The organism is Paraburkholderia sp. IW21 (genome assembly GCF_041321145.1).
Lineage (GTDB): Bacteria > Pseudomonadota > Gammaproteobacteria > Burkholderiales > Burkholderiaceae > Paraburkholderia.
The window spans coordinates 1-57,671 of the sequence record NZ_JBGGWA010000007.1; the positions used below are offsets into that span (position 1 = coordinate 1).

Consider the following 57,671-nt stretch of genomic DNA (forward strand, 5'->3'; position numbering starts at 1 on the left):
GCCAGGGGAGCCGCTTAGCATTAGCGGTTTGAGCTGCTTTCTCTTGCTTACTTCTCTTTGCAGCCGGCAAAGAGAAGTAAGTGCCGCCCCGCACAGGGGCAACACTAATAGACCACAAACAAATCAAGTAAAGCCCACACCCCAAACAGACAGACAAAAAAGCGCCACGCGAGGCAAAAAGCACACCCCTGCACATCCCATGCCAAACAAAAAACCCGAAACTCCCAGGCGATAAGTTCGTCTGACGCGGACAGACCCTCTACAATCGGAAGCGACCGGGCATCCCCCAACGGCACCGAAAGTGACCATGAACGCAAAAGCGAACCCATAGGAGCGACCCTGATGCAGCAGCCAGAAGCCCTCGGCGGCCTGTCCCACTCGGGCGGAATCGACCACCGCGAACCCGAGCCGGACGGCGCATTCATCCCGACGGAAAATCTCAACGTCGCGAGCGCCGCCCAGCACGTGCTCAAGTCTGGCGACACTTTCATCGTCAACGATCCCCTCGGCGATATCACCGGCCACGAAGACGGCCTGTTCGTCAACGACACCCGCGTTCTCTCGCAACTGCGTCTGACTTTCGGCGGACGCGCGCCCTCGCTGCTGTCGGGCAGCGTCAGCAGCGACAACACCTCGTTCACCGCGCACCTCACCAATCGTCCCTTGCCGCCGCTCGGCGGCGACAGCACGCCGGAAGGGGTGATCCACGTCGAGCGCGTGCGCGTGCTCTCGGGCACCGTCCTCAACGAAGCCATCGAACTCACCAACTACGGCACAAGCGAGGCGGTCGTGCCGCTCTCGATCTCGTTCGCCAGCGACTTCCGCGATATGTTCGAAGTGCGCGGCCTCAAGCGCAATAAACAGGGCCGCGTCGAACCGGCGCGCGTTGAGAACCGCGAGGTGCTGCTCGGCTATATCGGTCTCGACGACGTGGCGCGCAATGTGCAGATCGCCTTCTCGCCAGAACCGGACAACCTCTTCGCCAATCGCGCCGACTACACCGTCAAGCTGCCCGCCCAGGCCTGCGTGTCCATCTATCTGTCCGTCGCGGTGCAGGTCGTCGCGCGAGCAGATCGACCCGCCCCCGGCGTCTCGCAGCCCACGCACGCTTTGAGCGAAGCCCATCTGTCGCAAATCGATGCGGAGCGCCCGCGCGTCGGCCGCGCCGCGGTGCGCGCCGCGCTGGTCGACGCCCACCTCGTGATGCGTGAACGGCGGCGCGTCACAGCACGCGTGCGGTCGAGCAATCCACTCTTCAACGCATGGATCGATCGCTCGCTCGCCGATCTCGGTTTGCTGACAACCGATCTCGCCACGGGCCCCTATCCCTATGCCGGCATTCCGTGGTTTTCGACGCCGTTTGGCCGCGACGCCATCATCACGTCGCTGCAGACGCTGTGGCTGCAGCCGCAGTTGGCCGCGGGCGTGCTGCGCTTTCTCGCCGAACATCAGGCGCGCGAGAACTCGCCGTTTCGGGACGCCGCGCCCGGCAAGATCATGCACGAGATGCGCAAGGGCGAAATGGCCGCCACCGGCGAAGTGCCGTTCGCGCTGTACTACGGTGGCGTCGACACCACGCCGCTCTTTATCGTGTTGGCCGGCGCCTACGCGGCCCGCACGGGCGACCTCGCGTTGATCGACGAATTGTGGCCGGCGCTCGAGCGTGCGGCGCAATGGGTCGTGGGCGTCTGCGACAAGAACCGTTTCGGTCTGCTCGACTATCAGCGCGAGTCCGATGGCGGTCTCGCGAATCAAGGCTGGAAAGACAGCCACGATTCGGTATTCCACGCCGACGGCCGCTTTCCCGACGGTCCTATCGCGCTGGTGGAAGTGCAGGCGTATGCGAGCGCGGCATTCGACACGATGGCTCACTTCGCGAAGCAGCGCGGCCTGGACGATCCGGCTGCGCACTACAGCGAACGCGCGAAGAAAATCCGTCAATGCGTCGAAGAAAAATACTGGATGGAAGAGTCGGGCTTCTACGGCATCGCGCTCGACGGCCACGGCGAACTGTGCCGCGTGATGGCGTCGAATGCGGGCCACTTGCTGGCCTTCGGTCTACCCGCGCGGGACCGCGGCGAAGCGGTGGTGCGCGCGCTCGACTCCACGCTGTTTCATACCGGCTGGGGTGTGCGTACGTTGGCCGCCAGCCAGGCGCGCTTCAACCCGATGGCCTATCACAACGGTTCGGTATGGCCGCATGACAACGCGCTCTGCGCACGCGGCCTGTCGCGTTACGGCGGCAAGGCGGCGGCCGTGCGGCTGTTGCAGGCGTTGTTTCAGGCGGCGGTCAATTTCGACATGCGTCTGCCCGAGCTGTTCTGCGGATTCCTCCGGCGGCGCGGCGAGCCGCCCACCGCCTATCCGGTGGCGTGTCTGCCGCAGGCATGGGCCGCGGGCTCGCCGTTCATGATGCTCGAAGCCTGCCTGGGCATCACGATCGATGCGACCCGGCGCGAAGTGGTCATCGAACAACCCATGCTGCCCGAAGGCATCGACTGGCTCGAAGTCGGCGATCTGAAGGTGGGCGATTCGTCGGTGTCGATCACGTTCCGGCGGATCGGCGAGAAGGTCGTCGCATCTGCCGAGGAAGGCGATGTGCGAGTGATCGCGCTTCTTTAGAAGCGCGCCTTCACCAGGCGCGAAGCGCACGCGTGGCTCGCACACGATACCTGTCCTGGGGACGCGGGCGAGTGTCGAAGCCATTCTCAAGTGTCGTAGTGGCAGCCAAATGTCGTACCCGCGGTTAATTCTTTCCGCGGGTTTGTTGCTCACGCAGTGTTGAAGGAATGCTCTGGAACAGGCACTGCGTGTCAGTCCGTTCGGCCTGGCCTGGCAGCTTCAACGGATGGACGACGGATGACGTGCGAGCGCGGTCACCTTCATCGTCATATACGGAAACAACGGCAGACCTGAAAGGATGGTGTGCAGTTCGTCGTGCGAGTCGACGTCGAAAACGCTGTAGTTCGCATACTCACCGACCACGCGATGCAGTTGCTGCCACTTGCCTTGCCGTTGAAGCGCTTGCGAGTATGCCTTCTCGCGAGCCTTGATTTCATCGGCCTCAGCAGCCGGCATGTCGTGTGGCAGGTGTACGTCCATTCTTACCAGATAAAGCATGGCTCTCTTCCAAAAAATGCGACGCTCCTGCCAGTTCACTGGCAGGAAAAAGTCGAAGTGAATAGGTCTGCGTTGAGCGCGTGCGCTCAGATGTTTTTGTCGCGACGGTAGAAGGCGAGCTTGTCCTCATCGATATGGAGGCCCAAGCCCGGTCCTTCTGGCATGTGAAGGTCAAAGTCCCGATATTGGGGGCGCGCAGTGACGATGTCGTCTTTCAACAGGAGCGGTCCGAACAGCTCTGTACCCCAGGCAAGTTGTGGGAGCGCGACGAATCCGTGTGCGGATGCAATCGACCCAATGCTGCCTTCGAGCATCGTGCCGCCATACAGGGACACGCCGGCCGCATCCGCAATGGCGGCTGTACGCATCATCCCGTAGATTCCGCCGGACTTCGCAATCTTCAATGCAAACACGTCCGCACACGCACCGCGCACGAGTTCAAGGGCGTCCTCCGGGCCGGTCACTGCTTCGTCCGCCATGATGGGCACGATGAACCGCGATGCGAGTCTGGCGAGTGCTCCGCGCTGCTCTCGCGGAGTAGGTTGCTCGACGAGGTCGATGCCAGCAGCTTCGAGCGCCTCGATTCCCAGCGCTGCGTCAACTTCGTTCCAGGCCTGATTCACGTCTACCGTGACTTTGGCGCGGTCGCCGAGCGCGGCTTTGATTTTCGATACGTGCGCTACGTCATCACGAACGCTACGCCGGCCAATCTTCAGCTTGAATGTATTGTGGCGACGTTCGACAAGCAGCGTTTCTGCTTCATCGATGTCGCGTTGGGTATCGCCACTTGCGAGCGTCCACAGGACCGGAAGCGTCTTGCGGACAGCGCCGCCAAGAAGCGTTGAAACCGGAACGCCCAGGCGCTTGCCCTGAGCGTCCAGCAGAGCCGTTTCGATTGCGCACTTGGCAAACCGGTTTCCCCGAGCAACCTTGTTCAGGTTGAGCATTGCGTCGTTGATGTTGGTCGCATCTTGCCCAACGATTGCAGGTGCGAGGTAAGTGTCGATGGTCAGCTTGATGCCTTCGGGACTCTCGTCGCCGTACGACAGACCGCCAATCGTAGTGGCTTCGCCGATACCCTCGATGCCATCGCTTGAGCGCAGGCGGATGATGACCAAGGTTTGATGCTGCATCGTCGCCATTGCTAGCTGGTGCGCGCGAATGGTGGGGAGGTCAACCAGAATCGCTTCGACGGAGATGATTTGGGCGTTCATACCTGGAATGTTGGAGTTGAGGGGTTGCTGAAGTATTGCGCGCGCAATAATCCCCTGTCCAACACCATCGACGTCTAGTGCCATACCCCCGGGGTATAGCAGATACTACCGCCCGAAGTCGTTACGGGGCGCAAAGGGTATCCTTTCCTCCTCGTACAGCCGATAGATGAGTTCAAGCAGTTCCTGAATGTCCCGCGACTCGTCGAGCATGCGCATGCTCATGATGATCGGCGATACCAGAGTAGGGTCGTCCAGTTCTTTGTAACTCACGTCGTCCCGCTTCAGGCCGTACACACTACTCGGAACGACGGAAATTCCTTCCCCCGCTGCGACGAGGCCTAGCGCAATCTGCAACTCTCGTACTTCATATATCCGGCGCGGCTTGAGACCGCGGTCTTCGAATGCCGATAGCACCTGGTCTGCGTAACTGGGTCGCGGCGCCTTAGGGAAGATAATCAGGGTCTCGTTGACCAGGTCGCTGAGAGCGAGGACGGGCTTGACCAGTGAGAGTGGATGGCCCTCCGGGAATGCAACAATCATCTTCTCCTCGCGAAGAATCACCCGACGGATGTTTGCGTCCTCATGCCGAATACGGCCGAAGCCGACATCAATCTGACCGTCCTTCAGCGCTCTAATCTGGTCCATCGTCGACATCTCGTGAAGGCTGAGTTCAACGGTAGTGTTCTCGTCGCGGAAGCGCCGGATGATTTTGGGCAGCATTCCGTACAACGTTGAGCCCACGAAGCCGACAGAGAGGCTGCGCTCAATGTTGCCCACGCGCCGCGTCATTGATTCGAGTTCGGACGTCTGGGCCAGCAATTGGACAGCATGAGCATAGAAGAACTTACCCGTCTCAGTGAGCTTCAATGGGCGCGAGTCGCGCTGGAATAGCTGCACCTCAAGAATCTCTTCAAGTTGCTGTATCTGACGGCTCAAAGGCGGTTGGGCCATGTTCAGTCGCTGTGCCGCGCGCGTGAAATTGCGTTCTTCGGCTACCGCTACGAAATAGCGAAGATGCCGCAGTTCCATTTCAATACCTCGTGGATATAGACCAATACTAAATCGGTGTTGGACGGGGCCTTCTGGCGTCCATTATTCTGCTTTCACACTCTGTTTCAGCACTCGATTATACCTCCCAGGCATATTTAAAAGGGTGCTAAACCAAGGGTTAACCCCCGCGAGAAAATAGAGATTCAGGAGCAGACATGAGCGTCAAAGTGTTCGATACGAAGGAAGTGCAGGACCTGCTGAAGGCCGCGGCTAACGTCGGGAGCCAGGACGGCAGTGCTCGCGCCAAGCAGATTGTCCATCGCCTGCTAAGCGATTTGTTCAAGGCCATCGACGACCTCGATATGACGCCGGATGAAATCTGGGTCGGCGTCCACTATTTCAACAAACTTGGTCAGGACGGCGAAGCGGCGCTGCTTGCCGCTGGGCTCGGTCTGGAAAAGTATCTCGACATTCGCATGGATGCCGCGGACAAGGAGGCCGACATCGGTGGCACGCCGCGTACCATCGAAGGCCCACTGTATGTCGCCGGTGCGCCGGTGCGCGAGGGCGTGTCCAGGATCGACATCAATCCCGACGAGGATTCGGGCCCGCTGGTCATCCGCGGCACGGTAACCGGCCCGGACGGGACGCCCGTCGCAGGTGCGCTGGTCGAGTGCTGGCACGCCAATTCGAAAGGGTTCTATTCGCACTTCGACCCGACCGGTGCTCAGAACGAGTTCAATCTCCGCGGCGCGGTCAGTACTGGTGGCGACGGTAAGTACGAATTCCGTACGCTCATGCCCGTAGGCTACGGCTGCCCGCCGCAGGGCGCGACCCAGCAGCTGTTGAACGTGCTCGCCCGCCATGGCAACCGGCCGGCGCATGTCCACTTCTTCGTCACCACCGACAAGTACCGGAAGTTGACGACGCAAATCAACATTGAGGGCGACCCGTTGATTTGGGACGACTTCGCCTACGCCACCCGCGAAGATTTGATTCCGCATGTCGTCGAAAAGACCGGCGGCACTGCGCTCGGCATGAAGGCCGACGCGTATAAGGAAATCGAGTTCAACATCGAGTTGACCCCGCTGGTGCAGGGCAAGGATAACCAGGTCGTCAATCGCCTGCGCGCGACTGCCACGGCGTAACCGCTCAGCGCGGCTGCTATGCCGTACCGCTGCTGCCGCTCAATTCTCCGCAAGAATCTTTCGACACCGATGCACGTGCTCCATAGCCTGGAGCACGCGTAGGGAGAGCACACATGTCTGCCATTATCGACAAAGCCACGCAGCTGGATGAACTGCTGCACACCGCCGTTCAGGACGACAGGCAAAACGGTGTATTCCGTTGCCGACGCGACATCTTCACGAACGTCGATGTGTTCGATCTCGAGATGAAGCACATTTTCGAGAGCAATTGGGTCTATCTCGCGCATGAAAGCCAGATTCCCAACAACAACGACTACTACACCACCTGGATTGGCCGTCAACCCGTGGTTGTCACTCGCGACAAGAGCGGCGAACTCCACGCGGTCATTAACGCCTGCGCGCACAAGGGCGCGATGCTGTGCCGGAAAAAGCACGGCAACAAAGGCACCTTCACCTGTCCGTTCCACGGCTGGAGCTTCGCCAACACCGGCAAGCTGCTGAAAGTGAAAGATGTGAAGACCACCGAATACCCGGTGCAATTCAATACCAACGGCTCGCATGACCTGAAAAAAGTCGCACGCTTCCAGAGCTATCGCGGCTTCCTGTTCGGCAACCTCAACGCGGATGCGATTCCATTGGAGGACTACCTCGGCGAGACCAAGACCATCATCGACCAAATCGTTGACCAGGCCCCGGACGGGCTGGAAGTGGTGCGCGGCAATTCATCGTACCTCTACGACGGCAACTGGAAGATGCAGATGGAGAACGGCTGCGACGGCTACCACGTCAGCACCGTGCACTGGAACTACGCCGCGACGATGGACCGGCGCAAGGTCGAGGGCACCAAGGCCGTGGATGCGAACAGCTGGAGCAAGTCGGTAGCCGGCGTGTACGGGTTCGACCACGGCCACATCCTGCTGTGGACCAAGACGATGAACCCGGAAGTGCGACCGGTCTATCGATACCGCGACGAAATCAAGGCACGCGTTGGCGACGTGAAGGCGGACTTCATCGTCAACCAGACCCGGAATCTTTGTCTGTATCCGAACGTGTTCCTGATGGACCAGTTCAGCACCCAGATTCGCGTCGTACGTCCAATCAGCGTGGACAAGACCGAAGTCAGCATCTTCTGTTTCGCTCCGAAAGGCGAGAGCGCAGCCGACCGCGCTACCCGCATCCGTCAGTACGAAGACTTCTTCAACGTCTCGGGTATGGGCACAGCAGACGACCTCGAAGAGTTTCGCGCGTGCCAGGCCGGCTATGCCGGTACCACTGCGTTGTGGAACGACCTTTCGCGCGGGGCGCCGTTGTGGGTCGAAGGTCCCGACGCAAACGCGAAAAGCATGGGTCTGAAACCGCTCATCTCAGGCGAGCGTAGCGAAGACGAAGGCCTGTTTGTGTGTCAGCACGAATACTGGGTCAAGCTGATGCGCGACGCACTCAAAAAGGAACAAGGGGAGGCGCTGACATGAGCTTCGATTACCCGACAATCTGCGCCGTGCTATACCGCGAAGCGCGCCTGCTCGACGACCGTCAATGGGACGACTGGCTTGCCTGCTATACCGAGGACGTCACTTACTGGATGCCAGCGTGGGATGACGACGACCAGCTCACCGACGACCACGAGAGCCAGATTTCGCTGATGTACTACCCGGACCGTGGCGGCCTGGAAGACCGTGTGTTCCGCATCAGGACCGAACGCAGTAGTGCCTCGATGCCTGAACCGCGAACCAGTCACAACGTCACCAATGTGGAAGTGCTGGCCGAGCGCGAGAACGAAGTGGACGTGCGCTACAACTTCAACACGCTCAGCCACCGTTACAAAACCACCGACCAGTTTTTTGGCACGATGTTCGTCACTCTGCGCCAAGTCAACGATGAACTGTTGATTTGCTACAAGCGCATCGTGTTGAAGGACGACTACATCCGCCAGGTGCTCGACGTTTATCACGTTTGAGCGCGAACATCCGCGGAAATGAGAAGTACAGGAGGCAAGATGTCCAGCTACAACATTGCACTGAATTTTGAAGACGGCGTGACCCGCTTCGTCACATGCAAAGCAGGCGAGAAGGTGCTTGATGCCGCCTTTCGCGCAAAGATTAACCTGCCGATGGATTGCTCGGACGGAGTCTGCGGTACCTGCAAGTGCCGAGCCGAGAGCGGAAGCTACGACCTGGGCGACGATTACATCGAAGATGCGCTGACCGAGAACGAGAAGGAAGGCGGTCTCGTACTCACCTGCCAGATGGTGCCGGAAAGCGACTGTGTGATTGCAGTGCCGGCATCTTCCACTGCATGCAAAACCGAGCAAAGCAAGTTCGTCGCGACCGTATCCAGGGTCGAACCGCACAACGATGCGGCTATCGTGCTCGAACTGGACGTGGATGCGGGCGCGCCGGTATTTCTGCCGGGCCAGTACGTCAACATTGATGTGCCAGGCAGCGGCCAGCACCGTTCGTATTCTTTTTCGTCGGCGCCGGGTGAGTCGAAAATCAGCTTTCTGATTAAGAAGATTCCCGGTGGCGTGATGAGCACCTGGCTCGAATCCGCACAAGCGGGCAACAAAATGGAACTGACCGGGCCGCTCGGCAGCTTCTATCTGCGCGCGGTGGAGAGGCCGTTGCTGTTCCTCGCCGGCGGCACAGGCCTGGCACCGTTCCTGTCGATGCTCGAAGTGCTGGCTCACGCGAATTCGCAGCAGAAGGTTCATCTGATTTATGGCGTAACGCGAGACCTCGACCTCGTGCAAGTCGATGCAATCGACGCGTACGTGGCGAAATTGCCGAACTTCACCTACAGCACCGTCGTGGCCGACACGGATTCGATCCATCCCCGCAAGGGTTGGGTGACGCAGCACATGCCGGCGGAGGCCGTCAATGAGGGTGACGTCGACGTGTATCTGTGCGGGCCGCCGCCAATGGTCGATGCGGTGCGCAAGCATTTCGACGACAACGGCGTGAAGCCCAACAGTTTTCACTACGAGAAGTTCACTCCCAACGCTGCACCGAGGACCGCATGAGCACTCAACGATTTGCTGGCAAGGTCATGGTGGTCACCGGCGCCGCACAGGGTATTGGTCGCGCCGTAGCGCTTCGTGCCGCCACCGAAGGCGGCAAGGTGCTGTTCGTCGACCGCGCCGACTTCGTCGCCGAAGTTGCCGCCGAAGCGAGTGGCGCGGACACGGCCGGCTTCGTCGCCGACCTGGAGACGTACGAAGGCGCGGCATCGGCGATGGCTTTTGCAGTTCGCAGGTTTGGCGGCATCGACATACTGGTCAATGGCGTCGGCGGCGCGATTCGCATGCGTCCATTCGCTGAGTTCGAACCTGAGCAGATTGACGCGGAAATCCGCCGTTCACTCATGCCCACGCTGTACGCGTGCCATGCTGTGCTGCCGCATCTGCTCAAGCGTGGCGGCGGGACCATCGTCAACGTCTCCTCGAATGCCACGCGCGGTATCCGCCGCGTACCGTATTCGGCGGCCAAGGGCGGTGTCAACGCGATAACGCAGTCACTTGCGATGGAGTATGCGGAGCACAACATCCGTGTGGTCGCCACCGCTCCCGGCGGGACCGACGCACCTCCGCGACGCGTCCCTCGCAATACTGCCGGCGATAGCGAGCAGGAAAAAATCTGGATGGGCGATGCGGTGAAGCAGGTCACTGAATCGGCCTTTTTCAAGCGCTACGGCAGCATCGACGAACAGGTCGCTCCGATTCTGTTCCTCGCTTCGGACGAGGCAAGCTATATCACCGGCACCGTGTTGCCAGTCGCTGGCGGAGATACGGGCTGACCATGAGTTCTGGGCCGGCAACCCGGCCGTTCGCTCCAGTGGCTGTGCCGCTTCAGACGGAGCGGGCACATTGCGGTCAATCCAGTTGCAACGGCCGGCCTGGAAGTTCTAGGCCGCAAGACGGTTCTTGAAAAGCTGACCCTGCTTCATGATGAGGTCCAGATGGCGCCCTTGCTCACCCAGCAGACCAATATTCTTCAACGGGTCACCATCAACGACCAGCAGGTCGGCGACGGCACCAGACGCCACTACGCCTAGCTCGCCCGTCTTGTTCAAAACTTCTGCCGCCACGCACGTCGCCTGACAGATAACTTCGTAGGCCGAAAATGCTCGTGTACGCAGCATGAGCTCTTCGCTCTGGCGTTGATGCATCGTACCCAACAGGTCGGACCCATAAGCCATCTTGACCTTGTTGCGCTTGTAGATTTCCAGCGAGTCCAGACCCTTTTGCAGGACTGCGGCGTTCTTCACAAGTGAATCCGGCGGAAAACCCGCTTCAGCGCCATCGGTTCCGCAGGCTTCGTACGTAATCAGGGTCGGCACGACGAAAGCACCCCGTTCCGCCATTACGCTGGCAGCCTCGTCGTCGACGAGGTTGCCGTGCTCAATCGTGCGAACGCCGAGTTCGACAGCGCGCTTGATTGCCTGGGCGGTGTAAGCATGTGCCATGACGTATGTCTGATGTTGACGAGCCTCCGCGACAGCGGCCCGAATTTCGTCCTCGGAGAATTGCAGATTGCCAATGGGGTCAGTCGGAGACGAAACACCGCCGGACGCCATGATTTTGATTTGCGTTGCGCCTTGACGGATTTCCTGCCGAATCGCGCGGCGAATGTCGTCGACACCATCCACGATGCGGCCAATCGCACCGTAGTACTGCGAACAGGGACAATTGTCGGGGCCGTGGTCGAGCCTGACACGAAAGTCCGCGTGACCGCCGGTCTGAGAAAGGGCTTTTCCTGACGTGAAAAGACGCGGGCCTTCAGCAAGCCCGGTCTCCACTGCCTGCGCAAGTGCATAGTCGGCGCCGCCGGCATCGCGAACGCTTGTGAAACCTCGCTCCAACATTCCCCGGAGAATTGGCACTGCGCGGAACAACGCGAAAGCGTTTGGAAGTTTCGCGTTTGTTCCCAGGTTGGCCATGCTTGCCATGACGTGGACGTGGCAATCAATCAGCCCAGGCATCAATGTCTTGCCTTTAATGTCCAGGACGTTCACCTCCGAGTCGATCCTGATGTTTCCCGCGACTTCCCGGATAACCCCGTCTTCAATCAAAACATCGTAAAGCTGGTCGTCTTCGTTGTGGTTGACGTCGACAATTCGGCCGCGTTTCAAAAGTGTAAGCATCGTTTCCTCTTCTAAAAATGCGAAACGTCGAGGCCGAAGAATCCGGCCTCGACGGATTTCACGCTGCGAGAATCTGCTATGCCGCGTGTGTGTGCGGCCCAGGTTGTGTCAGAAGTCGTCCACGGGTTTGGGGTAGACCACCGCGCCAAGGAAGCTCAGCAATGCAGCGAAGGCAACATATCCGGCCGGTGCCAACTTACTTCCGGACCAGGTGATAAGAAGGGTGATAACAAATGTCGCAAAGCCGCCAAAAATGGTCACTGCGATGTTGTAAGCGAGGGAAAGGCCGGTCGAGCGCACGCGGCTTGGAAACATCTCAGCGAAGACGGCGAGAATCGGCGCCGTGTATGCTGAGATGAGCACTCCAAAGACGAGTTGGAAGAGGACCAACGAGGTCAGCGACGGACTGCGCACAATATAGGCGAACATCGGAAACGCGAGCACACCGATCAGCAGCGCCGAACTTGCAACGATGAATCGACGTCCGATTCGGTCCGACAGCCACCCGAACATGGGCGACGCCACCAGAATGACTGCGCCGCCAATGAGCCCTGCGCGGAAGCCGAGACCCTGTGGCAATCCCAGTGATTTCACGACGAAAGTCGGCATGTAATACAGCAGCACATAGGTGCACACGGTCCACAGGATTACGAGTGAGATTGTTGCGAATGTCTGTCGCGGATAATCGCGAATCACCTCGCGCAGCGGCGTGTTGGACTTGGCCGTGTGCTTGAAGGTCGGCGTCTCGTCGAGCCCACGACGAATGAACCAGCCGACCGGTCCAATCAGGAGACCAAGCGCGAAGGGGATGCGCCAGCCCCAGGATTCCAGCGCTTCGGGGCTCAGTTCGGAAGAAATGAAAACACCGACGCCGGCTCCGGCAAGCACGGCAAAGCCGATGCTCGATTGGATATAGCTGGCGTAGAGACCACGAGAGTTTGCCGGAGCATACTCGGAGAGGAACGTTGCGGCCGTACCCATTTCGCCGCCATGCGCGAAGCCCTGAATAAGGCGACCCACCACAAGCAGAACCGTAGCGCCGACGCCGATCTGTTGGTACGTTGGCGCGCATGCGACGATGGCAATTCCGAGTGCCATCAGCATGATCGAGAGAGACAAGGCCTGCCTGCGGCCCACCCGGTCGCCGTAAATACCCAAAACGATGCCGCCAAGTGGCCGTATGAAGAAGCCCACGCCGAATGTAAGCGCCGCGAGCAACAGTGAGAGGACGGGGTCGTGAGTCGGGAAAAACAGCTTCCCGATAGTCACGGAGAAGAAGCTGTAGCTGGAGAAGTCAAAAACCTCCAGTGCCGTGCCGATTACAGTGGCGGCGACTGCTTTACCCTTGTCGGCCTTGCCTGCAGCCATCGCCGTGCCGGCGGTCGTTCTGGTTGTGTTCACGAAGAACTCCAGTTGGTCTACTCAGGCCGAGACCCGAGGTGGTGTCGTGGCAACCACGTTAGCCGTTCGGTGGTTGATTTTCGGTCTAAAAACGTGATGTTTCACCGCTTTTGGTGCTGTTGTGCGCCATGCGTGAACCAAAGCGTACCAAATTGCAAAATTATTGGATATATTTAAGAACCAAAAAATTTTCAGGGTATACCCAGCAGCGGGGTATTCCGGTTATGCGCTGCAACGTACTCCGCGCTCGCAAACCTATAAACAGCGAGGCTTTTGCCATCGCGCTCAGGCAGAGCGAGCGGGGAATGTTCCAGAGCCATGTTTGGCCACCGACTTTGCCCATCTGATGAGCTACCACCGATGACTGCGCCAAAATTGCTTCCAATTGGTTCTTTGTTGATCCAAATATGGCTTGCAAGAGGCCATTTTTCCTTGTGTTGAGGCCGTATGACAGGCATACGAAGAAAAGTGGACTAGATAATTACCAGTATGGACAGTTTTTTGTTCCAGTTGTACATTTATGCCCAGATACTTCGGAACGAAGTCCCGTGACGACCTAAGAGGAACACCCGATGTTGCAGTTAAGCGAGCGCGATGAGGCGATGTTGAATGGGGATCTCGGGCAAGGAGCGGCGCGCGCGATGCGAATTGTTACGCGCACGGCTGACGTCATGTCGGCACCGCATCTGATTGACATCAGCTCGGCGCATATCGACGGCTGTCTTTACCACGGGCAAACAAGTCTCGACTTCGTCGAACTGTTCGTTGCAGCCGGAGCAAAGGTGGCGGTGCCTACCACCCTGAACGTGGGCTCACTCGATTTGATTCACCCCGAGCTCTATCACGGCGACCGTTCGATTCAGCGCGACGCGCAGAGGCTAATGGACGCTCATATTGAACTGGGCTGCGAGTCGAGCTTCACGTGCGCGCCCTACCAGTTAAAGAACAGGCCTGCAAAGGGCGAACAAATCGCATGGGCCGAATCCAATGCGATTGTCTTCGCGAACTCGGTTCTCGGAGCAAGAACTAGCCGCTATGGCGATTTTCTTGATTTGGCTGCAGCCATCACAGGACGGGCGCCGTATGCGGGACTGCACGTTGAGGCAAACCGCGCGGGTCAGATTGTTTTCAATGTCGAAGACTTCGCCAGCCGGCCTTCGCGCGATATTTACTTCGCGGCGCTAGGACTGCTGGTCGGCAAGGTTGCCGGCGCGATAGTGCCTGTGCTGGTTGGCCTGCCGAGCGACACAAGCGAAGACGAACTGAAGGCCTTGGGTGCCGCGGCGGCCTCCAGCGGCGCGGTTGCGCTCTTTCACGCTGTCGGCATTACACCCGAAGCGCCGACGCTGGAAGTCGCGCTGCAGGGACACGCCCCGTTGAAGACAGTCGACGTCTTCCTTTCCGAGCTCAACGAAATCAGGCGAAGTCTCAACAGTGGCCGCGAAGGTGACGAGCTGGTGGCGGTCTCGCTGGGCACGCCTCACTTCTCAGTTTCAGAGTTTCAGCGGCTGTCGGACATCCTCGACCGGTTCGAAGGCAAGCTCAAGGCAGATTTCTACGTGAATACAAGCCGCTTCATTCTCTGGCAACTGGATGAAATGGGCCTTGCGGGCAAGTTCGAAGAGCGAGGTATTCAGATCGTTGTCGATACATGCACCTACATCACGCCTGTCATGAAGAAACTGACCGGGCTCGTGATGACCAACTCAGGCAAATGGGCGTCGTACGCTCCGGCGAACATCGGCGTGACTGTGGCGTATGGAAGCATGGACGAATGCGTGCAATCGGCTTTTGACGGGAAGGTGCGTTTCAATGACTAACAATTCCGAGGTTGTTTCGGGTTCCGCGAAAGCGGCAACTGCTGGCCGGGTTCTGGTCGGTGATGTGCTGGTGGCAGGCACCGCGCAGGCTGAAAAGGTGGTGCTCGACAAACCCCTGAGCTTTTGGGGTGGCTACGACTCGGAAGCGGGCAAGATTATTGACCGTACTCATCCCCTGGTCGGCGAAAGCCTCGCCGGCAAGATTATGGTGATGGCCCATGCGAAAGGCTCAAGCTCAAGCAGCAGCGTGCTCGCTGAGGCAATTCGCAATGGCACAGGCCCGCTAGGCATCGTGCTCAGAGAGCGCGACCTCATCATCTCGATTGGTGCAATCGTTGCGGCCGAACTCTACAACCTCGAGGTGCCGGTTGTCTGTCTCGGACCCGCTGCTTTTGACGAGGTCGTTTCAGCACCTGGTCCTTTGCGTATTGAGGCCGTCTGCGGGGAAGGCGGAGCAAGAGTTTATCTCGACTCTCGCTAGCCGCTGCGCGCGTCGAGTGACTTGGGCTCGCGTCCGTGTCCCGCGCAGGTATTCAAGTTGCAAGTCGATTTTCGCAGTGCCCCCGTTGACGCTGTATCGCGTCGTAATGGGCAAAAAACGAGATGTGATGACCAACAGTGCTCGCGCAAGTGTGAGCCTTAGAAAAGGAGACCTCATGAAACTTAGGGCCGCAATCGCTACGCTCGCGTTGGGTGGCATGTCAATCGGCGCCGTACACGCTGACCAAGTCGTCAAAATCGCGCTTTCCGGGCCATTGACGGGTCCTCAAGCCGTTAGCGGTAAGGACGATGAGAATGGTCTTCGTCTGGCCGTTGAGAGGCTCAATCAGAAGCAGATTAAGGTGAACGGGCAGGCAGTGAAATTCGAAGTGCTGTCTGAAGACGACCAGGCCGACCCGAAAACGGGTGTCCAGGTTGCCCAACGTCTGATTGACCAGCAGCCAATCGCATTTCTTGGTCCGCAGAACTCCGGCGTTGCGATTCCGGTCGCCCGGTTGACGAGCGGGGCGCATATTCCGATGCTCACGGTCGCATCGAATCCTCAATTGACGAAACTGGGTTACGACACCATCTTCCGTACCGGCGCAAGTGATTCCGTACTCGGTTCGTCAATGGCGACGTTCGCCGTCGAGAAGCTGCATGCCAAGACCGCTGCGGTGATCGACGACCGGACGGCGTACGGCCAGGGCCTCGCGGACGAATTCGTTGCGAAGGCGAAATCGGCTGGTCTGCAGATCGTGGACCGCGAGTTCACCAATTCGGCGGCAACGGACTTTCTCGGTATTCTGACGACAATCAAGGGCAAGAATCCCGACGTCATTTTCTTCGGCGGCTACGTACCCCAAGGCGCGCCGATGGCGAAGCAAATGGTCGCCCGCGGAGTACGAGCCAGGCTCCTTGGCGGTGACGGCATCTGTGCTGACGACATGGCAAAGGTTGCGGGCACTGCTGCGGAAAATGCTTACTGCTCGATGAGCGGTTCGGGCCTTGACGGTACGGTGGAAGGACGAGACTACATCGCCCGCTACAAGGCGCGGTTCAAAACTGAACCGCAGGCATACGGCATCACTTATTACGACGGCATGATGCTACTGGCGAATGTGATTTCCTCTGCCCAGACGACTGACCCAGCCAAGCTGATTCGGGCGCTGCGCAACGCGAACTTCAAGGGCGTCGCTGCAACTTATGCCTTCGATAAGTCGGGCGACCTGAACCACGCGCCTACGACCGTGTTCACTTTTAAGAACGGTCAGATGACGGCTGTCAAATGAGCTGAAGGTGGCTGGTCGCACACGCCTCGCGATGGCCGTTGACGCGGGGCTCATCGCCTCGCGGATGTTGTCGAGGCTGTAATTCCTCTTGTTGTACCGGTTGGCGCGCAATCTCTTCGATTGCGCGTCTTTTTTTGCTCGACACAGCAGCAGAAGCGCGGGCTACGACAGACACTACCCGTCGCGCGATTACGTTGGAGTGATGTCTCTCTTCACACGATGGATGTGCTGTTCGACGTAAAACGCTGCGGCATCTGCATCGCCCGTAACTATTGCCTCATAGATGAGTCGATGTTCCGCGACGTAGAGACGGATGCGCTGTGGGTCGAATATCCCGTCATCCTTTATCCGCTTCCACAAGGACTGGTCCATTGTCTCCGCGATTTCTTCGGCGATTCTTGCCAGCAACGCGTCACCCGTCATCAGGGCGAGTTGCCGATGAAAGAGTCGGTCGCTGTTGTTCCAGAGCGTACGTTGTTCCGGGTCGGACACGTCGGTGAGCGTTTCCATCTGCGACAGATAGTGCTCTGCAAGCTTGTCGCGCTTTTTATTGGCGGCAGCGCGGCGCGCGATGGCAGGCTCCAGTATCAGACGAACGTCCAGCGTGGCTGAGGGGCTGTAGTCGGACTGCAGTTGACCATCCGGTGCTTGCGCCACCTCCACGCTCTTAGCCAGGACTTCGGGAGCGTTGCCCGCGACGTACGTACCGGAGTTTCTGCGCGTGACGACGAGTCCTTCGTTCTGAAGGGCGCCGATTGCTTCGCGTACGGCAGGGCGCCCTACACCGAAAAGTGAAGCAAGTTCACGCTCCGAGGGCAGTCGCGCATCGGGCATAAACCGTCCCGCGCGAATTTCGGCCCTGATTTTTTCGGAGACCTGCTCATAAATCTGAAGCGGGCGGAAGTTCCGGGAGAACTCGGCTAGTGCGGACGCCATATATGGAGGTAATCGAAGAGATAGGTGGTTCCAAATATACCACTTGAGAATGGCGTCCAGACCACATCGAAGGACCGTCCGCTTCAGGGTCTTCCCTACAGGATGAGTGGTACATCTGCCTAACCAAAATTATTAAAAATGTCGATTTTGGCTTGTTAATGAACCACAAGTGGTTTAAATTTGCTCCATCGGTTCAGCACGAACTCAGCGTGTCCACCGTGAATTTTCAACACTCCGTGGGAAAAGCATGAACACAGACAAGACGACCTTTGATGCTGAGACGACAGCTTCGCTTCTCGAATACGCCACGCTTGTGAACGTCCTGCGCGAGACGATTGTGGAGTACGGGGCCGGACGCATCGCTAGCCCCGAGCGCGTTGCCATTCCGTTGCAGCAAGGCGGGCTGATGCTCTCCATGCCGTCGAGCGCCGAAGACATTGCAATCCATAAGCTCGTGAACGTCTGCCCCGGCAACATCGCGCGAAATCTGCCGACCATCAACGGGCAAGTCATCGCGTGTGACTCGATTACCGGCGAGATGATGTTCGTTCTGGACGGCCCGACGGTGACTGGCCGACGGACTGCCGCCGTCTCGGCGCTGGGCGCAATGACGCTTTCGAATGGTTCGCCCAAGGAAATCCTGGTCATCGGTACCGGCAAGCAGGCATCCAACCACGTCGAAGCGTTCGCCACACTCTTCCCCGACGCGCGAATCCTGTCGAAGGGCATCTCCGACGACGCCACGCGAAGCTTTGTCGAGCGTCAGAAGGCGGTCGCTCCGAGGCTTGAAGCGTTGCAAGGCGAGATTCCCGAATCCGTCGACGTGGTCGTTACCGTGACGACGAGCAAGCAGCCTGTTTACAACGAAGCGGTACGCGCTGGTCGCCTGGTAATCGGCGTAGGCGCATTTACTCCGGACGCTGCTGAAATCAGCAAGCAGGTCGTCGATGGCAGCTTCGTGGTCGTCGACGACCCGGTTGGCGCGAAGCATGAGGCAGGCGACCTTATCCTGGCCAACTTCGACTGGAGCAGGGCTGGCTCTTTGGCGCAAGCGATTCAAGGTCAGCTGAGCCCCGGTGCACCGGTTTTCTTCAAGAGTGTCGGATGCGCTGCATGGGACCTGGCAGCTTGCCGAGTCGCCCGCAAAGCGCTCGGTTAGTCGAAAGGCGGCTGCGGCACCACGCAGGACGGGAATGCCGCATGCGAACTCGCCAACGACGCGTTTGACCACGATCGGACGCTCCCGCTTTCCGGACTCTGGCGCGGTCGCTATGTCATGATGGCGCGTGTGAAGACACCAACGACGGCCGCACGGCCCGTCGGGCGCAGGAGGTCAAAGTGACGGATGAATCGTGCCCATTGGTCGGCCGACGGGTAGCGAGGTCCGCCACCGCCACATGCCCATCTGGCTTAAAGGAGGACTGATGCGTCTGAAACATTACTGTGCATTGCTGCTGTATATAGCAGCGCTTGGTTCAACCGCAGCACGGGCGAGCGATATTCAATGTGCGACCACGCGACAACCAGCAGAGCGCGCGATATGCGACCACACCATCCTGAACAACGAATACGACGATGTCTTCGCGCAGCAACAGGCTTTGCTGAGAAGTGGAAAGCTCTCACGCGAACAACTCGCTCAGTGGAGGCAATCGCGGAACGCCTGCACCGACGTTCATTGCATCGACGGCGTATTTGCCCGGTGGGCGGTGATGGCCAAGTCTGTCGAAACCCCTTCTCGCGCCGCAGTGGCCCCGGTTATGGCCTCCGCTACTGCCATGGCCCCGGTCGGACCTGCTTCGGAAGCAATCGTCCTTCCGGCATCCCAAGCCTTGCCGACATCGGAAGCCTCTCTTGTGCGTCAAGGGAGTGCCGCCGGCGTGGCGCTTCCGAAACCCGTGGAGGCCCACGCCTCTTCACCTACGGTCGCTTCTGCTCCCTTGAGCGCGAGTGAATCGCGTGGCACAACCGGCATGAGCGGGGGCCTGTTGGCGGCCCTGATCGTAGCGGTTGGATTCGGCGCGCTCTTTCAACGCCGAAGGAGGAACGGCGGAAGCGCCGGGGAACCACCTGGTCATGTTCGCCGCAAGGACAAGCCGTGAGCGGACCCTACTGAGATGGGACGAGAAGCCCCTCCGAGTTGGGCCAGTTTGTTGTGTGAAAAGCCAGCTGGAACAGGTTTGATTGCGATAGGACAGGTATTGTTTGCGAGCCACCACACGCAGGAAGTTCTGTTGGAGGCGATGCACCGGGTGGTAACATTTGTTGTCATCCTTATCGACCGCTCGCCCGGACCATCGCATGCCAGACAGTTTCGACCAGCTCGCCGCCCTGATCCGGGCGCGCTTCTCCGAACTGAGTCCGCAGTTCCAGATGGGAGCAGGTTTCCTGCTCGACCATCCCGACGAAGTCGCGGTCTCGTCGATGCGCAAAGTGGCCGAACGGGCCCAGGTGCAACCGGCGTCGCTGGTGCGCCTGTCGCAGCAACTGGGTTTTCCCGGCTGGAACGAATTGCGCAACCTGTTCGTCGCGCGCGTGCGCACGCGACCCGAGCCGCTCACCAGCCGCGCCCGGTCGCTGGTCAAATCCAAAGACGCACTGGCGAGCGATCTGCTGGTCGCGCAACAGCACAATCTTGAAGTCACTGCCGCACATAACGGTCGCGTGATCGTGGAAGCGGCGCGTCTTTTGAGGCGCGCGCCGCATGTGCATGTGGCCGGCTTCCGCTCCTGTTATGCGGTGGCGTTTGGCCTCGTCTATGGCTACCGGCTGTTCCGCTCCTCCGTGTCGCTGCTCAATGGCGAGGCCGGCACGCTGGAGATGCAACTGCGCACGGTTGAACGCGACAGCGCGACCATCGTGATCAGTTTCGCGCCGTATTCAGTCGAAGCGGCGCGCGTGGCCGAAGCTGCGCTGGAAAAAGGCAGCAAGCTGATCGCGATCACCGACAGCGCGGTCTCGCCGATCGCGTTGAATGCCGACAAAGTGCTGATCTTCTCGCACGAGAGCCCGTCGTTCTTCCCGTCGCTGGTGGCAGCCACGGCGATCGCCGAATCGCTGGTCGCGCATTTGCTCGCGCTGGAAGGGGCCGGTGCCGTAGAGCAACTGGGCATCGCTGAGCAATCGCTGCACGCGAAGGGCGCATACGTGCCTTGATGTCCCTCGTCTGACCCAGCTGATGTCTGCACGGAACACCGTTCGGCTCATCGCGACGCCGCCTGACAGCAAATGTTGTTTTGCAATATAAACGCATACCGATTGTTGAATGGGTGCGGGTTGTGGCGTCGAAGCAGACTGCAGGACCGCGCGCCTTCGGGCCTGCCGATTTACCGCGACGATCGGCGTCTGAACAGCCGGTTCAAATAGAAAGGAAAAGTGAAAACCATGTCCGGGGTATTTCATCGTTCACCGAAGCAGTCGCTCCCGATTGCTGTCGGTGGCGATGGCATCGAAATCATCGATTCCACCGGCAAGCGCTATATCGATGCCTCGGGAGGCGCCGCCGTCTCGTGTCTAGGCCACAGCAATCAGCGCGTGATCGACGCACGGGCTACCTCTATGCATGTGAAGAAGACGGCATCGCACCGGACATGCTGACCATCGCCAAGGGGCTCGGCGCCGGCTACCAGCCGATCGGCGCGACGCTGGTCAGCGACCGGATTTACCAGACGATTGTCGGCGGCTCGGGCTTTTTTCAGCACGGGCATACGTATATCGGCCACGCTACCGCCTGCGCCGCGGCGCTCGAAGTGCAACACGTGATTGCCGACGACAATCTGCTCGCGAACGTGCAGGCGCGCGGCGAGCAGTTGCGCGCCCGGCTGCGCGAGCACTATGCGCAGCATCCGTATATCGGCGACGTGCGCGGGCGAGGTCTCTTTGTCGGCGTTGAGCTGGTGAAGGATCGCGACCAGGACCCCCTTCGACGCGAAGCTGAAACTGCACGCGGCGATCCGACGTGAAGCGTACGCGCGTGGTTTGATGGTGTATCCGATGGGCGGCACGGCCGACGGTAAGATCGGCGATCATGTGCTGCTGGCGCCGCCGTTCATCTGCACGGCGCGCGACATCGACGAGATCGTCAGCCGCGTTGCCGATGCGATCGAAGCCGCGCTGGCCACTTGAAATCACTCCAACATCTGCGAGATTTGCGATGACCGAGCGTTTGCCTCATTTCGAACTATCCGACGCCACGCCTGAGCAGGAGGCGGTGCTCGACGAGATTTTGTCCGGTCCACGCGGTAACCTGAACGGCCCGTTTCTCGGCTGGATTCACAGCCCGGAACTGGCCCAGCAGGCGCAGCGTCTCGGCGCGTTTTGCCGCTATCGAACGGGTTTGCCGTTGCGCCTGTCGGAGCTGGCGATTCTGGTGACGGCGGCGCGCTGGCAGGCGCAGGCCGAGTGGTACATCCACTATCCGATCGCATTGGAAGCAGGCATAGCCGAAGCGGATGCCGAGGCGATCCGCCAAGGGCAGCGTCCGGCCTTCGCGCACGCCGATGACGCGTTGATCCACGACTTCGCCAGCGAACTGTACGACACCAAACGGGTTTCGGATGCCACCTATGCGAGGGCGGTCGGGCGCTTCGGCCATCAGGTGGTGATTAACCTGGTGGGCTTGCTCGGCTACTACGCGTTGGTGGCGATGACGCTGAACGTATTCGACATGCGGGCCTTGGGGCAGGAGAGCTTGCCGTTCGCCGAGTAGCGGCCGCGGCGCGGGGTTCGGTTCCGACCGGTAGGACGGATTGTTGCGGACGTGGGTATCGTTAAGCGGCGGCTTTCATTGTCGACACCGTCATCACGCTGGCACGCGGAAGCGCCTATGATGAAATTCGGTCCACGCCCGCGCCTGCAGCGCCGCGCGGCATGCCCCGCAGGAAGTCCACCAGGGGCACTCGCGACCGATGTCGAAACCGCAAGCACCCCGGTGGGACCGTTGCGGTCGGCATCACGCAGGGTTTTGGAGCGGCGCGAAGCAGGGCATACCAGGAGAGAGCGATGAAGCGCAAGGCATCAGCAGTCTGGCAAGGCAGCCTGCAAGACGGCAAAGGCTCGATTTCCACCGACAGCGGCGTCCTCAAGGAAACTCAATACTCGTTTGCGACACGCTTCGCGGACGGCATCGGCACGAATCCGGAAGAGCTGATTGCGGCTGCGCATGCGGGGTGTTTTTCCATGGCGTTATCGGCGGAACTGGGCAAGGCCGGCATCAAGCCCGAACGTATCGGCACCACGGCAACCGTCACCCTCGACAAGGACGGTGGCGGCTTTTCGATTACCGCGGTGCACCTCGATGTGGCGGTGAAAATCCCCGGCGGCGACAAAGCCGCATTCGAGAAGGCCACCGCGGACGCCAAGGCGGGCTGCCCGGTTTCCAAGGTACTGAACGCCACCATCACGATGGACGCGAAGCTCGAAACCTGAGCGCGGTTCGTCTGTTGCAGACACCAGCAGGTCGGGTCGGCAAGGGTAGCCAGTTGCCGGCCCGACCTCATTTGCCATTCAATTGCCCTTTAACAACCTGACGACGCTCCGGCAGCGCATGGGCGCGAAACGCCGGCCGCCGTTTTTCGATAGGACCGTCGATGACAACGCAAACCGAAAAAGCACGGCAATTCCAGTCATATCACGCAGCGGGCGAAGCCTTCATCATCCCGAATCCCTGGGACATCGGCACCGCGCGGCTGCTGGCGCTGGCAGGCTTCAAGGCGCTCGCTACCAGCAGCGCAGGCTATGCGTTTTCACGCGGCTTGCCGGATAACGCCATCGGCCGCGCGCAGATGATGGTGCATCTCGCCGAGATCGCCGGCGCCACCGATTTGCCGGTCAGCGCCGATCTGGAAAACGGCTTCGGCGACGCTCCGGAAGACTGCGCCGAAACGATCATGCAGGCGGCCGCCGCGGGTGTGGTCGGCGGTTCGATCGAGGATGCCACCGGTCGTGCCGATGCGCCGATCTACCCGTTCGACGCCGCCGTGGAGCGCGTACGCGCTGCGGCCGAAGCGGCGCGCGCGCTGCCGTTTCCATTTACGCTGACGGCGCGCGCCGAGAACTATCTGGTGGGCCGGCCCGATATCGACGATACGATCCGGCGCCTGCAGGCTTTTCAGGAAGCCGGTGCCGACGTGCTTTACGCGCCCGGGCTAAAAACCCGCGAGGAAATCGCCGCGGTGGTCGGCGCGCTCGATCGGCCGGTCAATGTGTTGATGGGGCTGCAAGGCGTTCTGCTCAGTTTCGACGACCTGCGGGCGCTGGGTGTGCGACGTGTCAGTGTGGGCGGTTCGCTGGCGCGCGCGGCGTTGGGCGCGTTTTTAAGGGCGGCGCACGAAATGCGCGATCACGGCACCTTCAACTACACGAAGGAAGCCGCCAGCGGCAGTGAGATCAACCAGCTGTTTGCGACGGCCGCGCAGAAGTGGCAGAAGCCGCTCTGAGACAGTTGGTGCTCAGCCTACGAAGTCACGCCTTGCTTTATTGAACGGTTAGTCATAATATCCGTTCCATGAAGCAATCTGACAACTCAAAGCAATCCGCGAAAAAAGCGGGCGAAGCCTGCCTCCGCGGCCGGCCGCGCGAGTTCGACACGGACACCGTGTTGGCGAGCGCGAGCCAGGTTTTCTGGAACCACGGCTATCACGCCACCTCGATAGACGACCTGTGCAAGGCCACCGGCCTGTTGCGCGGCAGCCTGTACGGGGTTTTCGGCGACAAGCACGGCATCATGCTCGCCGCGCTCGACCATTACGCGGAAGGTTCGGTCGCGCGGCTGGCCGAGCGGCTGAACGCGCCGGTGGCAGCGGAAGAAGCGCTGCGCAATGCCTTGCTGCATTACGCGAGGGTCGCGTGCGCGCTGACCGGCGAGCGCAGTTGCTTTATCACCAACACTACGCTGGAAATGCAGCCCGACGACGAGGCGTTGCGAACCCGCGTCGCGGCGATTCAGCGCCGTATGGCGACCTTGCTGGCGGCGTCGGTGATTCGCGGCCAGGCGAGCGGCGCCTTCAATTCCACGCTCGACGAACAAGCCGTTGGCGATTTCCTGCTGTGCGTGATGCAAGGACTGCGAGTATTGGGGCGGGTGGCGCATAAGGAAGACGCGCTGATCGGCATCGTGGACGTCGCCATGCGGGCGCTCGTCTGAATTTTTTTACCTAATTATTGAACGATCGGTCATGAATAGCGAAGCCATCAAGTCCGCTCCGGCGGCATTCGTTGGACCTAGGCCGGCTGGTGCCGGCGCTGCAGCGGCCGCTGTCGAAAAGCCCGCGCCGGGCTTCGAGCGCCAAGGGCTCGCGCTCGCCGTGCTGTTCGTCGGCGCCTTTCTCGCGCCGCTCGACTATTTCATCGTCAACCTCGCACTGCCATCGATTCGCACCGGCCTGAACGCGACCGACGCCCAATTGCAACTCGTGGTGTCCGCCTATGCATCCGCGTACGCCGTGTTGCTGATTACAGGCGGGCGGCTCGGCGATCTGTTCGGGCGGCGGCGCATGTTCATGACGGGAATGGCGGCATTCGTTGTCGCTTCCGCGCTGTGCGGCTTCGCCACCAGCGGCCATATGCTGGTGATCTCGCGGATCGTGCAGGGCATCGCGGCCGCGGTGATGGCGCCGCAAGTGCTCGCGACCCTCCGCGCGGTCGTGCCACTGCATCGGCAGACCAAGGTAATGAGCCTCTACGGTTTCGTATTCGGGCTTTCGTCGATCGTCGGCCAACTGGGCGGCGGCGCGCTGATCACCTATCACCCGTTCGGGCTCGACTGGCGCATCATTTTTCTGATCAATATTCCGATCGGCATCGTGGCGTTCATCGGCACGTGGAAGTTCGTGCCGGAAAATCAGCCGGCTGCGAGTACCGGCATCGACCTGAAGGGCGTCGCGCTGCTCTCGGCGGTGTTGCTGCTGGTCATCTATCCGATGACGCACGGCCGCGAAGCCGGCTGGCCTGTGTGGACCTTCGTGATGTTCGCGCTTGCCGTGCCCGCGTTCGCGCTATTCGTGGCGACCGAGCGGCGCGTCGAGCGCGGCGGCGGCCATCCGCTGGTGGATCTGCAATTGTTCCGCAACCCGGCCTTCGCACTCGGTCTTGTGCTCGCGTTCCTGTTCTACTGCAACAGCGCGTTTTTCCTGACCTACGGAATCTTCCTGCAAACCGGTTTGCACTGGACGCCGCTCGCTTCGGGCATGGCCATCATGCCGTTCGCGATTGGCTTCGTGGTCGGGCCGTTGACGTCGCCGGCCGTGGTCAAGCGCATCGGCGGTCATGTGCTGGCGCTCGGCTTTTCGATGATGACGGTCGGCTTCACGGTCACGGGGTGGTCCGCGACTCATGCCGCCACGCCGGATCTGCTGTTCTATTGCGGACTGGTGTGCGCCGGCGTGGGCCACGGCCTGCTGTTGCCGTCGATCATGCGCATCGTGCTGCTGGAAGTCGCGCCGGAAAAGGCGGGGCTCGCCTCGGGCGTGGTGTCGTCGACGCTGCAGATCGGTTCGGCGTTCGGCACGGCGGCTATCAGCGGCGCGTTCTTCGGCGTGATCGGCGGCCGCGCAACGCCGGGCGCCTATGCGCACGCGTTCCAGTTCAGCCTTGCGATCAACGCGGTTCTGATGTTCGTGTGTATCGGTTTGAGCGTGCTGCTGGTGCGACATCAGAAACTGGCATTGCGCCGCGCTGCCCAGCTGGTTTGAAAATGCCGCCCGCGAAATCGTTTTCATGGGGTAGGCGGCTGAAAATTATTATGTACTTTAAACAAAATCATATTCTGGATCGAGGTGAATTTACCGGTGAGTTTTCCGTTCACAGGTAATTCCATTTTCAGATGATCGGAATAAACCCGGATCGATTTGTCAGCGGGCGTATAGATGTGACAAATCTATTCCGCATTTTCTACTTGCCGACGAGGTGCCGCGCCGTAAATTTTGCAATCGTGCAATGCCGCATGGGTCGTGGCTTTGCGCCCGAGTGAAGGGTTTTCCCGGCTTTACCTGCAAGCGCCCGGCATTGGAAACTCATTCCAGTGCGGATGAAAACGGTATCAATAAAAAGCACTTGCCGTTGCTAAATTCGATTGTTAATCTTGGCAAACTTTTTAGATTTTTCCTTCGCAAGTTCAATGTTGCACAGCACGATGCGATGACTTAATTCCGCTCAACGGGTTCCGTAGGGGATTGAATATGCTGACCGCTACCATTGACGCATTCGAAACACAGCCAGCCGCACGCTTCGATGTCGGCGACGTCGTCACGCTGAAGGGAGGCGGCCCTCGCATGACCGTGATGCACGCGGGCCCGGTGGCGCTCAATCCCGGCGACTGGCTGATCTGTGAGTGGTTTGACGAACACGGCGAGCTGCGCCGTGAGATGTTCGCGCGCGATCAGGTGCGTCTCGAGCCTCGTTCTATCCCCGCGGGATTGGTGCAGTTCCAGAAGTTCGTGCGCGTGGCTCGTGTTGAATGAGCCAGGCGTGAAGGCGACGGGCAATCCGTACGTCACTGAATTTGCAATCGTGATTCGTTCATGCCGGCCCGGTAAATGTCTTTCCGGCAGGTGTGCGACGGAACGGTCTTAGCGCACGGCGATCGCGCGCTAGCGATCCCGCGGGAGCGCTAGCGCCTCGAACACGCCACATTCCGCGCCTTTTACATGAGCCGTTGAAAGAGTGGATTCAGGTCATGCCCTGGTAATCCCATCATCGCCATTCGATTCTGAACGTCTCGCAGGGCAAGCCCCAAGGGTTGTTCTGGTTCGACTCAATAACTCCGGCTTCCTCAATCCCTGCAACGCTAGTCACTGTCACGGTACCGTCGCGTACACCTCTCCGACTTGACTCGGTGATATCGAAAATAACCGCGTTGCGTTAGCTATCCAAAGCCGTCTGCCGGCGCAAGCTTGAGCTCCCTCCAAGAAGATTTCAGTTTTAATAAGGGCATTGTTCTGCTTCAGGGGGCAATTCGATCTTTAATATGTTGATGGTCATTGATCTGAAGCGGCGGCGTCGATTTGGATGGAATTTTATTTTCACAGGTGCGTCATTCCGTCTTGCCAGGCGAGGCTGAGACGATTGACCACACGGATTCTGTCTCGAAATTGACTTAACCTGTGAATCAACGCAGATGGTCTCCCTGTTAATCTGCATAACATGCGATGAGCTGCTGCGACTATGGTTTTAAGCAGTGAGGATATAAAAGCGATTAGTGCCGGACTGCCTGTTTGGGTTGCGCCGTCATATCTTTTTTAAATTTTTTCGTTCGAAGATGAGTGATCTTTATTAAAGGAGAAAGTTAAATGGCGACGACCGCTGATCAAATTTCTGCTTCATATCCGATTCCTACTTACCGATTCGTAGTTTCGCTTGGTAGCGAGAACATCCCATTCAACAACGTGTCCGGGCTCAACATCACCCACGATACGATCGAATATCGTGATGGTACTGGCAACTGGTTCAAGATGCCGGGGCAACGCCAGGCTGTTACGCTTACGCTGAGAAAAGGAGTGTTTCCTGGAGACTCCGAGCTCTACGACTGGATTAATTCAATTTCGTTAAATAAGGTTGAGAAGAAAGATATTACCATTAGCTTGACGGATGACGCCGGAACCACGCTCCTGATCACGTGGAATGTTTCAAATGCATTTCCTACATCTTTGACTTCTCCGTCGCTGGATGCCACCAGTAATGAAGCGGCAGTGCAGGAGCTGACGTTAATGGCGGATCGGGTGACGATCCAGACGCATTGACATATTATCTTAATCTGCATGCAAGGGTTCAACTATGGCTCTTACAGTAAGTTATCCGGGTGTCTATGCGGAAGAGGGTGCTTCTCTGGCACTATCAATTTATAGTTCCCCGACGGCAGTGCCCGCAATTGTTGTTGAAGATAATGATAATCTGGTGGATGCGGCGGGAGAGTGTCTGAGAATTAACTCATGGTTCGACTATATTGAAAAACTAAATTTGCGTTTTGGCCCCGGTTATTCTTTGAGTTTCGATGCCACGGTTAATGGTAGGAGGGATACGAACGTTCGCGCCTATTTTGAAAATGGTGGGGGATATTGTTATCTGGTGACGCCTGATCATGCGAACCAAACTATTCCAAGGTGCAGCGATATTACCGTGATTGCTCCGGCTCAGAATAATAGTCACGGGTGGGTGAGTATGGGAACGCTATGCCAACCTGGCACTGGGCGATTCGGCATCATTGATGGCCCCCAGACCGAAATCACCTCCAGCTTTGTGCCAAACTGGGCGAGCAATCCGTGCACTGCGGTTTACTATCCCTATCTTAAAGCCAGTTGGTCGCCCAACGAAATCTCTCCCGGCGTGGTGGCGGCCGGTATCTACTGCGCAGTCGACCGCAATCGGGGGGTATGGAAGGCGCCAGCGAATGTTTATCTTCCGGCAAATTACCAACCCCTGTTCAAAGTTACAGACGATCTGCAGGGGCAATTCAATCAGGGCTTGGCGATCAATATGATTCGCAAATTTGATGGCCAGGGGGCCATTCTATGGGGCGCCAGGACATTGGAGGATAGCGATAAGTGGCGCTATATCCCCGTGCGACGCCTGTTCGATAGCGTGGAGCGCGATATAAAAGAAGCCCTGCAGAAAATGGTATTTGAGTCAAATAATCAGCCAACGTGGGAAAAGGTTCGTAGCGCCATCAATAACTATCTGTACGGCCTTTGGAGGGCCGGGGCTTTGATGGGCGCCACTGAAAAGGATGCCTATTTTGTCCAGATTGGTGAAGGGATCACCATGAATTCTGACGATATTGCGCAGGGGAAAATGATTGTTAAGGTAGGTATGGCAGCTACGCGTCCGGCTGAGTTTATTATTTTACGGTTTACTCAGAATGTAGGATAAGGGGATTGACCAGCCTGAGCAGTTGTTGATTTCGTTTGGCAGCCATTTTAATTATTCGCGCGAGGGTGATATGCCTGTTGCTGTCAGTTATCCCGGTGTTTATGTTGAAAAGGATGCATCTCCAGCAATTTCTCCCAATACACTGGATACCGCTGACAGCGGTGAACGGGATATTGGGATTGCGCTGCAGTCAATCGTATTTGAATCAAATAATCAGTCAACCTTGGAAAAGGTCCGTAATGCCTTCGCCAACTATTTATATAATTTGCGGAAGTGCGGAGCGCTGGTAGGTGGCACAGAAAAAGAGGTCTGTTTTTTTTGAAATTGGAGAGGGTATTACCATGATCTCTGATGATGTTGCGCAGGGAAAGATGATTGTCAAGGTGGGTATGGCAGCTGTACGTCCAGCTGAGTTTATTACTTTGCAATTCACGCAGGATGCGGGTCAGCTTTGATTTTATAAATTTTCTGTTGAATTTTATTAAAAATGTCTAACTGAAAGGAAAGTGCCATGTCGACCGCTACCAGTTATCCCGGCGTATACATCGAAGAAGATGCATCACCGTCGATCTCAGTCAGCAACGCGCCGACTGCTGTGCCGGTATTTATCGGCACATTTGCTCTCGCCAGTGGCGCTGCGCTAACTGCTAGTCAATGTATTCGAATCAGCAACTGGCTCGAGTTCAGTTCGAAGTATTCCTTTGATCCTGTTGTTTCTGTTGCTATTACCTCTACCGCTGCGAAGAGTGAGGATGATGAGGAAAGCGGAAATTTGACGGCAGGATATACTTATAGTTATACGGTCACTGTTAATCGTAATTCGTCGCTGGATGTGCAGATTTATTTTCAGAACGGGGGTGGGCCTTGCTACATTTTACCAATACTTAACCAGTCTAATACCGCCGAGCTGAACGCGCTTGCTTCTGCAATTCAGAAGGAAAATGATATAACTCTTTTGGTTCCAGTGGGTGAGCCTGGCAATTTCGATTCCTATTTAAATCCTTTGCTGACTTCAGGTTATGGATATTTCTATATAACTTCTAGCGCCGACGGTAGAGCAGTGCCGGCCACGCAGCCGGATCAGACTGCAGTGTATTACCCAACGTTAATGACAAGTTATACATTGTCACGTCCCGCAGATTCATTGATTTCAGTGACAGGTTATAAGAATGATGCGGGTAATAGCGTTTCAAATATGGCTGATTTGAGTCGGTATGATTCAGCCACTTATGCAACTGTAAGTGAGGGCATTGATGCGAAGCTTGCAAGCACGGTTGTCTTGCTGGCGAATTCGGCAATGGCGGGTATTTATTGCAGCACGGACGCGAAGCGCGGTGTATGGAAGGCGCCCGCGAACGTGACCCTCAGTGGTACTACTGGCGTGAGCGCCGTGGTAACCGACGACTTCAACGGAACAATGAATAGCGCGGGAATTAACGCTATCCGAAGTTTTGTCAACCGGGGAACAGTCGTTTGGGGTGCGCGAACTTTGGCAGGGACCTCCAGCGGTGACACCAGTTGGCGGTATATCCCGGTAAGACGGCTATTTAACAGCGCGGAACGGGATATCAAGAAGTCCATGCAAACCATGGTGTTTGAGCCAAATAACCAGCCGACCTGGGAAAAAGTCCGAGCTGCAATTGAAAATTATCTGCATACCCTGTGGACCCAAGGGGCGCTGGCGGGCGCCACGCCGAAGGACGCCTATTTCGTTCAGATCGGCGAGGGCGTCACCATGAGCGCCGATGATATCGCGCAGGGAAAAATGATTGCCACTGTTGGCATGGCGGCAGTTCGCCCCGCGGAATTTATTATTTTGCAATTTACGCAAAACATGTCCTTGTAGCCACCCCCACACCAGAACCTCAGCTGGCGCGCCGAGTTTCGAGAAATTCATGCAAGGAGTGTTTTCATGATGGGGATAAACCAGCCGGATGTCATTTTCAGTGATGACGTGATTCCGGGGCAATCCGGCGAGGTAGATAGCGCCGTGCCGTTGTTTATCGGTTATACGCAGCAAGGTCCGATTTATTCAGCGGTCCGGATAAACAGCTTTTCTGATTTTGAAAATGAATTCGGCGGCGCATCGACTACGGTTGGCATCCTCTATTACGCATTGAAACACTATTTCGATAATGGAGGCAGTGGTTGCTTCGTGCTTTCACTGGGTGCCAACAGCACCTTGGAAAATATTACGGCCGATCAACTGGTTGCTGCATTTGGGGACGCCAGAATATCAAGCGAGGTGGCTGCGGAAAGCACCATCACACTGGTTGCGATACCCGATATGGTATTGCTCGACGACGCTGACGCGAGCCATTGGGCTCAGGCATGGCTGGCATTGCAGGCCATTTGCCAGATACGACGCGGTGTGTTCGGGTTATTTGATACGCCAGACACGGCACAGAATGCAAGCGCTTGTCTCGCCAGCTTTATAAGTAGTGAACCCGCGAACCCTGAATGGGGAGCTGCGTACTGGCCACATCTGGTGACCAATTACGGTGTCGAGGGAGGGGAGCCGGTGGTGGTGCCCCCCTCGGCGGCAGTGGCGGCGGTGATCGAATACAGCGATCAACATTACGGCGTATGGAAGGCGCCTGCGAACGTGGCGCTGGCGCAAGTCGTCAAACCGAGCCAATCCTGGTTGCAGTCAGATGGGCTATTCCAGTCAACCAGCACTTCACTCAACCTGATCCGTAGCTTTCCAGGCCGCGGTACACGCGTTTGGGGGTGCCGTACGCTCACATCGGATACCCATTCCCCGTGGCGCTACGTGCAAATAAGGCGATTTGTTGGCTACATAGAAACGGAGCTCAGCCGGATTGGGCGTCACTTCGTATTCGAGACCAACAACGCCCTCACGTGGATCAAATTCAAAGGGTTGGCGCATATATGGCTGCGGCAGCTTTGGCTGGTCGGCGGCCTCTATGGTGCGGAGGAATCGGAGGCCTTTTATGTCCAGATTGGTCTGAACGAAACCATGACAGACGACGATATCAATCAGGGAAAAATGATCATGAACGTAGGCCTGGCGGTGACTTATCCGGCAGAGTTCATTGCCGTTAGCCTGACGTTCGATGCGCGCACGAGTTTGATACAACCGGTGACCCGTGCTTCGGCGGGAGCTGCTTGATGGACAGCCCAGCGATTTATCAGCCGTCTCTATCGCATCGTTTTGCGGCGACGTTCTGGTTTGGACGAATGCCCGTTCCAAATATCGTGGATTCCAGCTTTCAGCGTATCTCCGGTTTGAGCCGTGAGTTGAATGTCTCGTCCTTTAGTGAGGGAGGGGAGAACCTTCGCAACCAATACTTCGCCGAAAAGATTCAGCATGGATCGCTAAGACTGGAGCGCGGGGTGATGGCCCCCACGCCGTTGAGCATCATGTTCAATGCTCAGTTGCTTAGCGGAAAGGTGATGTATCTGGACGCAGTGATTACGCTGTTCGACATTGATGATCTGCCGTTGGCTAACTGGTTGATAACCAGGGCGTTACCGGTTCGCTGGCAAACCGGCGACCTGGACGCCAACAGTAATCGCGTTCTCATCAATACGATGGAATTGCGTTACCAGGAAATGATTCCGCTGGGTATAAAACTATGACCATTGAAATCAGGGAGTTGGTCATCCAGGCGAAGGTCACCGCGTCTGACGATGGCATGCCGGCGCAACCACTATCACCCGGTGATGGGCAGGAGCGTCTCCAGGAGGAGCGCTGGATACGGATGATAACCCGTCGGGTCATGGAGCAGCTGCGCGAAGAAGGATGGGGGCCACGATGAACGTATTGCAACGCAAGCCGACCAGATTAACGCTGAGCGCGTATAGCGATCGTGAGATGACCCAGTTGAGGGGGGCGCCCCTGTCGGTCATGTACAACCCGGATTCCGTGACACTCGACTATCAAACGGATTACATGCCGGACCATTTTATTAACACGACCAGGCAAAGCAATCGCTATGTACAAACACGGCCTGGTGATCTGCGGCTGGAATTGCTGTTCGATGCAAAGATGCCGGGGGGAAGTGTTTCAATCAATAAGCAGCTCTCCGTGCTGCGAGAGCTGTGCTACAACGTCGACCCTGCTGATAGTCAGCCCCGCTTTCTGCAAGTGAAGTGGGGGCAAATGAAGTGGGGCGGCAAGACCTATTTTTCCGGGCGGATGCGTTCATTGTCCGTGCGTTATACGCTTTTCGAACGCGATGCGACGCCGATCCGCGCGACTGCGACGCTTGTACTGACAGCCGACGGCAGTTTGACCTTGCAGCAAGCTGAAGAACAGTTGAAGTCCCCCGCGACTGCCGTGGTGAATGTGCCGGATGCAACCTCGCTGCCGCAAATTGCCAACGGTGCCGGCACGGCTTTGGCTGGCGGCACGGACTATTTGGCCGTCGCGGCAGAAAATGATCTGGACAGTCTGGATGCTATCAAGTCGGGGCAGACCTTACAGATTTCGGCGCGTAAAGGAGGGCGGAGTTAATGCGGCCCGTTCCTCTCATCGTATTGCAGACCGGCGAGCCGGCGTTGCCATTGACGGTACTGAAGCCTGTTTGGGCGGAAACGCTCCACACGGTGAATGGTATTCCTACTGCGAAGATCGTTTTGTCGGTGGCGGGGGATCCGTTGGGAACACTGCCATCGTGCGACGAGGACATTGCGCTGTGCAAACCGGGCAGGGCAGTGACAGTTCTGCTGATGGAAAATGGTGTGGAATCCTGCATTTTTCGCGGCGTGATCGTCCAGCAAACACTGAAAATGCGCCGCAGCCGGGTTGAACTCACGCTGCTATTGCGGCACAACCTGCAGAAATTGCTGAGCACACACCGTTCGCAAGTGTTCGAGCAGAAAAACGACGCCGCGATTGTCAGCAGCCTGCTGCTGGCGCAGGGGATTCCTTTGCTTGGTGCGGCCGGCATGGGCATCTTGCACGAGCAAATCGTCCAGTTTCGCTGCGCGGACTGGCATTTCATTCGTTGCCGGCTGGTTGCGAACGGTGTCTGGCTATTGCCCACTCCGGACGGCGTGTCGATTATGCCGCCTACGCTTTCTGCTGTCCCTGAACATACCTTGCGTCAACGTGCCTCTCTGAGCAATGAAGATGTGCTGATCGAAGAAAGCGACTGGTCATTTAGTGAGCTACGCCAGCCGGCGGAATTGACGGTGGCGAGCTGGAATGACGAGGCACAGACCAATGATATGGCGTTGGCAGCCGTGACGCCGCTCGGCACTCAGGCATTTGATTCGGCGACGGGTGAGCGGCTCGGTGCTACCCCATGGGAGTTCAATTACAGTACGCCGCTGGGTCTGGAAGAGACGGCTACGCTTGCCAAAAGCCTGCTCATGAATCTGCAGTCCGCGAGCGCGCGCGGCGAGTTTGTAGTTGAGGGCTCAACTCATTTCCAGCTAGGGCAGACCTTGGCGGTGGAGGATTTCGGTCTATCGTTTAATGGCCAGGGGATTATCACTGGCGTTGCTCAACGGATTCATAAGGAAGAGGGTTGGCGAACCACCTTGTCATTGGGAACCGACGACATTGTGGCCGATACGAAGACCATTCCGCGTGTGCACGGACTGCATATCGGCGTGGTTGCTTCATTCGTTAAAGACGTTAGCGGCATGAACCGTCTGAGGGTCAGCGTTCCTGTTTTGGGGGATGTCAATAACGTGCTTTGGGCGCGGTTTGCCAGTCCCTATGCCAGCAACATGAGTGGGTTCTGTTTTTACCCGGAAATCGGTGATGAAGTGGTAGTCGGCTTCTTCGATGAGGATCCTTGTTACCCGGTGATTCTGGGTTCCATGCACAACCCAATCAATCCGGCGCCGATCGAGCCGAGTCTGGAAAACAACAACAAGGCGCTCGTCATCAATCAGGATGACAAACAACTTCAGCTTTCCTTCGACACGTTGTCGATTTCGGCGCAGTTGACTGCAGCCGAGAATCAATTGACGCTGCAAGAGGGGGTGAAGCTGGAGGGTTCAGACACGCTAGTGGTCAAAGCGGCCAGTATTTCCATTGAAGGGGAAGAAACCACGATGTCCGGCAAGAGCGTGGTGAACATTACCGGCGCGCGGATCGACCTGTCCCATTGAGCCAATAGCTAACCGACTTCCGTGTTCCAAAGAGAGAAAATGGCGAACGACATTCTGACGAAAATATTTGGCCGTGGCTGGACTTTCCCCCCCGCCTTCACGTTGGAAGAGGGCGTGGTGATGGCGGAAGGCGCGGAAGATGTGAATCAGAGCCTGCGCATATTGTTTAGTACTGAACCCGGCGAGCGCATCATGCGGGAGAACTACGGCTGCGCGCTGTACGACGTGATGTTTGAGAACATTAACAGCGATCTTACGGCTGAAGTTGAAACGCACGTCGTCGATTGCGTACTGCGTTATGAGCCGCGCGCCAATCTGACCAAAATACGCGTTTATCAGTCGTCTTCCGAGTCGAGCCAATTGCAGGTTGAAGTGACGTACTGTCTGCGGGGCAGTGAGATCGAGCAAAGAATCTTCGGTTTGCTGGATGTGGGTGACCCTCTGGGAGGGCGTATAGCATGACTTCCATGGTGGTGGTAGAAGGGGACGTCTTGGTGTTCGAACCCATGTTTGGTCAGCGCCAGTTGGTACTGGAAGAGCCGGCCATGATGCCAGGTAGCGGTGAGGCGACGATTGAACAGCGGCGCATCTGCATCGTAGGCGACGAAAAGCGCGTCCAATGGCAAGCCCAATACTTTATTCCTGGGTACACCCCTGGGATGGGCATTGTCAGCATCGAGACGTTGGATAGTAGCCAGATGGCGCCGTGTGTCACCAGCGGCGCGCCACTTATTCTGATGGGGCAACGGTTTGTGGCGCGGTTTACGCCAACAGTACCAGCCACTCTGAGCGCCCCGCCAAATACACCGGACACTCTGGCTCCCAGTATGGGACGCGGACAATTCATGTCTCAGCAAACCTTGGTCAGTGCCGCCTGAGCCGGGCATCAGAAAGTGCGAATGAGGCAATGAGTCATGTGATGGAGCATCCGTGGATATCGATGCTGCTTTACGGGTTGAACCTATCGGTGTGGATTGAGAGGAAGTGCTCATGACTGACCTGAGTGAATTGAAGAAGACGTTGGATGATCTGGCTCCCGGCAACGGATTTGTTCTGGATGGCAGATCCGATGAGTCGATATTGAATGCTGTTTATAGCTACGCAAAGCTTATTCCCTTTGATAGCACGAATAGCGATGCGAGTTGGGCCGATCTACTTTTTATGGCGGGCAATTCGCCCGAGAAGCTGGCACAACTCCAGGGAAACAGCAATCAGGCAGACGGAACACTTTTGCCGCATCAGGCCTTTCTCCTGGCATTCCTTAACTTACTAAAAACACCACGGGCGCTGCTTAATTATTTTCCCGCAGCGCACCGGGAGTTGTATTACCGTAGTTTGCTAGGCGTCAGTGAGCAAGGCGCCAGGCCAGACAGCGTAGCGCTATCGTTCGAGCTGAGCTCAGCAACCAAAGAGCGCTTCTTGCCGGCGGGAACACTATTTGACGGTGGACAGGACCGACACGGCGCCGCGGTGCGCTATGCATTGGATCAGTCACTGCTGGTCAACCAGGGAGTTTGGAGCGATCTGCGTTGGGTACAGCCGGGCATCAACCATACCCAACAGGCAGCCGCTCCCTACTCTCAGCAGAGTCGGCTCGCGTGGCCCCAATACGGTCTGAGACTGTTCAATGCAGATTCGGGCGAGCAGGCAGTGATCACCGGCCGCATGGTAGCTGCTGCAACGTTGGCCATGCCTACCGGACTGCGCACCATTCAGGTGACATTCGCCTCCGAAGTCGATCCGAGTAGCCTGACACTGGCGCAGGTAAGCGGTGGCGATAGCTGGCTCGATCTGACTATTCCTTCCGCTAAATCCGGTGCAAACCTCACTTTTACGCTGTCGGCGGATGCGGATGCGATCAACCCGCCGCAGAATCTCGACGGCATCACGACGAGTACCCCGTTGCTGAAATTGGGGCGCAGTGATGGCACTCAGTTGCCTGTAATCACAGGCTTGGTGGTGAGCGCATCCGGTAGCAGCGATGTGCACTACAGCACCGATAACGGCGTGGACCGGCTCGATAACGTCAGCTATCCGTTCGGTACGCTGCCGGTAGTCGGCTCCGGCTTCAATCTGATGGCGCCCGGCTGGTGCAACCAGGCTGAATCCGTCACGTTGACGTTGACCCCGCAGTGGATTGGCTTGCCCGATGAGGGTTTCGCCAGCTGGTACGCGGGTTACGACGACGTGCCCGCGGACAATAAAGATTTCACGGTGCAACCTTTGCTGGTTTCCGCTACCGGCAGCCAGCCGCTGCCGGGCGCGGATTCCACTACCACGCCGCAATCTCTGTTCAAGGCTGGAGCGGGCGCACCGGCGCCGGCGACGTTGACAATAGTTCTGCCGCCGTCGTTGCGCGCCCCGCTCAGCGATCGCGGCGATCCTTGCGATTGGCCGCAATGGTTGCGATTGGAGTTGAGCGGCCGGAATTTTGGGCATCAGGACTACCAGACTCTGGCAGGAACCAAGGCACTGAACCCGCCTTACACGCCGCAGATGAAAGCGCTCTCGGTGAGTTACACCGTGACAGCGAAGACAAGCGACATGACCCAATACCGGCTCACGCCTTTTGGCTACGCCGCCGACAATACGCCATTGGACGATTCGACCCAATCGCAACTCTATGTGGGTTTGACTGGCGGAGAGCCGGGTGAAACGTTGTCGTTGTATTGGCAATTGCGAAGTCCGCAGACATTGACGCCGAGTTGGCAATATCTCAACCAGAACAACCAATGGACTTCATTGGATGGAAGCGTCGTGGACGGCACAGAGGGTTTGCTGGGCAGCGGCCTGTGGTCCGCTGTTTTACCTCATGATGCCGCCGCCGACGATGCTCCACAAATGCCCGCTGGCCGTTACTGGTTGCGTGCGCTGATGTCGCCACCTGCTGCTACGGGCGATACTGACGTGAGCGGCTATCCGTGGCTGAGTGGGATTGCGTCGAACAGCATGACCGCGACCCTGAATGCGCCAGACACCGTGGACGCCAGTCACTTTCTCCAGCCGCTGCCCGCCGGAACGATAACGCGTCCGGTCTCGGCGATTGCGGGTATCGCAAAGGTGGCGCAACCCTGGCCTTCAACGGGGGGGAAGCCAGCAGAAACACCGGCGCAATTCTTTAGACGCGTGGCGCAGCGCCTGTCTCATCGTGAAAGGGCCCTCACATGGCAAGACATGGCGTCGCTGCTGAAAGCCCGCTATGCAAGCGTGTTTGACGTCGCCATCCCGCCAGCGGACGTCGTCACCCGATTGCCGGCGCCGACTACACAGACACTGCTTGCGATTCCGGTGAACGCAAGAAAAGACAACCAGGATCCATTGCGTCCGAAGTTCAGTCAGGCTCATCTGCACGATATGGCGGCCTATCTGCAAACCTTGACCACAGTCTGGGCGTCCATTGTTCTGGTTAATCCTAGTTACCGGAATGTAGCCATTGCATATGACGTCACATTTAAGGTCAACCCCGACTATGGCTACTGCAAGCTGCAAGAGCTGCTGGCATCGCATTACATGCCTTGGGCGTGGGACCGTCAGAGTGGCGTGGTGCTTGGGAATACTCTGGATTACTACGGAATTATCGCGTGGATCCAGCAACAGACCTTTGTGAAGCAGGTAAACACGCTAACTCTCGATGGCGAAAAAAACTCGGTTCAGGGAGGGGAGCAGGAAGTACTGGTATTAACCTGGGCAGCACCGACACTGCATTCTTCCGAAAGGACAGAGCATGAGTAATTCCACCAAATTGCTGCCGATCGTCCGGGACAGCATCTATTTCGATACGCTGTTCGCTCAGGCAAAACAGGCGATTGCGACTTATGCTGGCCAAACGTGGACGGACACGGGTGAGCATGACCCAGGCGTCACGTTCATGGAAGGGTTCAGCTACAGCGTTTCGGATCTGGCCTACCGCAACACGCTACCGTTGACTGATTTGCTGACGCCGCCGGTCGCCGATCAAGTGCCAGGTGACGGCATCTTTCCGGCCGATTTTGGCCCGCAAGCGGCGCTGACGAGTGGGCCAATCACTATTGATGACTATCGCAGGGCGTTGCTCGATCTTACCGATAGCGAGGGTAGCTATTATCTGTTTCGAAATGTGCGGTTGGTGCCGCTGAATCCGAGTGACTACAACTACTACTATGACACCGATGCCAGAGAATTCAGCTTCCAGAAACCGACGCCAATAGATGGTTCGGTGCCTGTTTCATATGGTTTGCGGGGTAACTACGCACTCTATCTCGAGCCGTCGCGTGATTCGTCAAAAAGCGATCCGGAGGCGCAATCGGCATTAGCGGATTTTCTAGCCAATAATCGCAATCTGGGAGAGGCGATTAGCCAAACCATATGGGTCCAGCCCACTGCACTTTACCTCAGTTTGACGGTTGAACTGGAGGATGACGCGCAAGATATTGCCGGAATTATGGCTAATATTTACACGGCGACTGACGACTATATTTCTCCCAAGGCGCGGCGCTACCTGGCAGGCGATCTTTCTGCTCAGGGAGTGAGCAACGAGGATATTTATCAAGGACCGAACCTGGAGCATGGTTGGATTACTGAATTACCGCCTGATGTCGAATATAGTAAAACTTACAAGATTGTTGTCGATCTAAGTCATTTGCCAAATGTGCTTCTTGAAATTGATGGTATAAAAAGCGTTCAGTCTTATAGCTATTGGTTGTACGCGCCCGTTAACAACGCGGCCGCATATTCCCCACTGCTGTGGTGGAACGATCCCATTGAAATCATGCTGGATCCTACCCACAACAGCGTGATCCTGATTACCGCCGGCGGTCAACATGTGACGGCTACCGTGGCTGATATTGAGGCCAGGCTAACCCCTACGCCAGTATTAACTGCTCCGCCGGTTGTGCTGCCGTACGGGCGTAGCCGTGATATCGCACAATATCATCCAGTGAGCGACAAGTTCCCTCCTTGCTATGGCTTGCAGCAGCTCCCACCCGCAGGTGTACAGCCACAGCTATATCAGTTCTTATTACCATTCGAACAGATGATGGCCAACGGCTGTCGGCAATTGGCGATGCTGCCGCAGCTACTATCTTTCAAGCGCAGCGGCGACACGGTATGGGGCGAACAGTGGCCCTATGCATCGGGAAGTATTGGAGATCAGGTGCATGCCGGTTATTCAGATGTGTTGATAGAGCAAATAAATGCCAACGCAAATGATTACGATCATGAACTGGCAATTCTTAATTATCTGCTGGGCTATTTCGGCACTCAGCGGGCCTCCCGCATGCTGGAAACCTCTTCAGACGAGTTTCTGACTGTGGAGCAAAATTATCTAGGGAAAATTACAAATTTAGCCTTTCACCGGGATAACATTCGTATCGACCAGGTCTCGGCGCTGCAAAAGCGTATCGCCGCCCGATTGGGATTTGGTTCCGACCTGTTTGCCGATGACGTGGATATGGGGCGGCTACCTTTTTATCTGATTGAGCATCGCGCATTGCTGCCGGAAAAACCCTCATCGCAATACGACAGCCCAATCTATCCGGCCGCAGTAACGATAACAGACGAAACTACGCTTACGGTAACGCAGAAAGACACACCTTCTCTAGATGAGCTGCGGGTTGGGCAATTGGTTGATTTTGTACTGGTGGGCGGACTGGGCATAACCAATGATACGAATGACTATACCCTCCAGGGGTTGATCGTCGATCAGGTGAATGCTAGTGCAAAAACATTTTCTCTGGATATCGAGCAAAATCCGCAGCTCGCGCTCTATCAGGATCAGATTGTCGAGGCGGCAACCAAGGGATCTTTATATTGGAGAAATTGTAAAATCTGGTTGCAGGATATCCAATATCCATTGGATTATGCTGCTGATCAGACTGGGGCGGCAACGAACGGGAAAATATTAACTATTCCGCCTGTTTCTCCATTCCCGGCATTAGTGAAACAGAATGACGTCCTCGTGATCAGAGCGATCCAGGAGCCCGGTGTCGGCAATTCGGATTGGTCATTGAGAGTGATCGTAAAAGATGTCGATGATATTGCGGGAACCCTCGCTGTCACGCTGGCGGATGGAGAAGTGAATAGTTACCCAGCCAACGCGGATGTTGGTAATTACTATTGGTACGATCAGAACAACATTGATCGCTTCTCGTTTGTCGTGAGTGTGGCGTTGAATAAGGCGATTTTTCCTCAGGATGGCGATCCCTACGCCACCGAGTTGTGGATCAAACAATGCGTGCAAGCGGAGATCCCGGCCCACGTTTCCATTGTGATTCACTGGTTAGATGACGCGAGTTCAAGCGCTTCCAACTACTTCTCATTTCAGAGTTTTGCTCAAAGCTATGCGAGCTGGCAGCAAACCGACACGGCGCCGAGTGCCGCCACTTATCAGCTGCTCTGGATGCTTTCGTTAGGCCGCCTGCCGGCGCGCTTGACTGGTATTGGCACGATGATTGTCGCCAGCGACAAACAGCGTACTGATGTTGTTGGTGCCGATGGAGATCAATGGAATATCAATGTAATTGTTGAAGATAGTCTGTTCTTCGTGCCAAGGGCCTATGCACCGTCGGCATAGTTGTGATTTCTAGGTGCTGAAAGTGACTGTAGTTGCCAGTTTATTCGGCTTAACCGGTTTGATAATTGATTTTCAGGAGCAGGCAATGACCAAAAAAAAGGTACCCACTTCATCGACCGGGGAAAAAAGCATTACCTTGGCAGCAACTAAAAAAACATCTCGTGCAATCTTGGGGAAAGACACTGCGCCGAACGAGCTGAGCGATGCGTTGTCTACCACCGTTACAACGGTGACCACTGCGGATCTTAAAAGCCAATTTGCCGCCGGCAGCATTCCGCTGTCCACCGATTTCAGCAATCTGATTGACATCGCGGAGTGCGGGCGTCGGGCAGTCGGGCAAAGCGCGGATCAGACGGATAATACTGTGGGGGCGGGACTGGCACTGGCAGCTGATACTGATACGGCTAACAAGGGTAAGTTGTCGGTCAAGGCGGCCAATGGTATTGGAAGTGATGGCACTGGAGTGTATGTAAAATCAGCAAGAGGTATTTCTGTTAATAGTGATGGTGTGAATGTTAACACCGGGAATGGCCTTACCATTGATTCTAAAAATTGTGTCATTGTTGATCCTGCGACGGTACTCCCGAAGGGAATGATCATGATGTATAGCCCTCCGTCCGGTGTAACGGCGATTCCGGCTGGTTGGGCATTATGTGATGGCACTAACGGTACTCCGAATCTGGTTGATCGATTTATCCTGGCTGGAAGTTTGAGCAACGTTGGCGGTAAAACGAGCACGGCAATGTCGGGGTCGAATATCGCGAGCAAGTCATTCTCTGCTGTATCTGATAAGGGAAATTTAAATGTGTCGGCTGGTCTGGATGAAACGACCCTGACGATAGATCAAATTCCGTCTCATGCTCATGAAATTACAGATGGAATACATCGTTTGTATAGTAGTGGCAGTTTTATGTCGCAAGGGCAGTACGGTAATCAGCCTCCTACTATTTCTGGTGGCTCAAAATTCGTTGCCTCCGCTATCGGTGGCGGGAAGGGGCATACTCATGGCATACATATTAATAACCAGGAACACACTCACGCAACACCGATAACTCCACCATATTATATTCTGGCGTTTATCATGAAGACTTGATGGTGGCCGGCGCAAGAATCCTGCGGCAGTATTTAATTTGTCGGTGGTTGGGCTATGAGTTTCGTTATCACCGGAAATGAAATCTCTTTGATGCGCGTATCTATTTCTCTCGATTGCCATGCTGAATGTGCGAATCTACTGATGGAGCGATGTAGCAATTTATTTGAAAATAGGTTGCGATTTATTTTTGAGCAGATTGCCAGCAACGCCCGGCAAAAATATCGTTTGCCAAAGGTAATAGCCCAGCTAGTTGTCGATCTGGGGGAAATACCGCTGGCCGAGTTCGAGGTCCAATTTTGCCAGCGTATTGCTAATCAACTGGCGCTGGAGCTGGAGAAATATCGGGCCGTTTCCACGGAACAGTTATCAGATCAATTCAAAGTCGATGCCGCGGTAAGTACCACGTTGCCGCCGTCCAGTACTGGTGAAAAGATCGACAACGCCGCCGCGTTCCGCCGCTACTTGCAACACGGTTATTGGCCGTGGCCAGAAGCCTGGTTGAGCGGAGGCGGCGTTGATGCATGGTTGATGACTCAGCGTAAAGATGAACCTGATCTATGGGAGGCCCTGATTGCCCGCGCCGGCATTTCTCCACAGGCGCGACGCCGGCTATGGCGGCTGCTGGCGCCAGATACATTGCGTCACTGGCTGGATATAGCCGAGCCGCTAACGCAGCATGCACTGTTGCTCGGCGCCTTGCGTTATTTTCAGCGGAATCCTCAGCAAAGCCTGTCCCTGCCCGCAGTCGAGGCGGAGGTGTTGGTGATGCCGGTAAGGGGTAACGAGGAACTTCTGACATGTTTGTTTTCCACCAGGTGTACGCCGCGCCTAATTCCGTGGCTAAAGGCGCTCTGGCGGCATCCACCGCTGCGTGCCTGGCTGGAAAATCACCTGCCTGCTGAGCACGTGGAGAAAGTGCAACTGGCGTTGGCGGAATCAGGACTGCCCGACGACACAGCGGCACCCAATACGGCGCAGAAGCGTGCCTCCATCGAACCACAAGAGGCGGCGCCGGACTTAACGACAATATCCGTCAGTAATGCCGGCTTGATTCTGCTGTGGCCATTACTCCCGGATCTTTTTACCCGTCTAGGGTTATGGGAAAAGGACCGGTTCATTGATGCACAAGCCCAGCTCAACGCCGCAAGCTGGCTGGATGCCGCCGTCTGGGCCGACGATTGCGCACGGGAGTGGCGGATGCCGCTCACCAAGTGGTTGTGCGGGTTACCGCTGGACGCCGAAGTGGCATGGCAAACGCCAGATGAAGCTGCGAACGAGCAACTGCAGCAGTGGCTCGCGATGCTGGCCAAACAGCTACCGGCGTGGCGCACATTAGGAATGCAGGATATCCGCACGCTCTTTCTTCAACGGCCCGGTCGTCTGGAATTTGGCGACGACGCAGTGACATTAACCGTACAGCCCGAGCCGTTCGACATTCTGCTGCGCGACTGGCCGTGGCCACTCGATACGCTCATGCTGCCCTGGCTGGAGCAGCCGCTTTCGATTCAATGGTCGTCACTGCCGGCGCAGGGCATGTACTAGCCGATTGTCACGTCATCCTAATTGATGTAGGGGAATAGCTTCATGAAAAATATGGATCGTGTCGATGACGCGCGGAGGGTGATCCCTGATGGCAGCGAACACTACCGCCGCGCAATGCGCCATATTGAGCGCATCGACTTGCTATTGCAGCAACACTATCACCGGCAGAGCAGAAGCCATGTTCTCGATGATTTTCTATTGCCCGAGGACGAGGTCGAAGCGCATCTGAACCAACCGCAGGGCGCACCCGCCTGGGTGATGCGTGAGCAGCGGGCTCAGTCGGGTTTGGCGAACGCCCGGGCCTTTGCATCAGAAGAAGATCACCTTTGCCAGTTGATTAGACGCTTCGATTTGACGGATTTCGAGGGCGACGTGTTGCTGCTTGGCGTGTTGCCCTATTTCGATAGTCGCTACCACGCCCTCTTTTCTGCTGTGCTCGGAGACAAACAAAGAAAACTCCCTACTTTTGAGCTCGCGCTGACGTTGTTCTGCGACTCGTCGAGCGAAAGAAATGCTCACCGGGCCAGCTTCCTGCCGCAGTCACCGTTGCTTGCCAGTCGTCTACTCAGATTGCTGGACGGCGGTGCGTCGGGCGGTGAAAGCTGGAGCCAGAAAGCCTTTATCACGGCAAGGGAGGTGTTTCACTATTTGCTGGGTAACGAGTATCTGTCGCCTGAGCTAAGCGCCTGTGCCAAAGTCATGACGGTCCAGGGAACCCGTGATGAGTCGGGTAACTTTGCACCATTCCTGGGCCGTTTGCGGGACATGCTGGTTTCGCCACAGGAAGATATTCGGCCGGTCGTCATGCTGCGCGGCAGGGAGGGCAGCGGCAGGGCCATGGCGGTTGCCCAGGTCGCTGAGGCAGCAGGGCGTACAACGATAGCCGTGGACATGGCGCGTTTGCCGGAAGAGGTGGCTGAAGCCCATGAAGTCTTCGCTCAGGCGCTTCGCTATGCGCGGATGCGCTCGGCCTGCGTGGTATTGCGGAACTTCAGCGAATTGGCCGAGGCTCGCAAAGTATTGTTAGCCGAGCTTTCTCGCCAGCTCGCGCAGCCCGGGCTGGCGGTGGTCTGTCTGGTGGAACCTTTTTCGCCTCTAGTCTGGCTGGATCATATCCCGCAACTGGTGTTGGAGATGCCGGCGCGCAGTGTGGCGGAGAAAGCACATCTGCTAGGCGAATCGCTGGCGCCGCTGGGCGTGTCTGACATCGATGTCGTCGCGCTAAGTCGCTGTTTTCATTTCACGCCGGAAACGCTGCCTTCCGTGACCCAGGAAGCCGTATTTTACGGCCGTCTACGTGATGCGGACGATCGAGTCAATCAACAGGATCTTCGCAAGGCGCTGCGAATGCGTTCACAGCAGAATTTCGGCAAGCTGGCCCAGCGTGTCGAGCCGAAACGCAATCTTGACGATCTGGTTGTGTCAGATGAATTGCGTCAGCAACTCAAGGAAATCATGCTGGCTTTCGAGTATCGCGAGCGTATTTTAAACAAGGGCTTTGCGGACAAAGTGGGCTACGGCACCGGTATCAGCGCATTGTTTTATGGGCCGTCCGGCACCGGAAAAACCATGGCGGCGGAGGTGTTGGCTGCACATCAGGGTGTCGACCTCGTCAAGGTCGATCTCTCTACCGTGGTCAACAAATACATCGGTGAAACCGAGAAAAATCTGTCGCGTATCTTCGATCTGGCGGAGGCTGATGCCGGGGTGCTGTTTTTCGACGAGGCGGATGCACTATTTGGCAAGCGTAGTGAAACCAAGGACGCGCAGGATCGCCACGCCAATATCGAAGTGTCCTATCTGCTGCAGCGGCTGGAAAACTATCCCGGACTGGTGATCCTTGCCACCAATAACCGCAGTCATCTGGACGACGCCTTCAGCCGCCGTTTTACTTTCATCACCCGGTTCTCCTTTCCTGATCTGGTGCTGCGCGAGCAGATGTGGCGTGCGATCTGGCCATCGGATATCCAGGTGGATCAGGGCGTCAATTTCAATGCCCTCGCCAGGCTTGCGGATATTACCGGTGCGAATATCCGCAACATCGCACTTTTATCAAGCTGGCTCGCGGCCGATCAATCTTGTGGAATCGTCAATGCGTCACATATCGAGCTCGCCATGAAGCGGGAGCTGGCCAAGATCGGCCGTCTGATCGTGTGATCAATTTTTTGGGGAAAACTTAAGTGGCCGCCACCTATCCATCTGATGTTGCCATCATTAACGTCAATAACGCGCTCAACGAGGCGTTAACGAGTTATCTGTCGCCTGACGTCGCGATATCTTTTGAATTGCCGGATCTGGACAAGTTGCCCCCGGATCCCACGCTGAGCGTGTTTCTATACGAAATCCACGAGGACTTGCAGCTAAGGGCGGCACAAGCACGAGTGAGTGTGCGTGACCCTGACACCAATGCGGTCTCCATTCTCCCCGGCTGGGTTAATGTGAACTGCAACTACCTCATTACCTATTGGGATTCGTCTCAAGCCACTGGCGCGGTGGGGAGCCCGGGAAGCGCTCCGGACAATCAGGCAATCAAGATCATGAATCAGGTGGTCAACGCCGTGGTGAATAATCGAACGTTGCCTGGCATTCCTGGCGCCTACACGCGCATGATTCCTCCCAGAGATGAATTGGGGAGCTTGGGCAATTTTTGGCAATCACTCGACAACAAGCCTCGCTTGTCTCTGTATATTTCGGTGACGGTCCCGATTACCCTGACCGATAAGAAGGATAGTGCTACAGGCGTCCTCGAGTCTGATGTGAATATGGAGCAAATCCTGCCAAATGGTGCGTCGCTGACAAAGGCAGCTTCGTGACTGGCAACGCGGATAGAAAAATGTTCCCGTCACTCGGGTGGTGAGCCGGGTGAAACCAGAACGGGCTCGTGAAAAAAAAGCAGCTGGAATTCGCGGCATGCAGGATTAAATGCAGTTCGGGATGGCAGGCCGGACTGCTGATTACCCGTCATTTTTGTTCCTGTCACGTGTTGACCGGGTTTGCACGCGCTGAATCAGCATGGCGGAAAAGGACCGCATGCTGACCACGCGCCGCGTTTTTTCTACCTCCGCCGCGACATGTTCCGGCGGGTTCGGCTGCAAGGACCAGTAGAGCGCGAGCAGCCAGCCAAAGCCGGTCCAGCCGAGGCACGCATTGAAGAGTGCGAGCGTCAGCACGTCATGACGCTTGCGCCGGTCCGCGAGGATGCTCGGCAGAAAATACAGCGCCAGCGCGAGTACTGCGGCGATGGCCTGAACCACAACGTAGCCACCCATGGACTCGCTCCCGGGATGCGATGTATGCCACGATTGTCGCGCGATTATTCAATTTGTGCAGTCTGAGCAGGCGGCGAGGGGTTCAGTCAATCTCGCATCAGGACTATCATGGACGTTTCGACTGAACAGAACCGCCACGGACCGCCACCATGATCTCCGACGACACGACCCAGCAGACCAAGCGCATCAACCAGGACACGCTACGCGAATTCGTAGACCGTAAATGGAACGACGAGATCGTGCCCGCGCTCACGGACTACATCGCGGTACCGGCCAAGAGTCCGGCGTTCGACCCCGAGTGGGTCAAGCACGGCTATCTCGAGCGCGTGATCACGGATGCGGCCCAATGGGCCGAACAGCAACCCGTGCGAGGCCTGAAACTCGAAGTAATCCGCTTGCCGGGCCGCACACCGGTGATTTTCTTCGAAACGGCTGCGACGCGATCGGGCAGCGAAGAAACCATCGTGTTGTACGGCCACCTCGACAAGCAGCCTGAATTCGACGGCTGGCGCAACGACCTCGGGCCGTGGACGCCGAAGCTCGAAAACGACAAGCTGTATGGCCGCGGCGGCGCCGACGATGGCTATGCGATCTACGCGAGTCTCACGGCACTTGCCGCGCTGGACGCGCAAGGCATCGAGCGTCCGCGCTGCGTCGGCCTGATCGAAACCTGCGAGGAATCGGGCAGCTACGATCTGCTTCCGTATGTCGACGCGTTGCGCGAGCGGCTCGGCAAAGTCGGCCTCGTCGTATGCCTCGATTCGGGCGCGGGCAACTACGATCAACTGTGGCTCACCACCTCGCTGCGCGGGCTGGTGGCCGGCGATCTCGAAGTCCAGGTGCTCGACGAAGGTATTCACTCGGGCGGCTACGGTGGCATCGCGCCGTCGAGCTTCCGCATCATGCGACAACTGTTCGACCGGCTGGAGGACTCCGCCAACGGCACACTGCTGCCGAAGGGTTTCCACGTCACGATCCCGGCCGACCGTCTGCGCGAGACCGAAGCCACTGCCCAGATTCTCGGCGACGATGTCTGGAAGAAGCTCCCATGGTCCTGCGGGCAGGACGGCGGCCAGGTGCTGCCCACTACCACCGATCCGCAAGAGGCCTTGCTCAACTCGACGTGGCGTCCGTCGCTGTCGGTGACCGGCGCGGCCGGCTTGCCCGCGCTCGCCGACGCCGGCAACGTGCTGCGCCCGCGCACGGCGTTCAAGCTGTCGCTGCGTCTGCCGCCGCTGATCGAAGCGGAAAAGGCCGTTGCCGAACTGAAGGCGCTCCTCGAATTCGATCCACCGTACAACGCCAAGGTCACCTTCAAGCCGGACGCGGGCGCGGCGAGCGGCTGGAGCGCGCCCGATCTCGCACCGTGGCTCGCCACCGCGCTCAATGACGCTTCACGCGCCCACTACGGCGCGGACGTTGCCTACATGGGGCAGGGCGGCACGATCCCGCTGATGAACGTGCTGAAGTCGGGCTTTCCGAAGTCGCAGTTCATGGTGTGCGGCGTACTCGGGCCGAAGTCGAATGCGCACGGGCCGAACGAGTTCCTGCACGTGCCGTATGGCAAGAAGCTGACGGCGGCCGTTGCCGAAGTAATCGCCGCCGCGCCTTGATCTGGGCTTGAGCGTTTCGTCTTGATCTTCCCCATCACGCCGACACTGTAAATGACCGATAAGCAGACTGCTCAACCCGCCGCCCTCCGGATTCCGGCCGATCAACTGCGCGCCTACGTACGGGCGATCTGGGAGCAGGCGGGCAGCACGCCGCGCGAAGCGGAACTGGTGGCGGATCATCTGGTGGCGGCGAATCTGACCGGTCACGATTCGCATGGCGTGGGGATGATTCCGCGCTATGCCGCGTCGTTGGCCGACGCCCAATTGCAACTGAACCTGCACGCGCAAGTCGTGAAGGACGCGGGCGCCGTCCTTACCGTCGAAGGCGGCAGGGGCTTCGGCCAGGTCGTCGCATTCGAGGCCATGGAGCAGGGGATCGAGCGCGCCCAACGCCTCGGCATCTGCGCGGTCGGCTTGCGCAGCGCACACCACATCGGGCGAATCGGCCACTGGGCCGAGCAATGTGCGCGCGCCGGGCTGGTGTCGTTCCATTTCGTCAACGTGGCGGGCGATCCGCTCGTGGCGCCGTTCGGCGGCGCGGACCGCCGCATCGGCACGAATCCGTTTTGCGCGGCGTATCCGCGGCCCGGCAAGCCGCCCCTCGTGCTCGACTTCGCGACTAGCACGGTTGCGTATGGCAAGACGCGGGTCGCCTATAACCAGGGCAAGCATGTGCCGCCTGGCGCGCTGATCGATCACGAGGGTTTTCCCACCCTCGAACCCAAGGTCATGCACGAAGAACCGTTTGGTTCGCTGACACCCTTCGGCGGTTACAAGGGTTTTGGGCTCGCGGCGATGTGCGAGATTTTCGCGGGCGCGCTCTCGGGCGGCTTTACCACGCACACCGGCACGCTGGGTACCACCAATGCGATCATCAACTGCATGCTTTCTGTCATCATCGATCCCGCTGCGTTTGACGCACCCGATGCGCAAGCCGAAGCCGATGCGTTCATCGACTGGGTGAAGGCCTCGCCGCTCGTGGCCGGTGCCGATCCTATCTATGAGCCCGGCGAACCTGAGCGCATGACGCGTACGCAACGCGAGGCCGAGGGCATTCCGGTCGACGCCGCCACCTGGGCGCAGATTCACGCGGCGGCGCTGGCCGTCGGCATGAGCGCGGAGCAGGCTCGGCGGTGGTCCGCGCGGTTGCAGTGACGTCGCTTGCGGATCGGCGGGCGTGGGCCGCCGGCGTTTGAATCTGCGAAGTGCATATTCCGTCTGCTAGCCCACCAATAAAAAAACAAATGTCCGCAAGCCATATTTTCGATTGCATTACCTAATTGAAGACTATTTCTTCTCTTTCGGATGCGGCAGGAAATTCAAACTTTGTTCGTGCGCTAATTTATTGCGGACGGCACGTATTGGAGGGGTAATTCCGCCGATCTTCGGGACGCAAGCGTTTGCGTCCGCGCCTTGGCTGGCCTCACCTTTGACCTCCTGCCAGAGCGCCGCCTGGGCGGCACTCCGCGCGTCTTGCATTCATCTGTTGGTTACCCCGCTCCCATCTGTTTCCGGTCTGCTTTAGGCTCGCACTGCAAGGCCAGTGTTTAACACCTTAAAAGGACCGTTCAAATGAATCTGCATAACCACCCCGCCTGCCGCCCGTTCCTCGAAGCCGGCAATTTGTCGCAAGTCTCCGCTTACTACGAAGAAGGCCGCAACATTATGTGGATGATGCTGCGGGCGCAGCCGCGTCCCTGTTTCAATCTCGAACTGGTGCACGACATTCTGGGTCTCGCGCAGGCAGCACGAGAGTCCGGCCTGCCGATCGACTTCTGGGTGACCGGCTCGTTGATTCCGACCATGTTCAACGTCGGAGGCGACCTCGATTTCTTCGCGGACACGATCCGCTCGGGCAAGCGTCAGGCATTGACGGCATACGCGCGAGCCTGCGTCGATTGTGTGCATGCAGCGTCGCGCGGCTTCGATACGGGGGCGATTTCGATCGCGATGGTGGAGGGCACGGCGCTTGGAGGCGGGTTCGAGGCAGCGCTCGCGCACCATTTCCTGCTGGCGCAGAACGACGCGCGCATGGGTTTTCCGGAGATCGCGTTCAATCTGTTCCCGGGCATGGGGGGGTATTCGCTGGTCGCGCGCAAGGCGGGCATGCGTCTGGCCGAGGAGTTGATCGGCATGGGCGAATCGCACACGGCGGAGTGGCACTTCGGCAAGGGTCTGGTCGACCAGGTGTTCGAGCCAGGTGACGCCTACATGGCCACGCGTACCTTCATCGATACGCTCAAGCCGAAGATGAACGGGATCCGCGCGATGTTGCGGGCCCGCCAGCGCGTGCTGCAGGTCTCGCGTGCCGAGTTGATGGAAATTACCGAGGATTGGGTGGACGCTGCCTTTACGATCGAGGAGAAGGACCTCGCCTTCATGGAGCGGCTGGTGATGCTGCAAAACCGCCGTACTTCGAACCTGCGCCAGACGGTCTCCAGCGCGGCCAATTTCGCCTGAATCGATCCGAGTTCCGACGACATCAGCCGCGACGGGCACCCCCGAGGGAATTTCCTTCGGGGCGCCCCCCAAGGGGACTTCCTTCGGGCGCGCGGAAGCTCAGGCAATCAGTCTGAGCTTCTGTCTATCCTGCAACCAGCGTTCGAATTCCGCGGCCGGCATCGCCTGACCGTACAGGAACCCCTGCACGTAGTCGACGCCCAGCCCCTTCATGAACTGCTCTTCCGATTCGGTTTCGATGCCCTCGGCGACCACCTTGAAATCCAGTTCCTGCGCGACCGCCACCATGGAGCGCACCAGGGCTTGGGCTTTGGTGTCGGCATTGATGGAGCGTACGAAACTGCGATCGAGCTTGATGACGTCGAGCGGAATGCGGCCCAATTGCGACAGTGACGAGTAGCCGGTGCCGAAGTCGTCCAGATGGACTTGTGCGCCGAGCTGGCGGAACTGTTTGATCAGATCGATCGCAGCTGCTTCGTCCTCGATCAGGCAGCTCTCGGTGAGTTCCAGGTCGATCAGGCACGGGTCGAGACCGGCGTGCTGCAGCGCCTCGCTGAAATGCCGCACCACCGCCGTATCGACGAGTTGCCGCGCCGAGAGGTTGATCGCGATGCGCAGGTTGTAGCCTTCAGCCTTCCATTTGGCGGCCTGCTTCGCGGCCGTTTCCATGACCCAGCGGCCAAGCACGCCGATCAGCCCGGACTCCTCCGCATAGCGGATGAACTCGGCCGGCATGATCTGCCCGCGCTCCGGCGAATTCCACCGCACCAGGGCCTCCACGCCTTGCACCGAGCCGTTGGAGAGTACTAGCTTGGGTTGGTAGTGCAGCGTCAACTGGCCCTCTTCAAGGCCGCGCCGCAGGTTGGTGTCGAGCCACATGTACTCGGCGACCTTGCGGTTCATTTCGGGCGAGAACACCCGATAGGTGCGCTTGCCTTCGTCTTTGGCGACATACATGGCCGTGTCCGCCGAACGGATCAGCGATTCGAGGCCGTCGCCGTGTTCCGGATACAGCGCGATGCCGATCGAGCAGCCGGTGTACACCTCGACGAGCCCCAGGCTGAACGGCGTGCGCAGGCGTTCGAGAATGCGCTGCGCGGTGGCTTCGAGATCGTGGGCGGTGCCTTTGGCCGCGAGCACGATGAACTCGTCGCCGCCGAGGCGCGCAAGCGCGTCGTCTTCGTTCAGGCAGGTGCGGATGGCCGCCGACACATCGCGGATCAGCCGGTCGCCGAACACGTGGCCGTAGTGGTCGTTGACCTTCTTGAAGTTGTCGAGATCGAGGAACAGCACGCCGACCGATTCGGCCGGGCCGGCTTCTTCGATCGCGGTGCGGATCTTGTCCTGGATCGCATTGCGGTTGGCGAGGCCGGTGAGCGAATCGGTGTTCGCCAGTTCGGTGAGCCGTTCCTGCGCGAGCCGTTCCTCGGTGATGTCGGTGCCCGAGCAGATCAGAAACTGTTCTTCGACGCCGCTGCCGCTGTGAACGAATTTATTGCGAAACAGAAAGAGCCGTTCGCCGTGGATGGTTTTCACGCGCCGCTCGACTTCGTATGAGACGCCGCGGTTGAAGAAACCCGTGATGTTCTGGCTCGACGCCGCGCCGGATTCGGTGGTCATGAACAGCGCCCACACATTGCGGCCGACGATGTCTTCTTCCTTGACGCCGGTGAGTTCCTCGGCGAGACGGTTGAAGCGCTGTATACGGCCGTGCCTGTCGACGATCACCACGACCGAATTGACTTCGGAAACGACCTGCTCCGCGAAAGAGAGGCCGTGGACCAGATCGCGGGCGACGGATTCCGTGTCGTCGAAGGCCGAAGCGGTGCCTGCCCAGGTATTGCTGGCGAGTTTTTTACCGACGAGGTGCAGGCGCAGCGGTTCGCCGAACAGCCGCACGTCGAGGACGAGGTGAGCGGTGACGCCGGTGAGGCACCGGATTTGAGAGGCCTGCTGAGGATTCAGCGGAATGGCGACATTAGCCGGCACGTCACCGGTAACGGGCGTGAGTTCCAGTGCGTTGCTGTCGTTCGACAAACGCCAGCAAGGGCTGCTTGTGCCGAACTGGGCAAAAAGCACCTGGTCGTGTTGGTCGTCGTTCATGAGATCCCCGGGCGGTGTGTGCCGATGAGACGCCTTGAAGGCGGGTGGGCGGCAGACAGTGTCTTCATCATACTTAAAGACTGGCCTCATTGTAGCGAAGCGGCTGGCGTTCCGGCTTATAAACATTAACGGTTGGGCAGGCCGCCGGCTTTAGTCTTTAGCTGGGAACCCACACTGGCGCGTGGTATGCCGGTTGTTTCGCCTTGCGGGCAGCGGGTTGGGGGGCGTTCGATACGGGCACAAGCGTGCTTTTTCGCTTTTGCCGGAGGGAGGCGCGCTTCGTCCTCGTCCTTGGGGACTACACAGCGCCCGGGGTAGTTGGAAGCGCCAGGCTGCGATGCCGGCGCTTCCATCTCCCCAGTACGTTTTACGTCTGATGTTTACGGCGCCACGCCAAGCGTGCCGTCCGGGTTGATGTTCTGCGCTCGCACTGTGTAGTCATCGCTCGTCCATGCAAACGCGCCGTAGCCTGTTGTGCTGAGCGCTCCAACAGCGTTGTCAGTCGTGTTGGTGGCAGACGTTTTGATGTCCACTACCGGGTTTTGCCAGACCTGCGCGCCGCTCGGATCCAGCATGGAAACACGCAACGGTTGTGGCAAAAAGGCCGCTTGTGGCGGTTGTTGTATCCACGCGGCCATTACGCCGTCCGTCACGGGCAGCATGGCGACCGGCGCCATGAGGGCAAGCGGCTCATACGCCGCCAGCACAACGCCGGTCTCGTCCCACAGCCGCGCGCCGGCATTATCGATGCATTGCGCTCGCACGCCGGAAATGCCGGTGTAATTGGCATTCCACGCGATATAGAGCCTGCCGCTGCGTGGCTCGAACCCGAAGCGCGCAGCCGAAGCATCGCTCGAATTCCCCGATACCAGCACGCCGTTCGGGGCGTACACGGGCAGACCGGTCGAATTCACGTGTTGTACGTAAATCCGTTGAATCGTGTCGATGAGCGGATAACCAAACACAGCCCCGCCCGCACCGTCCGGAATCAGGGTGGGCACTTCGCCCATCGGCAATGTCACGGCGGTGGCAACGCTGCTGTCGACCACCGTGACCGGTGTGTCGCCCCAAAGATTGGCGCCGTCCGCAGCCGCGAGCTTTTGCGCGAGCACGCTGTGGTATGTACCGGTCATTTTGTCGATGGCGTGAACAAAAGCGTAGATTACCGAACCGTCGTCGGACGCGACGATGTTCGTGGGCGTGAGGTTTGCATCTGGTGTATCGCGCGCCACGTTCGTCGACCACAACTGATTGCCCGCCGAGTCGAGCTTCGTCATGCGGATCAGGTCTTCCTGTTCGACTTTTCCCCAGATAAACACCGCTCCCCGATCGCTTGTACCGCAACAGAGCACGACGGAAACCACCTCGTCCGGCGGCGACAGCGTGATACCAGCCGCGCCCCACAACAATTCACCCGTGGGCGAAACCTTGAACGCGAGTACCGGACCGCCCGGCGCGTGAAGCGCTGCAATGCCGGAGTCGATGCCGATAATCGCGTTGCCGTCCGAATCGATGCTCAAACCATACCCGATGGTGCTGTGGACGTCGCGCTGATAAATCAGCTTGCCGTTGCGTTCCCACATTGCGTTGCCGTTCACGTCGAGCCGCTGAAGGTATAACGAGTACCCTTTGGCGCCGTCGAGCCAACTGACATAGAAGCCTCCGTCGGGCGTAGGACAGATCAATGTCGCGGTGACATCGGCGGTCGATTGCGACAGAATGAGATTTTGCGATGCATCACTGGACCACATTTTCTACTCCTTCGAATGCGCCGGCGCGTCGCGTCCTCGCCAGCCGTGTGGACTGCGATAAAGAGGCGTTATCGGTTTGGCGAGTAGCTAGTCGAAGGGGATCACGACGTTATTCCTGACGTCGCGTTGATTTTGCTACTCGGAGACGAGTTTCGCAGAAAGGCGAATGATTTGGCATCCTGAATAGCCTCGTGAGGCGCGTCAAATTGGCACACGGCGCGTCAGTAGCGCCGCGCGAGCCGCAGGCGGGCTTGTGCCTTTGCCTCGGCGTCGGTATCGGCACCGAGCGCCGGCAGAAAATTGAATTCTCCCGCCACCAGCGCGGCGACCAGAATGCCGTCGCGAAACAGCAGGCGATTGCCCGCCACCGCCGGTATCTTGTCACCAGTCAGCAAAGTGCCGGCGAGATTGAGCGGATCGGTTGCCGATACGCACACCCAGGCACCATCGTTCGCATGCCGGCGCACGTCGCGCAGCAAAGGAATAGCCTCGGGCAGCGCGAATTGTTCTCCCGCGAGACCGTTGACGAAGCGCCCGCCCCGGACCTGGCCGCGCGCCTCGAGCCGCTGGAAGACCCGCAACAGATCGCGCCATGGCGGCAGCCATTCCGCTTCGCGTTCGAGCAGACGCCAGAACACGACGCCATAGCGGCGCAGCAGCGTCATCGCGATGTGTTCGAGTATCTCGGGGGCGAGCGGTACACGCCGTCCATTGGCGGCTAACGCAGGCTTGCCGCTGTTTTCGCGGCCATCGCCGTCGCCCTTTTCGGAGCCAGCTTTCTCAGGCCGTTTGATGAGTGCCCAGCGTCCTGCGTCGTCCATCCCGCCAATCAATGCGCTCGACCTGACGCGCCGGCTGCTGGAAAAGGCACTGCGTTTGGCCACCGGTTTCAACAAGGCCCGCAAGCCCGCGAAACTGTCGGAATTCACGAGGCCGGCGGCCACCAGTTCGCCCAGCGCGCTCTCCAGTTCCATACGCAAGCCGCTCACCTCGGCCAGCAACTCGTCGAAGAACATCGCGCCATGTTGCGACAAGGTGTCGTACACGCTCTGCGCGCGAGCCGAGAGCTCGGGTTGTTTCGCTGGGTCGATCAGCGCACTCCATACGCGCACCTGCGCCCGTGGCAGCAGCACGATCGGCGTGCTGCGCACCGGTCCCGCCGCGCCACGAGCCCGCTCGGTCAGCCGGGTCCACACGATCTTGCCGGCACGGCATAGTTCGTCGAGCGACGTGTTCGAATACGCCTTCACGCGCGCGGGCAGAATGTCTTCCTCCCATGCGCCTGCCGCCGCCTGGAAGCCCTCCATCTGTTCGAGTACCGCCGCCAGCGCATCGCGTCCTTCGCTGCGCGTGTCCGGCGTCAAATGCTGCCACTCGAACAGAAAACGCATGAAGTCGTGCCGTTCCACCGGCTCTATCTCGCGCCGCAAACGCTTCACGGTGTAGCGGTGAATCCGCGCAAGCAAATGACGCTCGCACCATTCTTCTTCGGTCGAGCCCGGCGAGAAGCGGCCGCGCATCACATAGCCTTCCGCTTCGAGACGGGTCAGAGCCTGTTCGACCGAGGCGGCGGCCAAGCTCAGCGCCTGTGCGATCGCGCGTACCGGCAGCGGGCCGAAGCCGGTCAGCCGGGCGCGCAGCACGTCGAGCAGTGCGTCGTCGGCGCTCCAGGTGTCGGCGTAACCCTTCGGGGCGGTGAGCGGCGGTTCGAACGGGGCGTCGGGGTAGAGCGCCTGGAAACTGGTCACACGTTCGGCGGGCAGCCACAGTGCGTCGTCGTCTGCGATCTGAAGGCGGGTCG

The 57,671-nt window shown here is 58.1% G+C and carries 48 protein-coding genes and 1 pseudogene (1 of these 49 running past the window's edge); 39 read left to right on the top strand and 10 right to left on the bottom strand.

Features of this window, described 5'->3' with window-relative positions; translation table 11 throughout:
• Positions 1–342: 342 nt before the first annotated feature.
• Positions 343–2,622 carry a glycogen debranching N-terminal domain-containing protein gene (locus tag ACAX43_RS17690; protein WP_370709718.1) on the top strand — a complete coding sequence of 760 codons (2,280 nt, stop codon included), beginning with the start codon at positions 343–345 and terminating at the stop codon, positions 2,620–2,622.
• 219 nt (positions 2,623–2,841) lie between these two features.
• On the opposite strand, the gene catC is transcribed toward ACAX43_RS17690, so the two are convergent.
• From catC to ACAX43_RS17705, 3 genes are all read right to left on the bottom strand, one after another.
• A complete protein-coding gene (catC, locus tag ACAX43_RS17695) occupies positions 2,842–3,120 on the bottom strand; it encodes a muconolactone Delta-isomerase (protein ID WP_370709719.1) in 279 nt (92 codons plus the stop codon).
• Between the two features lie 86 nt (positions 3,121–3,206).
• Entirely contained in the window at positions 3,207–4,334 is a 1,128-nt protein-coding gene (locus ACAX43_RS17700; RefSeq protein ID WP_370709720.1) for a muconate/chloromuconate family cycloisomerase, read from the bottom strand.
• Positions 4,335–4,439: 105 nt separating this feature from the next.
• Positions 4,440–5,363, bottom strand: a complete 924-nt coding sequence (locus ACAX43_RS17705) for a LysR family transcriptional regulator (protein WP_370709721.1) — start codon at positions 5,361–5,363, stop codon at positions 4,440–4,442.
• Between the two features lie 176 nt (positions 5,364–5,539).
• Between ACAX43_RS17705 and catA the strand changes: the two genes are divergently transcribed.
• From catA to benD, 5 genes are all read left to right on the top strand, one after another.
• A complete protein-coding gene (catA, locus tag ACAX43_RS17710) occupies positions 5,540–6,472 on the top strand; it encodes a catechol 1,2-dioxygenase (protein ID WP_370709722.1) in 933 nt (310 codons plus the stop codon).
• A 113-nt stretch (positions 6,473–6,585) separates the two neighbouring features.
• A complete protein-coding gene (locus ACAX43_RS17715) occupies positions 6,586–7,944 on the top strand; it encodes a Rieske 2Fe-2S domain-containing protein (protein WP_370709723.1) in 1,359 nt (452 codons plus the stop codon).
• Positions 7,941–8,429 (top strand): benzoate 1,2-dioxygenase small subunit, encoded by a 489-nt coding sequence (gene benB / locus ACAX43_RS17720; protein ID WP_370709724.1) that lies wholly within the window; start codon positions 7,941–7,943, stop codon positions 8,427–8,429. Before ACAX43_RS17715 ends, benB begins: the two co-directional genes overlap by 4 nt.
• Before the next feature lie 39 nt (positions 8,430–8,468).
• Positions 8,469–9,491, top strand: a complete 1,023-nt coding sequence (gene benC / locus ACAX43_RS17725; protein WP_370709725.1) for a benzoate 1,2-dioxygenase electron transfer component BenC — start codon at positions 8,469–8,471, stop codon at positions 9,489–9,491.
• Positions 9,488–10,264, top strand: coding sequence for a benzoate diol dehydrogenase BenD (benD, locus tag ACAX43_RS17730; RefSeq protein ID WP_370709726.1), 777 nt, complete (start codon positions 9,488–9,490; stop codon positions 10,262–10,264). The genes benC and benD overlap by 4 nt, the downstream gene beginning before the upstream one ends.
• Positions 10,265–10,372: 108 nt before the next feature.
• Here benD and ACAX43_RS17735 read toward each other — a convergent pair whose 3' ends face one another.
• Complete coding sequence (locus ACAX43_RS17735; RefSeq protein ID WP_370709727.1) at positions 10,373–11,611, bottom strand: amidohydrolase family protein; 1,239 nt, start codon at positions 11,609–11,611, stop codon at positions 10,373–10,375.
• 108 nt (positions 11,612–11,719) lie between these two features.
• Positions 11,720–12,979: an MFS transporter gene (locus ACAX43_RS17740; protein WP_370710021.1), complete on the bottom strand. Its 1,260-nt coding sequence runs from the start codon at positions 12,977–12,979 to the stop codon at positions 11,720–11,722.
• A gap of 605 nt (positions 12,980–13,584) precedes the next feature.
• On the opposite strand from ACAX43_RS17740, the gene ACAX43_RS17745 reads away from it, so the two are divergent.
• The 3 genes from ACAX43_RS17745 (at position 13,585) to ACAX43_RS17755 (ending at position 16,604) form a co-directional block, all read left to right on the top strand.
• The gene (locus ACAX43_RS17745) at positions 13,585–14,832 is read left to right on the top strand and encodes an aconitase X (protein ID WP_370709728.1); all 1,248 of its coding nucleotides are present in this window, start codon (positions 13,585–13,587) and stop codon (positions 14,830–14,832) included.
• Entirely contained in the window at positions 14,825–15,313 is a 489-nt protein-coding gene (locus tag ACAX43_RS17750; protein ID WP_370709729.1) for an aconitase X swivel domain-containing protein, read from the top strand. The genes ACAX43_RS17745 and ACAX43_RS17750 overlap by 8 nt, the downstream gene beginning before the upstream one ends.
• A 175-nt stretch (positions 15,314–15,488) precedes the next feature.
• Positions 15,489–16,604, top strand: coding sequence for a branched-chain amino acid ABC transporter substrate-binding protein (locus tag ACAX43_RS17755; protein WP_370710022.1), 1,116 nt, complete (start codon positions 15,489–15,491; stop codon positions 16,602–16,604).
• Positions 16,605–16,793: 189 nt separating this feature from the next.
• Here the strand turns inward: ACAX43_RS17755 and ACAX43_RS17760 are convergent, their stop codons facing one another.
• Positions 16,794–17,540: a FadR/GntR family transcriptional regulator gene (locus ACAX43_RS17760; protein WP_370709730.1), complete on the bottom strand. Its 747-nt coding sequence runs from the start codon at positions 17,538–17,540 to the stop codon at positions 16,794–16,796.
• Between the two features lie 247 nt (positions 17,541–17,787).
• On the opposite strand from ACAX43_RS17760, the gene lhpI reads away from it, so the two are divergent.
• From lhpI to ACAX43_RS17895, 27 genes and pseudogenes are all read left to right on the top strand, one after another.
• Positions 17,788–18,699 carry a bifunctional Delta(1)-pyrroline-2-carboxylate/Delta(1)-piperideine-2-carboxylate reductase gene (lhpI, locus tag ACAX43_RS17765; RefSeq protein WP_370709731.1) on the top strand — a complete coding sequence of 304 codons (912 nt, stop codon included), beginning with the start codon at positions 17,788–17,790 and terminating at the stop codon, positions 18,697–18,699.
• A 265-nt stretch (positions 18,700–18,964) separates the two neighbouring features.
• A complete protein-coding gene (locus ACAX43_RS17770) occupies positions 18,965–19,639 on the top strand; it encodes a hypothetical protein (protein ID WP_370709732.1) in 675 nt (224 codons plus the stop codon).
• A gap of 199 nt (positions 19,640–19,838) precedes the next feature.
• A complete protein-coding gene (locus ACAX43_RS17775) occupies positions 19,839–20,693 on the top strand; it encodes a MurR/RpiR family transcriptional regulator (protein ID WP_370709733.1) in 855 nt (284 codons plus the stop codon).
• A gap of 228 nt (positions 20,694–20,921) precedes the next feature.
• Positions 20,922–21,662: pseudogene (locus ACAX43_RS17780) on the top strand (aminotransferase class III-fold pyridoxal phosphate-dependent enzyme).
• Positions 21,663–21,690: 28 nt separating this feature from the next.
• Positions 21,691–22,245, top strand: a complete 555-nt coding sequence (locus ACAX43_RS17785; RefSeq protein WP_370709734.1) for a carboxymuconolactone decarboxylase family protein — start codon at positions 21,691–21,693, stop codon at positions 22,243–22,245.
• A gap of 293 nt (positions 22,246–22,538) precedes the next feature.
• Positions 22,539–22,964: an OsmC family protein gene (locus ACAX43_RS17790; protein WP_370709735.1), complete on the top strand. Its 426-nt coding sequence runs from the start codon at positions 22,539–22,541 to the stop codon at positions 22,962–22,964.
• Positions 22,965–23,125: 161 nt separating this feature from the next.
• The gene (locus ACAX43_RS17795) at positions 23,126–23,974 is read left to right on the top strand and encodes an oxaloacetate decarboxylase (protein WP_370709736.1); all 849 of its coding nucleotides are present in this window, start codon (positions 23,126–23,128) and stop codon (positions 23,972–23,974) included.
• Positions 23,975–24,042: 68 nt separating this feature from the next.
• Positions 24,043–24,681 carry a TetR/AcrR family transcriptional regulator gene (locus tag ACAX43_RS17800; protein ID WP_370709737.1) on the top strand — a complete coding sequence of 213 codons (639 nt, stop codon included), beginning with the start codon at positions 24,043–24,045 and terminating at the stop codon, positions 24,679–24,681.
• Positions 24,682–24,712: 31 nt separating this feature from the next.
• Positions 24,713–26,227, top strand: coding sequence for an MFS transporter (locus tag ACAX43_RS17805; protein ID WP_370709738.1), 1,515 nt, complete (start codon positions 24,713–24,715; stop codon positions 26,225–26,227).
• Between the two features lie 486 nt (positions 26,228–26,713).
• Entirely contained in the window at positions 26,714–26,995 is a 282-nt protein-coding gene (locus tag ACAX43_RS17810) for a YodC family protein (RefSeq protein ID WP_370709739.1), read from the top strand.
• Positions 26,996–27,823: 828 nt separating this feature from the next.
• Complete coding sequence (locus tag ACAX43_RS17815) at positions 27,824–28,273, top strand: phage tail protein (protein ID WP_370709740.1); 450 nt, start codon at positions 27,824–27,826, stop codon at positions 28,271–28,273.
• 34 nt (positions 28,274–28,307) lie between these two features.
• On the top strand, positions 28,308–29,399 hold the full coding sequence (locus ACAX43_RS17820) for a phage tail sheath family protein (RefSeq protein ID WP_370709741.1): 1,092 nt from the start codon (positions 28,308–28,310) through the stop codon (positions 29,397–29,399).
• A gap of 70 nt (positions 29,400–29,469) precedes the next feature.
• Complete coding sequence (locus tag ACAX43_RS17825; protein WP_370709742.1) at positions 29,470–29,721, top strand: hypothetical protein; 252 nt, start codon at positions 29,470–29,472, stop codon at positions 29,719–29,721.
• 189 nt (positions 29,722–29,910) lie between these two features.
• Positions 29,911–31,245, top strand: coding sequence for a phage tail sheath family protein (locus tag ACAX43_RS17830; RefSeq protein ID WP_370709743.1), 1,335 nt, complete (start codon positions 29,911–29,913; stop codon positions 31,243–31,245).
• Positions 31,246–31,311: 66 nt separating this feature from the next.
• The gene (locus ACAX43_RS17835; RefSeq protein ID WP_370709744.1) at positions 31,312–32,532 is read left to right on the top strand and encodes a phage tail sheath family protein; all 1,221 of its coding nucleotides are present in this window, start codon (positions 31,312–31,314) and stop codon (positions 32,530–32,532) included.
• On the top strand, positions 32,532–33,002 hold the full coding sequence (locus ACAX43_RS17840; RefSeq protein WP_370709745.1) for a phage tail protein: 471 nt from the start codon (positions 32,532–32,534) through the stop codon (positions 33,000–33,002). The genes ACAX43_RS17835 and ACAX43_RS17840 overlap by 1 nt, the downstream gene beginning before the upstream one ends.
• Positions 33,003–33,058: 56 nt before the next feature.
• A complete protein-coding gene (locus ACAX43_RS17845) occupies positions 33,059–33,181 on the top strand; it encodes a hypothetical protein (protein ID WP_370710023.1) in 123 nt (40 codons plus the stop codon).
• Positions 33,178–33,879, top strand: a complete 702-nt coding sequence (locus ACAX43_RS17850; protein ID WP_370709746.1) for a hypothetical protein — start codon at positions 33,178–33,180, stop codon at positions 33,877–33,879. Before ACAX43_RS17845 ends, ACAX43_RS17850 begins: the two co-directional genes overlap by 4 nt.
• Positions 33,879–35,489, top strand: coding sequence for a phage baseplate assembly protein V (locus ACAX43_RS17855; protein ID WP_370709747.1), 1,611 nt, complete (start codon positions 33,879–33,881; stop codon positions 35,487–35,489). The genes ACAX43_RS17850 and ACAX43_RS17855 overlap by 1 nt, the downstream gene beginning before the upstream one ends.
• 39 nt (positions 35,490–35,528) lie before the next feature.
• Positions 35,529–35,951 (top strand): GPW/gp25 family protein, encoded by a 423-nt coding sequence (locus ACAX43_RS17860; protein WP_370709748.1) that lies wholly within the window; start codon positions 35,529–35,531, stop codon positions 35,949–35,951.
• Positions 35,948–36,367 carry a hypothetical protein gene (locus tag ACAX43_RS17865; protein ID WP_370709749.1) on the top strand — a complete coding sequence of 140 codons (420 nt, stop codon included), beginning with the start codon at positions 35,948–35,950 and terminating at the stop codon, positions 36,365–36,367. Before ACAX43_RS17860 ends, ACAX43_RS17865 begins: the two co-directional genes overlap by 4 nt.
• 112 nt (positions 36,368–36,479) lie before the next feature.
• On the top strand, positions 36,480–39,221 hold the full coding sequence (locus ACAX43_RS17870) for a hypothetical protein (RefSeq protein ID WP_370709750.1): 2,742 nt from the start codon (positions 36,480–36,482) through the stop codon (positions 39,219–39,221).
• Positions 39,214–42,039 (top strand): hypothetical protein, encoded by a 2,826-nt coding sequence (locus ACAX43_RS17875; RefSeq protein WP_370709751.1) that lies wholly within the window; start codon positions 39,214–39,216, stop codon positions 42,037–42,039. Before ACAX43_RS17870 ends, ACAX43_RS17875 begins: the two co-directional genes overlap by 8 nt.
• A gap of 22 nt (positions 42,040–42,061) precedes the next feature.
• A complete protein-coding gene (locus ACAX43_RS17880; protein ID WP_370709752.1) occupies positions 42,062–43,132 on the top strand; it encodes a hypothetical protein in 1,071 nt (356 codons plus the stop codon).
• Positions 43,133–43,186: 54 nt separating this feature from the next.
• Positions 43,187–44,674, top strand: coding sequence for a contractile injection system tape measure protein (locus ACAX43_RS17885; RefSeq protein ID WP_370709753.1), 1,488 nt, complete (start codon positions 43,187–43,189; stop codon positions 44,672–44,674).
• 42 nt (positions 44,675–44,716) lie between these two features.
• Positions 44,717–46,831 (top strand): ATP-binding protein, encoded by a 2,115-nt coding sequence (locus ACAX43_RS17890; protein WP_370709754.1) that lies wholly within the window; start codon positions 44,717–44,719, stop codon positions 46,829–46,831.
• A 23-nt stretch (positions 46,832–46,854) separates the two neighbouring features.
• Positions 46,855–47,487, top strand: coding sequence for a Pvc16 family protein (locus tag ACAX43_RS17895; RefSeq protein ID WP_370709755.1), 633 nt, complete (start codon positions 46,855–46,857; stop codon positions 47,485–47,487).
• Positions 47,488–47,628: 141 nt separating this feature from the next.
• Here ACAX43_RS17895 and ACAX43_RS17900 read toward each other — a convergent pair whose 3' ends face one another.
• The gene (locus ACAX43_RS17900) at positions 47,629–47,943 is read right to left on the bottom strand and encodes a superinfection immunity protein (protein WP_370709756.1); all 315 of its coding nucleotides are present in this window, start codon (positions 47,941–47,943) and stop codon (positions 47,629–47,631) included.
• 149 nt (positions 47,944–48,092) lie between these two features.
• Here ACAX43_RS17900 and ACAX43_RS17905 point away from each other — a divergent pair, with 149 nt between their 5' ends.
• The 3 genes from ACAX43_RS17905 to ACAX43_RS17915 all read left to right on the top strand — a co-directional run bounded on the left by ACAX43_RS17905 (position 48,093) and on the right by ACAX43_RS17915 (position 52,016).
• Complete coding sequence (locus ACAX43_RS17905) at positions 48,093–49,556, top strand: M20 family metallopeptidase (protein WP_370709757.1); 1,464 nt, start codon at positions 48,093–48,095, stop codon at positions 49,554–49,556.
• Between the two features lie 51 nt (positions 49,557–49,607).
• A complete protein-coding gene (locus ACAX43_RS17910) occupies positions 49,608–50,711 on the top strand; it encodes a malate/lactate/ureidoglycolate dehydrogenase (protein WP_370709758.1) in 1,104 nt (367 codons plus the stop codon).
• Between the two features lie 417 nt (positions 50,712–51,128).
• Positions 51,129–52,016, top strand: coding sequence for a crotonase/enoyl-CoA hydratase family protein (locus ACAX43_RS17915; RefSeq protein WP_370709759.1), 888 nt, complete (start codon positions 51,129–51,131; stop codon positions 52,014–52,016).
• A gap of 99 nt (positions 52,017–52,115) precedes the next feature.
• Here the strand turns inward: ACAX43_RS17915 and pdeR are convergent, their stop codons facing one another.
• The 3 genes from pdeR to ACAX43_RS17930 form a co-directional block, all read right to left on the bottom strand.
• The gene (gene pdeR / locus ACAX43_RS17920; protein WP_370709760.1) at positions 52,116–54,119 is read right to left on the bottom strand and encodes a cyclic di-GMP phosphodiesterase; all 2,004 of its coding nucleotides are present in this window, start codon (positions 54,117–54,119) and stop codon (positions 52,116–52,118) included.
• 380 nt (positions 54,120–54,499) lie between these two features.
• Positions 54,500–55,870: a hypothetical protein gene (locus tag ACAX43_RS17925; RefSeq protein WP_370709761.1), complete on the bottom strand. Its 1,371-nt coding sequence runs from the start codon at positions 55,868–55,870 to the stop codon at positions 54,500–54,502.
• A gap of 221 nt (positions 55,871–56,091) precedes the next feature.
• Positions 56,092–57,671 carry the 3' portion of a DEAD/DEAH box helicase gene (locus ACAX43_RS17930; RefSeq protein WP_370709762.1) on the bottom strand. The gene runs 3,043 nt beyond the window's last position, so 1,580 of the gene's 4,623 nt are visible here — the last part of the coding sequence; its start codon lies beyond the right edge, outside the window; the stop codon is at positions 56,092–56,094.

What these genes read in the sequence shown, in the direction of transcription:
- ACAX43_RS17690 (WP_370709718.1), top strand. Translation starts at nt 343, where the DNA reads ATGCAGCAGCCAGAAGCCCTCGGCGGCCTGTCCCACTCGGGCGGAATC.
- catC (WP_370709719.1), bottom strand. Translation starts at nt 3,120, where the DNA reads ATGCTTTATCTGGTAAGAATGGACGTACACCTGCCACACGACATGCCG.
- ACAX43_RS17700 (WP_370709720.1), bottom strand. Translation starts at nt 4,334, where the DNA reads ATGAACGCCCAAATCATCTCCGTCGAAGCGATTCTGGTTGACCTCCCC.
- ACAX43_RS17705 (WP_370709721.1), bottom strand. Translation starts at nt 5,363, where the DNA reads ATGGAACTGCGGCATCTTCGCTATTTCGTAGCGGTAGCCGAAGAACGC.
- catA (WP_370709722.1), top strand. Translation starts at nt 5,540, where the DNA reads ATGAGCGTCAAAGTGTTCGATACGAAGGAAGTGCAGGACCTGCTGAAG.
- ACAX43_RS17715 (WP_370709723.1), top strand. Translation starts at nt 6,586, where the DNA reads ATGTCTGCCATTATCGACAAAGCCACGCAGCTGGATGAACTGCTGCAC.
- benB (WP_370709724.1), top strand. Translation starts at nt 7,941, where the DNA reads ATGAGCTTCGATTACCCGACAATCTGCGCCGTGCTATACCGCGAAGCG.
- benC (WP_370709725.1), top strand. Translation starts at nt 8,469, where the DNA reads ATGTCCAGCTACAACATTGCACTGAATTTTGAAGACGGCGTGACCCGC.
- benD (WP_370709726.1), top strand. Translation starts at nt 9,488, where the DNA reads ATGAGCACTCAACGATTTGCTGGCAAGGTCATGGTGGTCACCGGCGCC.
- ACAX43_RS17735 (WP_370709727.1), bottom strand. Translation starts at nt 11,611, where the DNA reads ATGCTTACACTTTTGAAACGCGGCCGAATTGTCGACGTCAACCACAAC.
- ACAX43_RS17740 (WP_370710021.1), bottom strand. Translation starts at nt 12,979, where the DNA reads ATGGCTGCAGGCAAGGCCGACAAGGGTAAAGCAGTCGCCGCCACTGTA.
- ACAX43_RS17745 (WP_370709728.1), top strand. Translation starts at nt 13,585, where the DNA reads ATGTTGCAGTTAAGCGAGCGCGATGAGGCGATGTTGAATGGGGATCTC.
- ACAX43_RS17750 (WP_370709729.1), top strand. Translation starts at nt 14,825, where the DNA reads ATGACTAACAATTCCGAGGTTGTTTCGGGTTCCGCGAAAGCGGCAACT.
- ACAX43_RS17755 (WP_370710022.1), top strand. Translation starts at nt 15,489, where the DNA reads ATGAAACTTAGGGCCGCAATCGCTACGCTCGCGTTGGGTGGCATGTCA.
- ACAX43_RS17760 (WP_370709730.1), bottom strand. Translation starts at nt 17,540, where the DNA reads ATGGCGTCCGCACTAGCCGAGTTCTCCCGGAACTTCCGCCCGCTTCAG.
- lhpI (WP_370709731.1), top strand. Translation starts at nt 17,788, where the DNA reads ATGAACACAGACAAGACGACCTTTGATGCTGAGACGACAGCTTCGCTT.
- ACAX43_RS17770 (WP_370709732.1), top strand. Translation starts at nt 18,965, where the DNA reads ATGCGTCTGAAACATTACTGTGCATTGCTGCTGTATATAGCAGCGCTT.
- ACAX43_RS17775 (WP_370709733.1), top strand. Translation starts at nt 19,839, where the DNA reads ATGCCAGACAGTTTCGACCAGCTCGCCGCCCTGATCCGGGCGCGCTTC.
- ACAX43_RS17785 (WP_370709734.1), top strand. Translation starts at nt 21,691, where the DNA reads ATGACCGAGCGTTTGCCTCATTTCGAACTATCCGACGCCACGCCTGAG.
- ACAX43_RS17790 (WP_370709735.1), top strand. Translation starts at nt 22,539, where the DNA reads ATGAAGCGCAAGGCATCAGCAGTCTGGCAAGGCAGCCTGCAAGACGGC.
- ACAX43_RS17795 (WP_370709736.1), top strand. Translation starts at nt 23,126, where the DNA reads ATGACAACGCAAACCGAAAAAGCACGGCAATTCCAGTCATATCACGCA.
- ACAX43_RS17800 (WP_370709737.1), top strand. Translation starts at nt 24,043, where the DNA reads ATGAAGCAATCTGACAACTCAAAGCAATCCGCGAAAAAAGCGGGCGAA.
- ACAX43_RS17805 (WP_370709738.1), top strand. Translation starts at nt 24,713, where the DNA reads ATGAATAGCGAAGCCATCAAGTCCGCTCCGGCGGCATTCGTTGGACCT.
- ACAX43_RS17810 (WP_370709739.1), top strand. Translation starts at nt 26,714, where the DNA reads ATGCTGACCGCTACCATTGACGCATTCGAAACACAGCCAGCCGCACGC.
- ACAX43_RS17815 (WP_370709740.1), top strand. Translation starts at nt 27,824, where the DNA reads ATGGCGACGACCGCTGATCAAATTTCTGCTTCATATCCGATTCCTACT.
- ACAX43_RS17820 (WP_370709741.1), top strand. Translation starts at nt 28,308, where the DNA reads ATGGCTCTTACAGTAAGTTATCCGGGTGTCTATGCGGAAGAGGGTGCT.
- ACAX43_RS17825 (WP_370709742.1), top strand. Translation starts at nt 29,470, where the DNA reads ATGCCTGTTGCTGTCAGTTATCCCGGTGTTTATGTTGAAAAGGATGCA.
- ACAX43_RS17830 (WP_370709743.1), top strand. Translation starts at nt 29,911, where the DNA reads ATGTCGACCGCTACCAGTTATCCCGGCGTATACATCGAAGAAGATGCA.
- ACAX43_RS17835 (WP_370709744.1), top strand. Translation starts at nt 31,312, where the DNA reads ATGATGGGGATAAACCAGCCGGATGTCATTTTCAGTGATGACGTGATT.
- ACAX43_RS17840 (WP_370709745.1), top strand. Translation starts at nt 32,532, where the DNA reads ATGGACAGCCCAGCGATTTATCAGCCGTCTCTATCGCATCGTTTTGCG.
- ACAX43_RS17845 (WP_370710023.1), top strand. Translation starts at nt 33,059, where the DNA reads ATGCCGGCGCAACCACTATCACCCGGTGATGGGCAGGAGCGTCTCCAG.
- ACAX43_RS17850 (WP_370709746.1), top strand. Translation starts at nt 33,178, where the DNA reads ATGAACGTATTGCAACGCAAGCCGACCAGATTAACGCTGAGCGCGTAT.
- ACAX43_RS17855 (WP_370709747.1), top strand. Translation starts at nt 33,879, where the DNA reads ATGCGGCCCGTTCCTCTCATCGTATTGCAGACCGGCGAGCCGGCGTTG.
- ACAX43_RS17860 (WP_370709748.1), top strand. Translation starts at nt 35,529, where the DNA reads ATGGCGAACGACATTCTGACGAAAATATTTGGCCGTGGCTGGACTTTC.
- ACAX43_RS17865 (WP_370709749.1), top strand. Translation starts at nt 35,948, where the DNA reads ATGACTTCCATGGTGGTGGTAGAAGGGGACGTCTTGGTGTTCGAACCC.
- ACAX43_RS17870 (WP_370709750.1), top strand. Translation starts at nt 36,480, where the DNA reads ATGACTGACCTGAGTGAATTGAAGAAGACGTTGGATGATCTGGCTCCC.
- ACAX43_RS17875 (WP_370709751.1), top strand. Translation starts at nt 39,214, where the DNA reads ATGAGTAATTCCACCAAATTGCTGCCGATCGTCCGGGACAGCATCTAT.
- ACAX43_RS17885 (WP_370709753.1), top strand. Translation starts at nt 43,187, where the DNA reads ATGAGTTTCGTTATCACCGGAAATGAAATCTCTTTGATGCGCGTATCT.
- ACAX43_RS17890 (WP_370709754.1), top strand. Translation starts at nt 44,717, where the DNA reads ATGAAAAATATGGATCGTGTCGATGACGCGCGGAGGGTGATCCCTGAT.
- ACAX43_RS17900 (WP_370709756.1), bottom strand. Translation starts at nt 47,943, where the DNA reads ATGGGTGGCTACGTTGTGGTTCAGGCCATCGCCGCAGTACTCGCGCTG.
- ACAX43_RS17905 (WP_370709757.1), top strand. Translation starts at nt 48,093, where the DNA reads ATGATCTCCGACGACACGACCCAGCAGACCAAGCGCATCAACCAGGAC.
- ACAX43_RS17910 (WP_370709758.1), top strand. Translation starts at nt 49,608, where the DNA reads ATGACCGATAAGCAGACTGCTCAACCCGCCGCCCTCCGGATTCCGGCC.
- ACAX43_RS17915 (WP_370709759.1), top strand. Translation starts at nt 51,129, where the DNA reads ATGAATCTGCATAACCACCCCGCCTGCCGCCCGTTCCTCGAAGCCGGC.
- pdeR (WP_370709760.1), bottom strand. Translation starts at nt 54,119, where the DNA reads ATGAACGACGACCAACACGACCAGGTGCTTTTTGCCCAGTTCGGCACA.
- ACAX43_RS17925 (WP_370709761.1), bottom strand. Translation starts at nt 55,870, where the DNA reads ATGTGGTCCAGTGATGCATCGCAAAATCTCATTCTGTCGCAATCGACC.